Here is a 55,520-nt window from a genome sequence, read left to right on the forward strand (position 1 = left end):
TTGGCGAATTGGCTTATTGGCTAATTAGCACGCCCGCGGCCTTGGCTTTTTACGTTGTAATCAAGGCGGTCATCCCGATTGCAGCGAAGCGGAAAGAGGGATCCCGTAAGCCATATTCGAATTCAGGGAAAAACCCTTCATCAATTTATCTTTCATCAGTTCATCCATTCATCCTTCATCACTTCATCCATTCACCCCCCTACACCACCTATGAACTATGAGCTACGAGCTATGAACAAAATAAAACCACCCAAATAAGATTCCGACCATACAGGCATTTATGCGCTTCTTTATCCTTAGTGTTGGTCTATATTTGCGGCCAAACAATACAATTACCATTTCATGAAAAGAATATTAGTTGTTCTACTAGCAACACTATTTATCGCTCCGGCTGTTAAGGCCGATGAAGGTATGTGGTTACCGCTACTTATTAAGCGACTTAACTATGCCGATATGAAAGCCAAAGGGCTTCAATTAACTGCAGAAGAAATTTACTCAGTTAACAATTCAAGTTTAAAAGATGCCATTGTTATGCTTTCTGGCGGTTCATGTACTGCCGAGGCTATCTCTCCAAATGGTTTATTACTTACAAACCACCACTGTGCATACGGTGCGGTTCAGGCACAATCATCTACCGAAAATAATTACCTAGAGGAAGGATTTTGGGCCAAGTCTTACGACGAAGAGCTTCCAAATGCTGGTATGACTGCATCTTTCCTTGTTCGTATGGAAGATGTTACCAACCAAATTTTAAGTGAACTTACCGATGATATGACCGAAGCTGAACGCGATGCTAAAATTGCTGAGGTATCTAAAGGAATTCAAGAAAAAGCAATTGAAGGTACAGTATACGATGCTAGAGTGAAATCTTTTTTCAACGGAAATGAATTTTACCTTTTCGTTTATACCACATACCGCGACGTACGCTTAGCAGGTATTCCACCAGAAGCAATAGGAAAATTTGGTGGTGATACTGACAACTGGATGTGGCCTCGTCACACGGGTGACTTTGCTCTTCTTCGTGTGTATGGAGATGCAGAAGGAAACCCATCTGATTTCAGTAAAGAGAACCAGCCTATCCAACCAAAGCACTTCCTACCTATTTCTATTAAAGGTGTTAAAGAAGGTGACTATGCGATGGTAATGGGTTACCCGGGTTCTACCGACAGATACCTTTCATCTTATGGAGTACAAATGGAGCTGGACTACAGACAGCCAACCATTGTAGAAATTAGAGATACCAAGCTTAACACCATGAAAAAATTCATGGATCAAGATAAAGCGGTTAGAATTCAGTACGCTTCGAAGTATGCTTCAATTTCTAACTATTGGAAATATTTTATCGGACAACAAAAGCAGTTGAAACAAAATAATGTTTACGACAAAAAGGTTGCACTTGAGAATGAATTTAAGGCTTGGTTGGATAAGAATCCTGAGAAAAATGCTAAGTATGGTGAGGCACTTAAGTTAATGGAAGAGGGAATTAACGAACTTTCTAAGACTGCCATTGCAGGAACCTACCTTATTGAAGCTGGAATTACTGGGGCAAACCCAATTCTTTTTGCTTTCCGTGCACAACGTATGTTGGAGCCAGTTATTAACGATGCATCTATGATGGAGTCGGTTAAACCAAAACTTGAGCAACTTGCAGAAGGTAATTTCAAAGATTTCCACGGTCCACTTGAAAAAGAGTTATACAGGCAAATGCTTGAAATGTACATCGCTAATGTTCCTGCAGACCAACTTCCTGACTACATCAAAGAAGTTGTAGTTGGAAAATACAAAGGAGATGTAGACAAGTACATAAGCAAAACATGGGATAAATCTATTTACACCAGTAAAGCTCGATTTGAAGCCTTCTTAAAATCTCCAAGTCAAAAGGTACTTGACGCAGATGAAATCGGAAAAGCTTCTTCAAACTTCCTTAGCCTTTATTTCGCTAGCAACGAAATGAATAAGGAAGCTAATGCAAAGCTGGATAAAGGAAACCGTCTTTTTGTAGCTGGATTAAGAGAAATGAATCCAAACAAAAAATACTACCCAGATGCTAACTCAACCATGCGTTTAACTTATGGAACGGTTGGTTCTTACGAGCCTGCTGATGGAGTTAAATACAACTATTACACTACTCTAGAAGGGGTAATGCAGAAAGAAGATGCTACCAATCCAGAATTTATTGTACCAGCAAAGCTTTCTTCGCTATACGGGAAAAAAGATTTTGGAAGATATGCTAACGAAAAAGGAGAGCTTGTGACTTGTTTCATCACCAACAACGATATTACAGGTGGAAACTCAGGATCTCCAGTAATTAACGCCAACGGAGAGCTTATTGGTTGTGCATTCGATGGCAACTGGGAAGCAATGTCTGGAGACATTTCTTTTGAAACAGAAATTCAGAGAACCATTTGTGTGGATGCCAGATATATCCTTTTCGTAATCGATAAGATGGCTGGAGCTCAAAACATTATCAATGAATTAAATATTGTTGAAAGACCAGCCAAAACTGCGATTCCTCAACCTATGGAGGAAGTAGAAATGGGAATGGCTGAATAAAATTTCCTCAATCCATTTTTTAAACCCCGTGCTACTGTAGTACGGGGTTTTTTATTTCCTTAGTTATTATTGGGTAGCTAATTTTCTCCCCAAAATAGAAATTGAGAAAATTAACACCCACTACACTCCTACCAATTCTTTCTTATTGAGACTCCCTTTTCATTTCAACCATTCTTGTAGTGTATATTTAGCCTTCAATTTGAGGAAATGGCTAGTAGAAAAAACATCTGGAAAGCGCTTAAAGACGCCATTAAAGGCAGTGAAGTAGACTATACAAAAATCGACTTAAAAAAAGCCATTTTTCTTCTTGCTGTGCCCATGATACTCGAGTTGGTAATGGAGTCCACATTTGCCGTGGTGGACATATATTTTGTGGGAAAGCTTGGGGCTGAGGCAGTGGCAACCGTTGGCTTAACCGAGACCTATCTTTTCCTACTCTACTCCGTTGCAATGGGTTTATCAATGGGAGTTACTGCTATAATTGCCAGAAGAGTTGGCGAGAAGAGGCAAAGCGAAGCAGGTATAGCTGCCAACCAGGCCATAATTATAGGTCTTCTATGCTCAATTCCTTTCGCCATTGCTGGATTATTTTTCTCCAAAGAGTTACTAGCACTTATGGGGGCTAGCCAATGGACGCTAAATCAAGGCTATACCTATGCCCAGTGGATGCTTGGTGGAAACGTGGTAATTATGTTGCTATTCGTTATAAATGCCATTTTTCGTGGAGCTGGTGATGCAGCAATCGCCATGCGTGTGTTATGGCTATCAAACGGATTAAACATTATCCTCGATCCTGTTCTCATTTTTGGTTTGGGTCCCATTCCGGCCTTTGGAATTGAGGGAGCAGCCATAGCGACTAATTTAGGAAGAGGAATAGGGGTACTTTTCCAATTGTACGTTCTATTCAAAGGAAGCAAACATCTTAAGCCGCGTTTAGACCAGTTAAAATGGAAGAGCTCCGTTGCCCTAAACATCTTAAAAACTTCAATTGGCGGAATAGGGCAAATGATAATATCTATGACATCGTGGATATTCTTGATGCGAATACTGGCAGATGTTGGAGAAGCTGCCGTTGCGGGAGCTACCATTTCCATCCGACTTATGATGTTTACACTTATGCCTGCCTGGGGATTATCTAACGCAGCAGCAACTTTGGTGGGGCAAAATCTTGGGGCAAAACAACCCGATAGAGCAGAAACTACCGTTTGGAAAATAGGCTATTACAATATGGGATTTCTCATTTTGGTATCCATCGTATTCTACTTCTTCAGGGAAAATTTAATCGGAATATTCACCACGGATACGGAAGTTATTCGAATAGGATCTGAGTGGTTGAAAATTCTTTCCTACTCCTATTTTATTTATGGATGGTGGATGGTGGCGGTACAGGCATTCAATGGAGCCGGTGACACCAAGACGCCTACAAAAATTAACGTGGTTTTCTTCTGGCTAATACAAATACCACTGGCTTATTTATTGGCAATTTATTTCGATTGGAAATCGAGCGGTGTATTCTGGGCGGTATTTTTCTCCGAAGCGGGAGTTGGTCTGTTTACCTTATGGCTTTTTAGCAAAGGAAAATGGAAAAGTACAAGCGTATAGCACAGGGAAGGGGTGGTAAACTATAATCTTAATTAAATGCCTTTCAACTTCCCGCAATAACACTTCCAAAAATCCCTACCGCCAATTCTAGCCATAGCAATATAAATGTAAAAAGAACTAGGGCAATAATTATAAGTCGTTTACCCTTGTTTGTTATCCCATTGCGAATAATTGCAAGTGACATACCTAAGCCCGAAACTAAAATTCCTGCCACTAAGAAATCCATCCCCGACCAATTTACCTGATCCGAAATTCCCATTGCAATGAATGGAATTACCAAAATAAAAAGGGTAAATCCTGCTACGGTAAGAAGTTGTTTTAACGTAATCTGAATCATCATTTTAGGCTTTATCCAATAAAACGAAAGAATCCGCCAAATGGTACAAACCAAGAATTAATTGCTTCGAATGGCGATTACGGGATCAAGCCTAGAAGCAAAGAACGCAGGTACAATACCAGACAACACTCCGATGGTGGCAGAAATTCCCACTCCAAGCAAAATATTCTTAAAACTTAATGCCAACTCAAAGTCAGTAAAGGTGCTAACGGTTACGGTCATTAAGAAAATCACAAACAAGCCTATTAATCCACCTACAACGGCTAGGAAAGCGGCCTCGAATAGAAATTGCAGCAGGATAAAATAATTCTTCGCGCCTAATGCTTTTTGAATACCTATTAGGTTTGTGCGCTCTTTTACCGACACAAACATAATGTTGGCTATGGAAAATCCACCTACAATAATAGACAGGAACCCAATTAAGAAACCTGCCATATTTACTACCCCAAAGAATTCATCGAGTTGATTATTAATCAAGGAGGATTCATTTAATGCAAAATCGCTTTCCTCTTTGGGTTTTATTCTCCGGATAGCACGCATGGTGCCTTCCAACTCATCTTTTAATTGGTCGTTAGAAATTCCAGCAGCCGCTTTAACCATAATGGCCGCATCAACATTTCTAACATTGGTTAAGGATTTTGCAAAGTTTACGGGTACAACAACGGTCTCGTCTGCAGAGTTTCCAAAAATGCCATCTCCCTCTTTCTCCAGTACACCTATTATGGTAACTCTTAAGCCGGCTATTTTAATTTCCTTTAGCAGGGCTAATTCTGAATCCCCAAAAAAGTTCTCGGCAATTCCGTATCCTACTATTGCCAACGGGCTTCCCCCTCTAATTTCTTTATCGGTAAAGTATCTTCCAGAGCTAATACTCAAATTTTTAACCTTGTCGTAGCCAGTGGAAACCGCATTAACACTAACCCCTTGTAGGGTAGCCTTTCCGTACTCTACCTTTCTTCTAAATTCACCAGTGTATGCTATTCCGAGTACAGGAAGATCGTAAGCTTCGAGTAATCTAACCTCCGAAGGAAGCGGTTGAGGGCGCTTAAAAAACTTCCACCACTCATAGTTAGGCCCTCCACCCCAAGGCCATTTTTGGATAAAAATTACATCATCACCCAATGTTGCAACTCCATCTCTAATTCCTTTTTCCAGAGAATCTACTAGGGTTAAAACACTTATAATGGCAAAAATACCAATGGTTATCCCCAATAGCGACAACAGAGAACGCAACTTATTTAACACCAATCCCTGATATGCAAATACCCAACTTTCCTTGAGAAGCTTCAGTAAAATCATGCCCAAATATCCATTAAAAGCATCAAAAATCGCTACCGATTATCACAACTATTTTCCTCCCAGGAAAAAATGCAGCAAAATCTTTGCTATCGAACGCAAAACGGGGCCTTACAAATTGGTAATTAAGGAACTAAAGCAGTAATATTGCACTATTTTTCAGAGATTCATGTCAAAAGTAAAGCCAGTTAGATCCGCACTCATTTCTGTTTTTAACAAAGAAGGATTAGAACCCATCTTAGATGAGTTAAGAGCTCATGATGTTGCGATATACTCTACCGGAGGAACTCAAAAATTTATTGAAGATTACGGTTGTGAGGTAATTCCTGTGGAAGCTTTAACCGCGTATCCATCTATTTTAGGGGGGAGAGTAAAAACTTTACATCCAAAAATATTCGGTGGGATATTAGGTAGACGTGAAAACGATAGTGATATCCAGGAGATGCAGGAATACCAAATTCCTGAAATTGATTTGGTAATTGTAGATCTATATCCATTCGAAGATACCGTTGCTCAAGGGTTGAGTCATCAGGAAATCATTGAAAAAATTGACATCGGTGGAATTTCTCTTATTCGCGGTGCAGCAAAGAACTTTAACGATGTAGCCATTGTTGCTTCGAAACAGCAATACGGCGATCTTCTTGATAGTTTGAAAGCCCATCAAGGGGGTACAACCGAGGAAGTAAGAAGAAATCTAGCCACTTCGGCATTTAATGTTTCTTCGCACTACGATACTGCAATATTCAACTGGTTCAACCAAGGAAATAACGGATCGAGTTTAAAGCTTAGCGAAACCTATTCTACCCCACTTCGCTATGGAGAAAACCCACACCAAGCAGCAGCTTATTACGGGAATTTAGATGCTTGTTTCGAGCAATTAAATGGTAAAGAACTTTCTTACAATAACTTATTAGATCTAGATGCTGCCCTTGCACTTGTTGAGGATTTTGGCACCGAAAAACCAGTTTTTGCGGTGATAAAACACAACAATGCCTGTGGTTTTGCACAAAGAAACAGCGTATTAGAGGCATGGAAAGATGCCCTTGCAGGTGATCCAGTTTCTGCTTTTGGTGGAATTTTAGCCTGTAATCAAAAAATTGATAAAGCCACCGCCGAGGAGGTAAACAAACTATTCTTCGAGATTTTGGTAGCACCTGATTTTGATGCAGACGCATTAGAAATTCTCGCTGCAAAGAAAAATCGCAGGATTTTAAAACTTAAGGACTTTACTAGAAACCCTAAACACGTAAGAACTGTGTTAAATGGGTACTTAGTTCAGGATATCGACAACATTGCAGACCGCAAAGAGTCGTTTGAATTAAAAACTAAAAAAGCTGCAACCGAACAAGAGTTGTTGGATATGGAGTTTGCAAACAAACTTGTAAAACACACCAAGTCTAACGCAATTGTATTAGTTAAAAACGGGCAGCTTTTGGCTAGCGGAACCGGCCAAACAAGTCGTGTAGATGCGCTACAACAAGCTATACACAAGGCTGGAACGTTTAATTTTTCATTAGAAGGTGCTGTTATGGCATCCGATGCCTTCTTCCCTTTCCCCGACTGTGTTGAAATTGCTCACAAAGCAGGAATAACAGCGGTTATACAACCGGGAGGAAGTATTAAAGACGAACTTTCTATTAAATTTTGTGACGATAACGGTATGGCTATGGTCTTTACTGGTAACCGTCACTTTAAACATTGATATCACCATTAAGCAATGGGTTGGAAAAACTTATTTACGCAGGAAATTGCCATTGACCTTGGTACCGCGAACACATTAATTATTTACAACGACAAAGTTGTTGTAGACGAACCATCAATTGTTGCTCAAGACCGTGCAACGTCTAAGGTGATTGCCATTGGAAGGCAAGCACAAAAGATGCATGGTAAAACGCACGAAAACATTAAAACCATCCGCCCACTTAAAGACGGTGTAATTGCAGATTTTTATGCTGCAGAGCACATGATTCGTGGATTCATTAAAATGATCTATTCGGGAAGCAGAGTTTTTACTCCAGCCCTAAGAATGGTGATTTGTATTCCATCTGGAATTACTGAGGTGGAAAAAAGAGCGGTAAAGGATTCTGCAGAGCACGCCGGTGCTAAGGAAGTGTACTTGATTCACGAGCCTATGGCAGCAGCAATAGGTATTGGAATTGATGTGGAAGAACCTATGGGTAACATGATTATCGATATAGGTGGAGGTACATCAGAAATTGCTGTAATTGCGCTGGGTGGTATCGTTTGTGATAAATCTATCCGTGTTGCTGGAGATGAATTTACCAACGACATTGAAGAATATATGCGTCGCCAACACAACATCTTAATTGGTGAGCGTACTGCGGAGAAAATTAAAATTGAAGTAGGTGCTGCGCTAGACCAACTAGACAATCCACCAGAAGACTACGCGGTTAGAGGTAGAGACCTTATGACTGGGGTTCCCAAAGAAATAATGGTAACCTACTCCGAAATTGCACACGCACTAGATAAGAGTATTGCAAAAATTGAGGAGGCTATTCTTACCGCATTAGAAATGACTCCACCTGAACTTTCAGCTGATATCTACAAAACGGGTATCTATTTAGCAGGAGGTGGTTCCATGCTAAGAGGATTAGACAAAAGAATTTCTCAAAAGACTAAATTACCAGTTCACATTGCCGACGACCCTCTTAGAGCCGTTGCACGTGGTACAGGTATAGCCCTTAAAAATATCGATAAGTTCAAGTTCTTAATTAGAGACTAGCAACTTAGGAAGAAAATATGCGTAACGTTTTTGCATTCTTCTACAGAATTAGAGCAGAACTACTTCTTGTGGTGCTGCTCTTTTTTTGTTTGGGAGGGTTATACCGTTCAGGATCCATGCAACAAGCTGTATTTGCAAAAAATACAGCTGAGGTTTCAGGCTATTTCTACGGTCTTAAAAACAACGTAAGTGGATATTTTAATCTGAGAGAGCAAAACCGAAAATTGAACGAGCAAATAGAGCGATTAAAAAATCAATCTAAGGATGCTTTCGAGGTAATTCCCTCTGAACAATTTGAACAAAACGATACACTTTACAGACAAATCTATATTTACCAAGACGCAGAGGTAATTAATAGCACAGTATCGAAACCCAGAAACAATCTAACTATAAACCGAGGTCGTTTACACGGGGTAACTGTAGGCCAGGGTGTAATCGCTTCTGAGGGGTTGGTAGGGGTAATAACCAAGGTCTCGGATAACTATGCAATAGCCATGCCTATTATCAATAATAGGTTTACAGCAAGTGTTGAAATTAAAAATCAAAACTTCTTTGGACTGCTTAGATGGAATGGAAATGACATTCGCCACGCCAATCTATATGATATGGCAGATTATGCCGATGTTACCGAAGGTGATACGGTTGTTACTCGTGGGGCGTCTGCAATTTTCCCAAGGGGCATTATGGTTGGAACCATTGAGGAAATAAATAGGAAACCCGAACTAGGCAAATTAGATATTACTGTTAATCTTTCCGTTGATTTTGCTAAACTCAGAAATGTGATTTTAGTAAAACATGTGTATAAAGAAGAATTAGAAAACTTAGAAGATTAAACCTTGGGAAAACTAGCTAAAATACTACTCAGAACCCTTTTAATTGTTCTTATCCAAGTATGGATTTTAGACCAAGTAAATATTATGGGTACTTGGGTTGTGCTTTTTATTTACCCACTGGCCATTATAAAGCTTCCTGTTAAAATCCCAACTATTCCATCCATGCTAATTGGTTTGGCCATTGGATTATTGGTGGATGTATTTACTGGCACCTATGGATTAAACGCATCATGCGGGTTAATCCTCGGTTATTTAAAACCGAAAATAATCGCTCTTATTAGTGGTAGAGAAGAATTAGAGGAGATTCAGGAACCTGGATTGTTTAGACCAGGATTACAATGGTTTCTTACCCTAACCTTATTCATTCTGCTGGCCCACTCACTTTGGTATTTTAATCTTTCGCAATTCCAATTGAGCAGCTTTTTTAAAATACAGGGAAGAGCCCTTCTGAGTACGTTATTTAGTTTTTTACTGATAATTTTGGCCGAAGTCCTATTCGCTAACCAAAAAAGAAAATAATTCCATGTCCAATTATTCCAGAAGACCGGTACTGCTGGTACTCTTTGTGTTAATTGGATTTATTTTTCTAGTTCGTTTATTTTTCCTCCAAGTAGTTGACAATTCCTGGAAAGCCCAGGCGGCGAGCATGTCGGAGAGAAGAATCATCCAGTATCCTGCCCGGGGTATTGTCTTCGACCGAAATGGCGAAGAATTAGTCACAAACATCCCCGTTTACGACTTAATGGTACTTCCAAGGGATCTGGAACCTATGGATACTGCCCTTTTTTGCGATTTGGTGGGTGTGAGTAAAGAAGATTTTATCAAGCGCATCAAAGCTGCCAAGGCTTATTCATACCGTAAAGCATCAATCTTCGAGAAACAAATACCGGCCGGGGATTACGGGAAAATAGCCGAGCAACTCTATCAATTTCCTGGGTTTTATGGTCAAAGTAGAACCTTAAGAACCTATCCACAAAGAACTGCGGCTCACGTACTAGGTTACATTGGCGAAGTTTCTGGTCCACAGATAGAACGAAATCCTTATTACAAAAAGGGCGATTACGTTGGCTACAATGGAATAGAGAAATACTACGAAGAGGTTTTACGTGGAGAAAGGGGAGTAAACTACGTTGTTGTAGATGTTCACAACAATACCCAAGGATCGTACAAAGATGGATTGTATGACACCTTACCCCGAGCTGGAGAAAACATTTATTTAAGCCTAGACGCCGAATTACAGCAATACACAGAAAAATTGCTTCAGGGTAAAAGAGGAGCGGTTGTTGCCATCGAACCCTCAACGGGCGAAATCTTAGCACTAGCCAATAACCCAAAATACGACCCCAACCTGTTAATAGGACGCGTAAGAAGTAAAAACTACAACAAACTACTCCGCGATACCCTTAAACCTCTTTTTAACCGTGCTTTAATGTCGAGGTATCCTCCTGGGTCTACTTTCAAATTGATCAATGGGCTTATTGGTCTACAAGAGGGGGTAATCGATCCCAATACCTCTTTTAGATGTCGGGGTGGTTATTTTTATCCGGGCGGCAAAGTAGGTTGCCACGACCACAGCAGTCCAGTGCGTCTTAATTATTCAATCACCACCAGCTGTAACGCCTATTACTGCAATGTTTTTAAGAATTTAATGGACAATGGTGGTGACACCGAAGCGAATTATAAAAAATGGAGAACCTATCTAAGTGATTTTGGATTAGGTAAATCTCTGGGAATAGATCTTCCATCTGAAAACAGCGGTTTTATACCCGAAACAACGTACTACGATAAATTCTACGGACGCAATAGATGGAAAGGTCTTACCATCATATCGCTAGCTATAGGACAAGGGGAAATTGGAATTTCTCCAGTGCAAATGGCGAATATGTGTGCAACCATTGCCAATAGAGGGTACTATATAACCCCACATTTCATTAAAAAATTCGAGAATAATCCAGATTCACTACCAGAAATATATACCCAGAAAAATAAAATAGACATAGATTCTACGTACTGGGAATTGGTGGTAGACGGAATGGAAAACGTGGTCTTAAATGGTACCGGACGAAGAGCACATTTCTCCGATAGCATTTCGGTATGTGGAAAAACAGGAACTGCACAAAACCCACACGGGAAAGATCACTCAATTTTTATTGCATTCGCCCCAAAAGGCAATCCTAAAATTGCGGTGGCGGTTTACGTAGAAAATGTTGGATTTGGAAGTACCTGGGCTGCCCCTATTGCCAGTTTAACTATTGAGAAATATCTAACCCGAAAAATTACCAGGAAGACTTTAGAAGACCGAATGTTTAATGCCGATTTACTTTGATAGATAACCGTAGAAATAAAATTTGGAGCAACATAGATTGGCTATTGGTGGCCATAGTAGTTTTATTGGCGCTTTTCGGTTGGATTAATATTTATGCGGCCAATTTTAATGAGTCCTATCCCAATATTTTTTCTCTTAATCAGGAATATGGAAAACAAGGGATGTGGATGGTTATTGCGGTTGTGGCGGGCTTTATAATTTTACTTACCGATGGTTTCCTTTTCCTCAGGATTGCCCCTGTTATCTACATCATATTTACTTTACTACTGGTACTTGTACTCTTGGTCGGAAAAGAGGTAAATGGAGCAAAATCTTGGTTCGGTATCGGCTCTTTTGGTATACAACCTGCTGAATTCGCCAAGCTCGCAACTTGTTTATTTATCGCCAATATTTTAAGAGATACGAGTAAAAATATTTCTGCCTCTCTTTACTTTAAAATTGCCCTGTGCATTGGTTTTCCAGCTCTTTTAATTCTTCTTCAGCCCGATACGGGAACAGCAATTGTTTTCTCTGCTTTTTTTCTGGTGTTGTACAGAGAAGAGTTAGTAGGAAACATAATTTTTTCGGCTATTCTGGCCCTTTTTATAGCGGTTTTAGTGCTTATCATGCAAAACAACAGCTATGCCCTTCCCTTTTCAGACATTGTTGTAAATGGGAAATATTATTTCATGGGGATACTCTTTTCACTTGGAACAATTTCCTTTCTCATTGCTAAGCGATTTGTTTTAAAGAGAAGTAGAAAGAAGTTTATGTGGATTATAGCGGCATTAACCGTAGCATCCATGCTTTTTAGTGGGGCGGTGGATTTTGTATTTAACAAAGGATTAAGCCCTCATCAAAAGAAGAGAGTCGAGATTTTACTGGGATTAGACGACGATCCCCAAGGTGCGGGATACAACGTAAGGCAAAGTAAAATCGCTATAGGCTCCGGTGGATTTGCGGGGAAAGGATTTTTACAAGGGTCTTTAACTCGATTTAAATTCGTTCCCATGCAGAGTACAGACTTTATTTTCTGTACCGTTGGAGAAGAGTGGGGATTCTTAGGAACCGCCTTTGTAATAATCTTATACATAGCATTATTAATTAGGCTTACGGCCATAGCCGAGCGGCAGCGAAGTAGCTTCTCTAGGATATTCACGTATAGTGTCGCTTGTATTCTATTCCTACACTTTACCATAAACATTGGTATGGCTATTGGACTGGCTCCGGTAATTGGAATTCCCCTTCCATTTTTTAGCTACGGAGGTAGCTCCCTGCTATCCTTTTTTGTTATGATAGCCATAGTGCTTAGACTAGACTCCCAGCGATTGGATATTTTAAGATAAGTATCGGATAATCAGGGGAATTAACAGAATTTCTTCCGAAATAATCGTTAAGCCCAATAAGAGTCCCTACCTTTGCATGGAATTTAGAAAAAAGTAACATGAGTAAAGTAAAAGCGAATGACACTATTAAGGTGCATTACACTGGTAAATTAAACGACGGACAAGTATTTGATAGCTCATTGCAGCGCGATCCGTTAGAAGTTACTTTAGGACAAGGCGCTTTAATCCCAGGATTCGAAAAGGGATTGATTGATATGGAAGTAAACGAGAGTAAAACCATTACCATTCCTAAAGAAGAAGCTTACGGAGAGGTAAGAGAAGAATTGTTTCAAAAGGTACCTAAATCTAACCTTCCACAAGATATGCAACCAGAGGTTGGTATGGGATTAGTTGCTACTACTCAAGATGGTGGTGAGCAACAACTTCGCATTGCTGAGGTATTAGATAACGATATCGTAGTGGATGCAAATCACCCACTTGCTGGACAAGATTTAACCTTCGAACTTAAGCTTGTAGAGATCAAGTAATATCTATTTAGCTACTATGGAAAGCCATCAATCTTAAGGTTGATGGCTTTTTTTTTGTCAATATTTCAAGCAACACTTGTCAATATTTTTATCCCCATTTTTAAAATTGACTATGTTCCCCCTATTATGCCACTAACTCCCCTACTAAATAGGTTAATATGGCTTCCTAGATGCTTTTTAGGAGCTTGGCAAGACAGTACCGGAAGGCAATTGCACTTGTGGAGAAATAAGGGCAATAAACTGCTTGTAAGCATACACGGAGCCGATAAGCAGCCTTTTACTTTGTCTGACCTAGACGAAAATACTTGGCCCTCCATAGACCTTGAAGGCACACTTAAATACAATAAAAGCAACGATACTTCCTACATTTCTATAGAAGCGGGACAATCTGGCCTGGGACCAACATATGAACTGTATTTATGTCTATGGAATAAAAGAGGACTAACCCCTTATTCGTGGTTAAATAAAAAGGGGATTCCCATAATAAAACCCAATATTGGATTAGGCCTTTACGACGATTGGGAAGATCATCTTGGAGTACCGTGGGCCTGGCCTCTCGAAGATTTTCACAAAAAAATACCCCGACCAAAATAGCCGGGGTATTTACAAGCTGTGAGTTATTTATTAATTAATTCGAGCTCTAATTTAATAGAAGTATTTGTAACGCTCATCCTTAATGTCTGCTTTATCTACTAAAGCTTGGTATGCGCTATTTTGAGTTCGTTGAACTAATTTTCTTCTTTCAGAGATAATATTAGATGCATAGCTAGTGGTTTCGGCTGGCTCAGTTACAGATGTAACCTTAACAACATAAACTCCAAGTTCTCCTTTTAAAGGTACAGAAACACTTCCCTCAGGTAGGGTAGCTATTTGTCCAACAACTTTTGGCTCTCTTCCAGCTCCAGCAATTGTTACCGAGCTAAAAGTAGAGGTTGCTTGTTTTACAGTTGATTCAACAGCAGTTGCAATTTCCTGTAAGTCTGAACCTTTCATTTCAGCCATTAGCTTTTCTGCCTTTTTCTCTCTTAACAACTCGCGTTGCATTTGAGCACGAACTTTCTCTAAAGACGGCTCTCCTTCTTCAGAAATATCGGTTAGAATGGCTACTACAAACTGGTTGTCTAATTCAAGTGGCTCAGACACCTGACCTAATTCAGCACCAATCATCCATCTAGCTACCTTTTGAGCGTTAGCACCTAAACCTGGAAGGAAAGTAGATCCAGGGGCTACGTCATTTGCTTCTCGTACTTGGTATCCCTTCTCTTCTGCTGCAGCATAAAATGCTTCCTCGTTATCGTTGCTGATACTAAATTCAGAGGCAGTGTTGTAAACCTCTTCAATTGTTTCGGTAGATGCCTGAATAGCACGGCTGATAGTAGCTAATTGTACTTGCTCTACTTCTCTTCTATCCAATACCTCGATAACGTGTACACCAAACTGAGATGTAGCTTTGGTTAATTCACCCTTTTTAGCGTCGAATGCAGCTTTTTCGAATGGAGCAACCATTTGACCTTTGCCAAACCAATCAAGATTTCCACCATTAGCAGCTGACCCTCGGTCTTCAGAAATTTGAGCAGCTAATGCTTCGAAATTCTTGTTCTTCTTAATTACACGAATTAAAGAATCTGCTTTAGCCTCGATATCCTCTATGGTTTCCGTTCCAGTAGGCTTAAGTAAAATGTGTCTTGCGTTTACTTCAGGAACTTTACCATTAACTACAACCTTAGAAATTTTCATCGCTCCGGCTTGCTCGTATGGCCCCACAACCGAACCAACAGAAGCATTAAGAATTAATGAATCGGTAGTTGCATCAGTACTTCCTTCAGTATAAACAAGTGGACGGTAAAATTGAACATCACCGTTTAACATTACAAAATCAGTATCGTTATCGGTTTGAGCGAACTCATTCTTAAGATCTACTAACTCGCGACGAATAGCATCTCTATCTTCTTGAGTAGCCGTTTTTTGGAAAACGATAAAATCAATAGATCTACTTTCAGCTTGCTTAAATCTAGCCTCAGATTTGTGCTCGTTGTAGTAATCTTCTAATTCGTCTTCAGTAAAGGATATCAATGAATCGCTAACCGCATTGTAATTTTTCATCACATAATCGAAAGCAAATTGCTTGTTAAGTGCTACGTAATTGTGCTTTCCTTGCACTTGGTTTACGTAAATTCCTTTTTCGATTAGGTTGAAATACTTTTGATTTAATCGAGTTTCAATCACATTTTCCTTTTGCAGCTTCCAATACATAGGATATTGCTCCTGGATAACCGCAAAGAATTGTCTTACGTTATTGGGTTCAAATTGCCCAGTTTCTGGATTTTGGAATTGCTGATTGGTACGAATAAATTCTAGGATGTTAGAACCAAATCTAACATCATCGTACTCTTCTCTAGGAACACTTAGTCCAAGTGCTTCGATTTCTTTTGAGATGGTATTCTCGCGAATGAATTGATTCCAAACTTGTTCACGCAGTTGTTGTTTGGTGTTCTCATTTACAGTAGCTCCAACACTTTTTTGAGCTTCTGCAATCTCCTCCACGCGATATTCAAATTCGCGGGTATCAATTTCATTTCCGTCGATTTCTCCAACTATTATTTCTTGGCGGCCTCCACCCCCACTAAAGAAGTCTCCTAAAATAAAGGCGGCCATTGCCCCTCCGATTACTATAAGTAGTAATCCCGATCTTTTTCTGATTTTTCCGATTGTAGCCATCCAGTGTGATCTTCAATTAAAATTTAAGCTGCGAAAATAGTGTTGATAGGTGATTTATGAAAGTCAAATATCCTGTTTTACTATCACCCTTAGCAATTCTATTTTGGTTTGCGATGCAGACTCCACTGTTAGCAGGTAATTCGGAATCTGAATGCGCACTCCTTTTTTTGGAATTTCTCCCAATTGAAATAAAACCAAGCCAGCAAGTGTGTCATATTCTTCACTTTCTGGAAGATTTAAACGAAACTTTTCGTTGATTTCATCGATTTCCAATCTCCCAGAGAACAAATATTCGTCGTTTGAAATTTTTATTTCCGTGAGTTCATCGGCATCGTGTTCATCTTCAATTTCGCCAACAATTTCTTCAATAACATCCTCTATGGTAAGCATACCAGAGGTTCCACCAAATTCATCTACCACCACCGCAATACCTATTTTGGTGTCGATAAACTGTTTAAGCGCTTCTTGTATGTTTTTACTTTCTGGAATAATAAATACCTGGCGAAGGATATTTTTTATCGATTCGGGTTTAGCGAATAAATCGAAACTGTGCACATAACCAATAACGTTATCTGTATTATCTCGATACACCAGCACCTTACTTAATTTGGTTTCAATAAACTTTTTACGCAGGTTTTCGAGACTTTCTTCAATATCTATTGCCACAATTTCATTTCTAGGAATCATACAATCCCTAGCTTTAATCTTCGAAAAGTCTAACGCGTTTTGAAAAATCTGGATTTCATGACCCACATCTTCCGTATTACTACTTCCCGTTAAAACCTCTTTCACGTAGTGATCTAAATCTACTTTTCCAAAGTTGGGAGTAGATTGGTTGTCGCTAATAGAAAACCCGAGTACCCTTTTCAATACAAATTCACTAATCCCCACAGTTATAATCATTGGGATCCACAAAAGGAAAAACACAATTACTAGGGGAAAGGCAAAAATGCTTAACGCATTGTTTGGCTGCACGGAAAACAAAACTTTAGGTAGAAACTCTGCGGTAACCAAAATTATCAATGTAGAAATCAGGGTTTCGCAAATAAGCGCTTGATAAGAGCCCTCGCCGAACCCAAACCAATGGGTTAAAAAAGGCGTTAGCACCGCCCCCATTTGTATACCAAATATTACCAGGGCAATGTTGTTTCCCACCAGCATTGCTCCTATGAACTGCGATGGGCGTTTAAATAAAAATCCTAGAATTTTTCCTTGAAAAGTACCCTGCTTATTATCCAACTCTATCTTGAGGCGGTTGGCCGATACAAAAGCAATCTCCGACCCTGAGAAAAAGGCCGAAGCTAATATGGTAGCTAGAATAATTAATATACTGACCAGCGGGTCGTCTGTATCCATTCAGGGAATCTTAGTGCTGTAAAATTACAATTTAGATTTAGAAATTTCGCTTTCGATAATTTCTTCGCATCCAAAATAAAAAACCCGTGAAAACCGAGAAAATCAGCATAATCCAATCCAGTCTATCCAACTTTAACCATTGGTAAAAGAAATTGGCCAGTGTAAGTATGGATAACGCCATCATAAAGCGCTCCATAATAAGGTGGTAATGTTTTGCTTTCATACTATTCTTCTACGGCTATATTTCCCGTAATTTCCATGATTTCGTACTCCTCGAAATTTTGTTTGGCACGCAATCCATTTCCATAAATCACCCCCGTAGGCTGGGTTATTTTCACAAATTCTCGTGTAACAAATATCCCCGAATCCTGATACCAGGTTAATTTTTCAGTATTTAGCTGTTCCCCCTTAACGTTGGTGATAATAACATCTTTTTCGGCATAAACCGTACCCCTCTCTTCCAACCACAACCCGTAATCTGCCTTCATGGTAGATTCTAACCTACCAATAGAATCGTAGAAATAGGCCTGCAGCCCTTTGGGCATTTCCGTCCAAACTGTATCGCCAGCGTTAAATCTTTGTATGTGCTCCGACAACAATCGAGAATTCTTCTTTCCCTTTTCGGAATAAATGATTTCGGTATCAAAAGATTCAGCGTAAGGTTGCAGTTCATTCCCCGAAACCTTGTTAACCTCCTCATAAGAATTTTGACAAGAAAAAAGCATGACCATGCCGAGGCTGATCATGCTTAATTTATGTTTAAACTCGAAGTTCATTTACAAACGTGGCGTAACACTTTGGTTAATCCAGCATCCAATCTGTACTGGATCTTTCTTAACGTTACCAGCGTTATCAATTTGTCCATATTGGAACATCATAGTCTTATCTGGGAAACGACCTGAATACGCACTGATTTTAGAGTTTGCTACTCCCGAAATTGAGCTATCCACAGATTTTGCTTTGCTGTAATAATCGACCGCTAACCAATACACTGCAGCCTTTTCGAATTCGTTAGACCCACAACTTGGTGCACTTGCAGCAATCGCATCTCCAATAATAATGTATGCTTTTCCATTGTTGCCGTTAATTCCTAGTGCTTTTCTAGCTAGGTTGTTTGCAGTTGAATATGCACCTGTTCCTATCGCTGCACTAGCAGCTGCTACGTAGTAGTTCTCTAAATCTGCCAATCCAGCAGGAGCTAACTCTATCGCCTTGTTTAGAGAAGACAATGCTTCGCTGTACTTCGACTTCTTTAGTAAAGCAACTCCAAGTGCGTATGAAGATTCGTGCGAAGGCTCCAATTCGTTTAGCTTTTTGGCCACCTTTACAAAGGTTTCGCTTTCAGTACACTCTCTCTTAGTCATAATCTTAGCCAACTTCTTAACGTTGTCTAGATCGTTAGGCGCTTCCTGGAATTTTTTCGCAGCAAGTGCATTGATGTCATCACACTGAGCAACTAGGATAAAGTACTCATTGATGTTATCCTTAGCCTTATCGTAGTATGTGTGATACTTTTCTTTAGCACCCGCTTTACCTTTATCCAGGTACTCAGTAATAGACAAGTACTCGGTAAGCAAATCTTCTCTTGCTACTTCTTCCTTTTTAAAGGCCTCGAACATAGAACGATAGTATAAATCTAACACCCCTGGTTGAGACTTAGCCTCTTGAAGTTCTACTGATTTTTTGAATACTTTATATGCTTTTAAAGGCTCATCGCTTCTGTATTTATACATATCGATACCCTTTAAACCAAGCACATAACCCTCTTGTCCAAAGTGCTTAATTCTAGCGTCATATACCGCCAACATAGAGTCGATTAAGGCCTCCTTTTCAGTAGCATCCTTAGCATTTTTAATTTTATACTCATAAAAATTAACGCCATCTATGTAAAGGGTTTTAGCCGCTTTTGGACAAAGCTTACACGCCTTTTTCCATGGTTCAAATGCGTCCGCAACATTTTTCTGATCACGAAACTCGCGATACAGTGAAATATTCTGCTTACACTTTTCTTGGATTTCTGGAGTAGCACCATACTTGTTTGCATCTTGCGCATCAACACTAAACGCTCCTACTACCAATACACTCAATAATGCAATTGACTTTTTCATAACCGATTTTAATCGTATTTCCTTTTATAAAACCACCTGTCGATAAAGTTGGGACTTAAACTAAGTCCGAAAATGATCCGGTTGGATTTTTCTTGTATTAAATTGTCTGCAACACTTCCTCTTACCACATATTGGTATCCAATCTGCAAAGCAGAGGTAGATCTGCTTCTTCTAAACGGTAACCTAAGACCAAAACTCGTGCCAAACTCGTTAATGGCAGCCCCGTTATAGTCTACATAACCCGTTGCCGACCATAAACCAGCGCTATAGCTAATGTAATTCCAGATTGGCTCATTAAATAAAATATTACGGCTGGGGGTATATTGAATTCCAAAAGATACTTTGGAGTAATCTCTAAAAGTTCCGTCCAATGCATCTACCTCAAAGTCCTGATTAAATGTAGACCAAGACTGCTTGGTATAGTCTACACCAAAGTATAGTTTGTCTTTAACCTCAAATCCAATTCCTAGTCCTAGCTTGGAAGGAATAGAAGCCGAATTATTATCCGCCCTTAGATATTGGATGGTATCCTTACCCAACTCATTTCCACCAAAGTTTCTTAGGAAGGTAAAAGCAAATACTTCCTGACGTCCTTTTACGGTGATTTCTGGTTGGTAAACCAAACCTAGATTAATCTTAAAATTCTTGTCTTTAATTGGGAAAAATCGGTATGACAACGCTGCCGAAAGTGCCGAACCCTGCATGTTTGCAATACGACGCTCTTTTATTCCATATCCATTATCCAATACATCTGTGTAAAGAGTACGCTCTTGTTGCAATGGACCAAAATAATGGTCGAACTGAAGTGCTACAGCAAAAATATTAGAGTCGGCTTTGTTGTACAAATTATAGGCAACAGCCAAATATGCGTCTTTTAATCCACCCGATCCGGCGTAGTTAGCATCGATGGTATTGGTATCCATCTGCACCTTGGTATCTAGGCTATAATTGATAGCGCTAAAGGGTCTTAACCCGAACTGAAAAAAGAAAGTTTTTTTAACTGGAAAAGCCATCGCCACCGAGTTAAGGTTTGAGTAGCTTTGCTTGTACTCAAAATTATCCCCACTGATGCTGGTAAAATTTCCAGCTCCATTTACATTAAAAATGGGAAAGTCTAAATCGGTTCCAAAGGCAGGGTTTAAAAGGTTTATTTGCTGATACCCGCTAATTCCATACCCAGTACCACCAAGAGCCCATTGAGCTGCAGCTCCACCATCTCTTAAATTTCCATAGCCCAACCTACTAAAAGGAGATTGGTTGCTATTCTGGGCCTGCACCGTTAAACAAATTAGACTTAAAATAAGGCCTGCAAGCCACCTTGTGTTAGGCATATTGATGTTTGAATATGTTGAAAATTCCTTTCAAAGTTAGATTTGGGTCGGCAAAGATGTCACTTTTTAAAGCTTTTTGCAATGCAATTGCGTCACCGCCAGTAATAACCACTTTCCCCGTAGGATATTGTGTTTTAAATATTTGTATATGTTCAGTAATCTCAGCACAAAGTCCGACAAAGGTTGACCCCTTTAAATTATCATAAGTACTGTTAAATGGAAATTGTGCCGCCACCTCCTCTCTATTAACCAGAGGTAACTTACCTGTGAATTCGTGCATGGCTTTCAGTCGCATGGACCATCCTGGAGTTATTCCACCTCCCACAAACACCCCCTTCTCTGTAACTACATCGTAGGTTATACAAGACCCAGCATCAATTGCCATGGCCGCCCCAGGATAATCGAAAATTAAACCACAGGCATTAGCTATGCGATCTACTCCAAGCCTTTCGGGGTTGTTGTAATTAATAAGCACAGGTAATTTGGCGGAGAAATCTATAGGGTGAAGCCTTTCGGAAAGCTTAAAATTAAAGTTGCCACTTACATCGGAAACAGCAATTGGATTGGAAAAATCTCGAATCCACGCTTCTCTATCATCAGTAGAATTGAAAGCTCCGTAATCCTCGAGCTTCCCACTTCTAAAAATGCCCCATTTAGTTCGGGTATTTCCAATATCTAAAATTCCAACTTCTCGCATGCGGAGGCTAATTTATGGGAAGCGAATAAATTTTTTTCAAATTATTTTGCGGTTTGTAATTTTTTTAGACATTTGCACTCCCGTTTTCGAGCGGGAATTGGAAGGGACGATAGCTCAGTCGGTAGAGCAAAGGACTGAAAATCCTTGTGTCGGCGGTTCGATTCCGCCTCGTCCCACCACTGAAACCCTGACCACTGTGTCAGGGTTTTTTGTTTTATGGAAAAACTTCGTTGGCATAAATCCTTTTACCTCTTTGGGCTGCTATTCATTTACGTTTTAGCCCAGTTCATTTGGTGGGCCACTTTGCTGTACCGCCAATCAGTAGAAATCGCACTCCTTAAAAATCCCAGCAATCTAGATAAAGCTATTTCAGACAGCCAATTTATGATCTTTGGGGAGGGAGCTGTCTTCCTTATTATTCTGTTGGTCATCATTATTTATGCCTTTAGAAGCCTTAATGCGGAACTAAACCTAGCCCTGCGCCAAAAGAATTTTTTACTCAGCATTTCTCACGAGTTAAAAACCCCAATTGCTTCGATAAAATCCATAGTACAAACCTTATTGAAGAGAGAATTGGATAAAGACCAACAGAAAAAACTTCTTTTAGGTCTGGAAAATGAAAACCAACGACTAGGTGGGCTCATAGAAAATGTTTTTGTGGCTCAGAAAATTACAAACGGAAAATTTTCTGTTCCCACGAAAGACCAGAATCTAGGAGAATTTATTTCTCAAAACTGGGGGCAATGGACCAAAGCGTTTAATCAAAAACCCGAATTAGATCTAGTGCCTAATTTAAAGGCCAAAGTAGATTTACACGCCTTTGAACTAGTAATGATAAACCTTGCTAACAACGCATTTAAATACGGGGGAAGCGATACCATTTTTAGATGTTCTACCCAAAACAACCCCAAATCCGTTGTTATTAAAGTATCCAACACCGGATCTGAAATTCCAGCAAAGGAATTGGATAAAATATTCGATTTGTTTTACCGTGTTGGAAATGAAGAAACACGAAAAACCAAAGGAACTGGGTTGGGACTCTATATTTGCCGAAGCATAATTAAGGAACACGGAGGAAATATTAAGGTCGAAAACAATCTAAATAGAGGTGTTACCTTTGAAATAACTTTACCAAGCGCATAATGAGCAATAAATGTCTACTTGTTATTTTGGATGGATGGGGAATAGGAAAGGGAGACCACACCGACGCCATTGCACATGCAAATACATCTTATTTCGACAGTTTAATCTCTAGTAAACCCCACGCAAGCCTGCTTACAGATGGAGAAAATGTTGGTTTACCCAACGGACAAATGGGGAATTCTGAGGTGGGACATTTAAATATTGGTGCCGGAAGAGTTGTTTATCAGGACTTAGTTAAGGTAAATAAGTCGATAAGTGAAGGCGACTTTTTTGAGAACCCCGTTTTATTAGAAGCTTTTAAAACCGTAAAAGAGCGTGGAAGTAAAATCCACTTTATGGGATTGGTTTCCGAAGGAGGGGTTCACTCCCACCAAAACCACTTAAAAGCGTTATGCCAGGCGGCAGCCGAACATGAAATTATACCCAACGTACACATTTTTAGTGATGGTAGAGATGCCGACCCTAAAAGTGGTAAGCGGTACTGGGAGAAGCTTTCTCTAGATTTAAGAGGAATTAAATTCAACGCCTGCTCTCTAATAGGGAGGTACTACTCTATGGATAGAGATAAGCGTTGGGAAAGAATTGCAAAAGCTTACAAGCTTTTAACCCAAGGCCAAGGAAAAGAATTCGAAAATGTCGGAGATGCATTTGATTTCCACTACCAAAAAAATGTAACCGACGAATTCATAGACGCCTGTAAATTCCCTGGATTCCAAGCAATAGAAGACAATGACGTGGTGATTTGTTTCAACTTTAGAACCGATCGCTGCAGGGAAATTACGATGGCTTTAACCCAGCAAGATTTTCCAGAATTTGATATGCGTAAGCTAAACTTGCACTACACAACTTTTACACGTTACGATGCCACGTTTAAAGAGGTAAATGTGATGTACGAAAAGGACAACCTTCGCAATACGCTTGGAGAGGTTGTTTCAAAAGCGGGTAAAACACAATTGCGCATAGCGGAAACTGAGAAATATCCTCACGTTACCTTTTTCTTTTCTGGCGGAAGGGAAGAACCATTTACTGGAGAGCATAGAATTATGGTGAACTCTCCAAAGGTTGCCACCTACGACCTCCAGCCCGAGATGAGCGCTTTCGAAGTAAGCGAAAAGGTTTGCAATGCAATGAAAGAGTTAGGTCCCGACTTTGTCTGTTTAAATTTCGCAAATCCAGATATGGTAGGCCATACAGGAGTTTATTCTGCAGTAGTAAAAGCAGTTGAAGCTACCGATAGATGTCTTGAAGAAGTTTGCCGCACTGCAAAAGACCTGAATTACAACATAGTTGTTATTGCAGATCATGGGAATGCCGATCAAGCACTAAACGACGATTCCAGTCCGAACACCGCACATTCGTTAAATCCTGTTCCATTTATAGTGGTTTCACCTAAAGTAGAAGAGCTGAAAAATGGAATATTGGCCGATGTGGCCCCAACCATTTTGGGACTTATGGAAATTGAGCAACCCGAGGACATGACGGGACACAGGTTATTTTAGGTTTCGAACCGTTGGGTTACCAGATTCGTCTTTTAGAATTAAATATGAATCTGATTTTCCGCCTTTAAATGATGCTGTTTTATCTTTAAATATCTGGTCGGAGTATATAATCTTTGAGATCTTTATCCCTTCCAAACAGGTATAATCCCGATATAACCGATCCTTAAAACTCATCCTAGAATACTTGGTTGAACCAGTCTTTGGTACCACAACTACCAGACTTTTAAGGTTTTTCTCTCCTTTATTTTCCTTCTTGTATAACCTACAAAAGTTATACAGAACTTTTGGAGTGCAGTTGATACAATCGCGAGTGTTCAGAAACAATTGGGCTTTAAAGTCTTCAATGTTGTTTTCTTCATTTGAACAAGAAAGTCCTAATAATTGAAAACTAATTAAAAGGAATGCTTTCCAGAAAAATACTCTCATCATTTTTATATAAAACAAGTGCTGTATCCTTAATCAATTTACAATGCATTGAGCTAATTCCATCGAATTTTCGTTTCAAATATTGATTTGTTAATTTCAAGGTACTGCCCTCATTTTTAGAATCAGTAATTGTCAGAACTTTTTCTTTTTTATTGATAAAGGCCAATACGGCACCTAGAGAAATATCCTCTAGATAAAAAGTCTCAAAGAAATTATCCTCTACCTCAGGTATTGAGATTACGTTTTTTTGAATTGGGGAATATATTATCTCCGAGGTGCTATAGAAAACTTCACCATCTTTATTTTGGTAGTAACTATACGGAGGGGAATAGGAATCTTTATAACGACCATTATCCTTTCCATTTAAAAAGAATTCAAACTTATTTAAACTGGTATCTAGTTTAAGGAAATAAAAATCTGAAATAAAATTTGGTAGCCCCACTATGTAATGCCCTTTATGCTTTATGAAGAGATCGAAAAAATCATAGGACATACCATTAGATAGCTGATTTCTAAAGGTTTTTGATTTTGACCATTTCGAATTTGCATTCAATTGAGTTTCTATTATTCTATAGGAATACAGGAGTTCAACGCCGGGGTATTCTGGATCTAAATTGGATATCCTTGGGGTTAAGATCTGTTGAGCAACTGATAGGTTTCCATCCTGGTTAACAAAGAAATTCTCGAACTTGTAGGGTGGGAGCTTGGTTCTTAATGAGTCTGGGTTAATCGCATTTTCATTAAAAAGAAATTTGGCTTCCAAGTAGGGGTCCACAGGAAGAATTTCTAATAATGATACTTCTTTAGTCTGAAGATTAGCTGAAATTACCTCAAAATCTGTCAGTATATAAGCTTTATTATAGTAGTACTCAATTCCAATAATATCTCCATTAATTGCCCTATTGTATTTGGAGTAAAATTGATTTTCCACATCAATTACAATGGGTTCTTTAGTTGTGGTTTTGCAGGAAATTGTAATTAGGGTGATAAGTAAAACAAACAGCATGGGGCTAACATGCTGTTTGCTAATTGATAAAGTAGCCATAGAGCTAATTTAAATCTTCGTTTAAAAAAATGTGGGTGGTTGTTGTACCATTTTCATCCTTTTTGGATTCAATTACCGGGGAAACCCCATGGTAATGACCGTTTGGACCAACTGAATTAAAGGTTACCTGTATGGCTTGATTTGTTTCATCAGGCTGATTTACGTGTGGATCTATAGCAGCTGTTGGATAAATTATCATTGTACAAACGCCAGATTGATTTCTACAAACCGTTTTCCAACCATTTTCGATTTCCTCAGTTGAAATCCAAATACCACGGATGTACTCGGCAGTTGGCCGCTTTTTGGTGGTATGTTCAACTCCCTGTTCTGCTAAATACTTTTCACACATCGCTAAAGCTTGCTGATTGGAAAAGTTGTTGGGAATTTGATTTTCTGGAGTTAGGTGCTTTACTTCTTTAGTACAGGAGGCTACCGAAAGCCCTAGTACTATGAATGAATTAAGAATTATAGATTTTTTCATGTTCGTCAATAATTGAGGGTTTTTAATGAAAATATTGTACGTACATGACCAAATATTCAAAAAAAAAAAATCTAAAAAGCAAATAAAATGAACTAAACTATTTAAATAAACTAAAATAAAGCTGTTTTTCGTATCGTTCGTTATTCCGTTGAATAATAACCCTAGCGACAAAATTACCAGATTGTACCTCGGCTCCGTTTGATGGCACACCGTTCCATCCTTCATGTGGATCTTCGGATGAAAAAACTTCATTACCCCAACGATCATAAACGGTAAGCTGGAAGTGATCCACGGGTGGTATTACAATTTTAAATAGGTCGTTAATACCGTCTCCATCAGGCGTAAAAGCATTGGGAATATATATGGGGATGGGTGGTCCGAAAATTTTTGTCAGGCTATCGCGACACCCAGCCACATCCTCGATCAAAAGCTTTAGGTAGTGGTCTTGATTATCGGTTAATAAAATGGAAGTGTTTTCTTCGCTTCTATAAAATACATCGTCGATAAACCAACTTGAGGTTAGCTCCCGACCGACAGACAAATTCTCTACCTCAACTCGGGTCCCTTTATTTTCAATTTCGAAATTGGCCGTAGGAGCATTTACTTGAACAAAATATTTGGTGGTTACCGAGTTCCCACAACCATCATAAATATCTGCCACATAAGATGTATCGACCAAAGGACTAACTAATCTGGAGTTCTGCACCATAGTTATCCCATCGCGCCATTCTGCCCTGTAATTTCCATCCCCACCATTCGCTATCCAAACCATTTCTACCTCTTCTCCCCTGCAAATAGAGGTATCCACCCAGTTTTGCATTAGCGATAAAGAGGCATTGGCATCGAGGCCTACCGATATTTGAACTTGATCGGTTGCACCACATTTATCGGTAACGGTAAGTTGAAGATTTGAATTGGTATTTACCACCCACACCAGGGTATCTCTGTCGCCAACTAATGAACCGTCTTCGTCTATCCATTGGTAGCTTAAAGGTTGTGCTCCGCCCCTTACACTATCTGGAAATAAACGAATTGTAGCTCCGGGACAGGCAGCAGAAGTGTCGGTTGGAATAAATATTTGTGGCGAACCCGATGGAACAAAATCAAATGTCCATTCCTTAGTTACCGTATAATTGGTACACTGGTCTCCAACAGTTATCCTAAGCACTGAACCCGGGTTGGGTTTTACATATATCGAATCTGTATTTTCATTTAAAACCACCCCATCCAATTCCCAGGTATAAGTGTAAAGTTCATACCCTTTTATTGGAAGCACACCTACTTTTATTGAATCGTTCTGGCAATTGTAAACCACGGTTTCGTCATTGGGATTACTGAGTTCATGCTCGAAATAATCATTTAACCGATAGGAACTGGTAAAGGGTTCGGCACATCCGTTAACCAAGTCCCCACGTAGAATAAGGGTTTCCACACCCTCGGTAAGCCCATCTTTAAGTACGTTAAACTGTACATTCACTACCTTATCGCCAGGCTCAAAAACCACAAACTGAGGCAGCAGAGAAATATCTGCTAATCCAGCCTCACTAGTCGCATCAATAGATAGCGATACAGAATCGGTAAAATTCAACCCTCCCAAACGCTGTATACTTAGCTGCACATTTCCACAGCCTTCTTCAAAAAGATCGGGTTCTTTTTGGAAACTGGCACTTTGATCTATTTTCCATTTCGCAGTACTAAACCCTTTTGCTTTTATCAGAACACCGCTATCGAAATTATTTTGGAAACCATCTGCAATGGCAAATCTGAAATAATGCCGCTGACAAGGAACTAAAGGAAGACTTACTTCTATAGTAGTGGTAAATCCATTGTAATGGGTTGCCCTTCCACCATTTTGATTATCTATGTAATAAGCACTATTTACCTGATCATTAACCGTACTTACTGTAATCGCTAGATTTTCATTGGGGATTTCGGCAAAATTTTTCGAGCCATTAGGAAATGCCGCGGGGGCACTATATGCTCCAGAAATATTTGGTCCAGCAACAAAAAACCCGAAAACATCATTGTAAAATGAATTAATGTAATCTGGATATTCTTCGGAGCCAAACACGAAAGTTAGCGTAACCGAATCTGTGGTGGGAATAAATTCAAAGGAAATCCAAGCCGCATCGTCCATTTTGGGAGGCGCCTGAATGCCAATATCTTGAGCCGTTTTCTGAGCAAGCTTTAATAAATCAGCATCACCCCCACCCTGAGTAGGTGTTTCGGAAAAAGCGAAATCTGCGGTAGTTCCTCCTCCCAAATCGTAAGAAGAAGCAAAAGCCTCTGCAATACCAGAACTCATGATTATTCCGCTATCCAAACCTATGGTGCTAACCCCATTGGAGAAAAGTCCAAATTGCTGGTTACTACCGTAACTTTGAACATTGAAGATTTGAACGCCTCGACCCGTTAAAATTTCAGAAATGAGATAATTAGGATCGGAAAAATCCCCATCACTGCGAACTTGAATCTGGGCATCCAAGCGCAAGAACTGCCCGAGCAGCAATAAGAAAATGAAAATTCCGTATCTCATATACTTGGTGGCAAAGTTCGATGCTTGACCTATGCATTCAAAACCTTTTTACCCTTTTTAATATTAATACCTTTGCAGCCGATTAAACCAAAGTTGTATGTCTACATTAAACGAATATATCTCTAAAAATTTCGATCGATTCACCGACGAATTAATCGAACTTCTGAAAATTCCTTCTGTAAGTGCAGACCCTGCCTATAAAGACGACGTACATAATTGCGCAGCGTTTATTAAAGAGTCCTTAGAAAAAGCCGGTGTGGACAAAGCGGAAATCGTTCCAACCAAGGGTTATCCTGTAGTTTATGGAGAAAAAATTATCGACCCTAAACTTCCTACTGTATTGGTATATGGACATTATGATGTGCAACCAGCCGACCCAGTGGAGCTTTGGGACAGCCCTGCCTTTGAGCCAGTTATTAAAAAAACCGAGCTACACCCTGAAGGCGCCATTTTTGCCCGTGGAGCATGCGACGACAAAGGACAAATGTATATGCATGTTAAGGCTTTTGAGACCATGGTAAAAACCGACACTCTAGCCTGTAACGTGAAATTTATGATTGAAGGAGAGGAAGAGGTTGGAAGTGAAAACCTTGCCCACTTCCTAAAAGCGGAAAAAGAACGTTTAGCTGCAGATGTTATTCTGGTATCCGACACGGCCTTGGTATCTAAAGATGTACCATCAATTACAACAGGTCTAAGAGGATTATCATACGTAGAAGTTGAGGTTACTGGACCTAACAGAGACCTTCACTCTGGAGTATACGGTGGTGCAGTTGCTAATCCTATTAATGTGCTGTGTGATATGATCGCCTCACTCCAAGATGAAGATGGGCGCATTACTGTTGAGGGATTCTATGACAACGTTCAAATGGTAAGCCACGAGGAACGCAAAGCCATGTCGGAGATTCCTTTTTCTGAGGAAGACTACAAGAAGAAACTTGGAATAAAAGAGGTTAAGGGTGAAAAAGGCTACAGCACGATAGAGCGAGCTAGCATCCGCCCTACTCTAGATGTAAATGGAATTTGGGGAGGATATATTGGAGAAGGAGCTAAAACAGTTCTTCCATCCAAAGCTTACGCAAAAATTAGCATGCGCCTTGTTCCCAACCAAGGGCCCGATGAAATTACTGAGAAATTTAAGAAGCATTTCGAAAAAATTGCTCCAGATTATGTTTCGGTAAAGGTAACTCCACACCACGGAGGTGAGCCAGCTGTAATTCCGGTAGATTCGGATGAATACCGTGCAGCATCTAAAGCAATGGAAGCGGCCTTTGGCAAGGAACCTGTACCTGCTCGTGGAGGTGGATCTATTCCTATTGTTTCTTTATTCGAAAAGGTATTGGGCTTAAAAACTGTATTAATGGGCTTTGGTTTAGATACCGACGCCATTCACTCACCAAACGAGCACTACGGTTTGTTTAATTACCGCAAGGGAATAGAAACTATACCTCAATTCTTTGCAGAATATGCGAAGCTTAAAAATAACTAGCATTCTAATCTTATTGTCTTTGTTGAGTTCCTGTGCTTTTCAACCATTAAAGTTCAGGAACTTCAACATGGATAAGGTGGAAAACAACGGGGAAGTGCGAACCTTTACTGGGAAACTAGTTGTGGACAACCCCAACGGCTACCCCATTCAGGTAAAAAGAGGGAATTTTACTGTTAGCAACGACCCGTTAACCCTAGGCGATTGTAAAATCCTAGAGAAAAGAACTCTTCCAAGAAATGGAGCCGAAACCGTTGACTTTCAGTTAAACGTAAAAAATAAGGCCCTTTTACTAGGGGGATTACAACAGCTTGGCAGCCTTTTAACCGGTGGAGAAGCTAAGGTCACTATACAGGGGGAAATAAAGGCCTGCACCTATGGTATTTTCTGTAAAAAATATCGAGTTAACGAATCGTTGAAATTAAAACTCTAGAAGACCCTTGATACGCTTATTAATATGGTCTTTGATATGGATTTCTTCCACCTCCATAGAGCCAACGCACCCATTGGTTTTATTTCCCGACCATGTTGAGAAATACCCCCATTTTTCCAATGCTTATGCGCAGAAACATGGTATTAAATCCATTACCATTTTTACGAGTAAGAAATTTCCAGATCGACCCATTTACAAATTCGGTCAGTACGAAGTTTTAAAATTCAGCACCGACTATAAATTTATAGAGAGGCAAACCATTTTCGAGAGTTTATCAGACACCCTTGAGACGGTGATCTCATGGCAAGGTCGCGATTATCCCACACGTATTTTTGAAAATACTGGTGCCCAATGGGAATACGGAATTTGGCAATGGAAAGACGGTTTACCGCTGAGAGTGGATTACGATTTTTATGAGAATAGGGATGCGAGAGCATCGGAGGCCCTACTGTATGTTGGAAACAGAATTTTGGAAACCACCTATTGGCAACAAGATGTAAAGGGACAGGTGCTTACATTAGTTCAACACAATGGATTAGGCACCGAAAAGGGACGTATTGCTATTAACCCCTACCACAGGCCAAAACAATTTATCGCCACTTCTGTCAGCAACAGACGTACTTTTAATTACAATTATGAGCTCGCCGAAGACGGAAGGATAGAGCGAATTCAAAGTGGAGGACGTCTTTCGAAACAAGACTACCTCTTTAAATACAACGAAAACGGCAGTATAAAACAGGTTAAGGTCTATCGCTTTGATGAGTTATTTGAGCTAGTAGATTATTTCTACGGCAGCAACGGAACCCTGCGAAGTATTTTAATTACCAATCCACAAAGCAAGGAAATGACCATAAAGGAATTTAGGTATTCCTTCTATTAAACTTTGGTTTCGCTTTGATTGCAATGAAATCCTTGAGGTAAAACGGTTCGAAATAGGCCAAGTCGGCGAAATCTTGATTTTCGAATTTTCTAAACGCTATACCTCCCATATACCTGGCTGAGGGATAGATTCCTTTTATCAGGTTATCTGTGGGAATTTCACTTTCAAACTTGTCAGCTCCAGGTCCAAAAAAGAGTTGATGCTGCTGTTTAAAAATGGGCTCATTCTCATCCAGTACAATGGCGTCCACCGATGATATTTCCTCACCAAAACCATTATAAGAACTCGCAAAAACTTCCCTTCTTCTTGCGTCGAGGTAGGCGTGATACGTACAATCCGAATTTAATCCATTACGTTCCTGCTTTACCATTTCTAACATGGCCTGTAATGGGCAAACAGAGATTAGAGGAAGCCCTGTTGAATAACACAGTCCCTTAGCTGACGCTACACCAATTCTGAGACCGGTATAAGACCCCGGCCCTCTTGACACCGCTACCGCGGCAAGGTCGGGCACACGCAAACCTTGTTCTTCGAGTAACTCAACAATAAAGGGATTAAGCTTTTCGGCGTGATCGTATTCTTGATCATCGGACTCTTTATATGCGACAAGGTCGCCTTGATTCCACAAAGCGACCGAGCAAACTTTTGTACTAGTTTCTAAAGCGAGAATATGTGCCAATTTATTCTTCTTCTTTCTTAAACAATTCGTTTTTATTCACCTTGGTTACCGCTGTCTTATGACTTAATTCTCTGGAAACCGCTGCATAAGGTCCGGTAATAATCTCTTCTCCTAACTCTATCCCCTCTTTGATATAGATGAATTTACTATCCTGAATTCCAGTAGTAACCGGACGAATCATTGCTTTACCGTTTTCGAAAATGAATACACATTCAAATTCTTCCTTTTCAGAATCATCGGCCACCTTAGCATAAGAGAACTTCGAAGAGTCGGAACGAGTTGTAACAGCTTCTATTGGAACAGCTATAACGTTTCTTTCGGTTGCAGTAAGAATATCTACGTTTGCCGACATTCCTGGGCGGAATGGACTGAATGAAGCTGGTTTTCCTTCTAATAGATCTTTGTACGACTCTGGAAGCAGTGTAATCTTAACCGCAAAATTCGTAACCTGATCCGTTCCCATCCCACTACTTGTTGCTGCATTCGCAATTTCGGTTACTAGGCCTTTAAACTTCTTTCCTAAATAGGAATCAACTTCTACCTCGGCCGTGTCATTTAGGGAAACGCGAATAATATCATTTTCATTCACATCCACGTGCACTTCCATTTTCGACATATCTGAAATACGCATCATTTCGGTACCCGCCATTTGTGCGGTACCTACAACACGCTCACCTTCTTCTACTACTAGGGAAGAAATGGTTCCCGATTGTGGAGCGTAAATTTCAGTTCGGTTTAGATTGTCTCTAGCTTCCTTGCGGGTTGCTTCGGCAGATTTAACCGAGTACTGAGCCGCTTTTGCAGCTTGTTCCGAAGCCTCAACATCAGCCTTAGCCACTTCGTACTGCGATACAGCATTATCGTATTCCGATTGTGAAATTGCATTACTTTGAAATAGCTGACGATTTCTATTAAAGGTTTTCTCAGCGTTAATAAACTGAGCTCTAGATTGAGCAAGCCTTGCATTGGCAGTAGCCAAATTAGCGCGAGCAGAATTTAAAGAAGCCTCAGCTCTATTTGTTGCCGCGATATATATATCAGGATTAATTTTCACCAAAAGTTGCCCCTTGGTAACCTGGTCTCCCTCTTTAACCGCAAGCTCAATAATCTCTCCCGAAACGTCGGAACTTATCTTAACATCCTGAGCTGGTTGTATTTTTCCATTTGCAGTAACCTTTTCGGTAATAGTAACCTTCTCAGATTTTGCTACCGTTACTTTTTTCGAGGTGTCGCGCGATTTGTTCATCGCAACTGCGATAACTAAAAGTATTACTACTGCTCCACCAATAATCCACCAAAGCTTTTTGCCTTTCATAGCTTCTAATTAAAATGAGATTTGCTCTCCTTTATAAAATTCTAAAACCTTAACCTTGAAAATGAAGTCGAATTTCGACCTCGACAATTCTAACAATGCGTTTGATAATCTCACTTTAGCATTGCTAAACTCTACCTGATTAATCAAGTTTTGAGTGTATCTGATATCTGCGTATTTAAACGCTTCCTCAGCTGCATCTTTCGACTTTTTAGCCGCCTCGTAACTCTTTAAACTGGCTTTTGCATCTGCATAAGCACGCTCAATATCCTGTAACAGGGTGTTTTTGGTCTGCTGCAATTGGTAATTGCTAATCTGAGCATTTAAACGCTGTTGTTTAACGGCTGTTCTCGCACCGTATCCATTAAATAATGGGATAACTAGGGAAAAGCTAACACTGTAGTTAATGTTATCGTTTAGCTGGTCGCTAAAATTTTTGGTTCTAAAATCACTGTCCTGAAATTCAATCCTTGGAGCGACAACCTCTTCCATGCTATTCGCTACAATACCGATTGTATCTATAGCCAAAGTTGGATCTGCATCACTTCTCAATACACGATTATTTCCAGAGTATCCCGAACCATAAGAAGTTCTTGCGGTAATACTTGGAAGTGCAGCACCCTGAGCTATATCCAAACTTTTTTCAGCACTCTTAACTTGGAATTCACTGGCTTTAATTTGAGGTAAATTCTCAACAGCTGTTTTGTATATCTCCAGTGGATTCTGACTTAGGAATGAAGAAGAAACCTCCAATAACTCAGGTTCCTCCACCTCAATTTTCATGTCAGGTTGAAGTTGTAACACTTGATACAGACTCAAATAAGCCAGTGCAAGATCGTTCTCGCGCTGAACCATTGTCGCTTCATCCAAAGCTAATTGAGATTCTGCATCTAAAAGGTTGGATTTAGGCAACTGGCCTACCTCAACCAATTTTTTGATTCTATCTTTCTGCAATTGTGAAATCTCCAACTGGTTTTCCGCTATCTCAAGTAGATCTTGAGCAAACAATACGTTTACATAAAAATTAGCTATGCTCAATGCAACATCATTCTTTTGTTGGTCGGCCGATGCTTTTGCTGCTTTGTAGTCGTACTCAGACTTCTTTATTTGGTTCAATTTCTGAAACCCACCAAATAGGGTAACCTGGCTGGATATTCCTACACTATTGGTTCTAACTCTTCGCGTGGCGAATTGGTTGGTAAAGGGGTCAATGGTTTGTCCCCAGTTATAACCGTGCGTACCCGAGGCATTTAAACTAGGCAGTAGATCCAATTTCGCCTGAGTCTTGCTGTACTCACTAATTTGAGTTTGCAGCTCACTGGTTTTAATGGCAATATTATTTTTCATAGCGTAGTCTATACATTCTTGTAGACTCCACTTATTGTCTTGGCCAAATACGCTTGCAGCTAGCGCTATAAAAACCAAACTATATATGTATCGCATAGTTTCCTTGCAAATGTTCGGTTGCGAATATACCAAATCACATTCTTGAATTTTTACCGATGGTCATCTCATTTCACTGTTTATAAAAAGTTTCGCAGAATTTTTACTGATTATTTCTCTTGGATTTAAAAAACAAAAAAGGCGAGACCGCCGCCTCGCCTTTTCATTTTAAGCTATCTTTTTCCTATTTCACGATAACTTTTTGAGCAAATCCGGATTGATTAACCAAAAAGTAAGCTCCCGAATTCAGATCGGATACCCCTACCCTTTTAGCACCAGAAATTTGCTTTACTAGTTTTCCTTCGGCGTTAAACATTTTATAATCTCCACTTTTTGACAAGGACATCACTGGTTCTGAAACACTCGTGAAAATCGAAAAAGGTTGCGGTATTACACCAGAACCTACGGCTTCATCGATGCTATCTATACCCGGATGTCCATTAGATTCATTGTGAAGCGCCAGCATATATTTAAGAGAACCCCCTTCTTGCACCTGGAGTTGGGAGAATGAGTTTTTACAGAGTAAAAAGAAAGTAAAAAGTAGTAGGTTTTTCATTTCGGTTTGTTTTGGTGCAAATGAAATGAGAGTGTATTGCTATGGAGTTAAACCCCTAAGAACGAATTGTTAAGCCAAGTAAAGTTTTGGTTAAGCGGGTAATTCACGTTTTTGAAACCACTTTTTCCAAGTGAGGATATAAATTTTGTCAATTCACCTTAAATAAACGTTAATAAAACTTGATTTAACGGTGAAATGTCTTATTGTTTTGCAAACCACAAAACGACAAGAATATACTTATGATGAAACGAATACCTTTTTTATTCGCTTTAATTTTTTGTTTTACCCAAAGCTTCGCCCAAGATCTTAGCGGAAGACTTTTATTTAGCGCAAGATTAAGCGGTCAGAATAACACACAAGTTACCGACGCTGACGCTATTGGTTTGGGAACATTTTTATTGAATGAGACCAGAGACAGCCTTTACGTGAGCATCGCAGTTTCAAATTTTGACACCCCCCTAGAATTAGCGCTAATCCAAATTGGAGGACCAGGAGAAAATGGATTTCCAGTTGTTGCGTTCGACTCATCGGTAGTACGCAATAAAATAAACACGGTAATTACCGATAGCACGCTGGACATTCTCATTCCCGCAATGATGGCAGGAGAATTTTATTTAAACACCTACGATGAAAACTTCCCTCCAACTGGTACAGCCCGAGGGCAGATAAAATTGGAGCGCGATTTTGGATTTTTTGCCAATCTAGATACCGCTCAAACAAGACCCGGTTCTGATGGATCACAAGCTTTTGGATCTGCGAACTTTAAATTAGATCAAAACGGAGACAGCCTAGAAGTTAAACTTGTAACAGTCGGACTAGGTGAGGACATTACCGGAGTGCATCTGCATGAAGGAAGAAAGGGACTAACTGGACCGGTTATTTTTGATTTAACCAGTTTAGTGAAAGACGGAACAAGAATTGATTCCATTATTACTGTTCCGAGTACAATAAAGGCTACCCTTAAAACTTTAATTGAAAATAACCAGGTATACATTAACGTCCACACTGCAAGTAATCCACAAGGAGAAATAAGAGGGCAGGTACAAGCTAGCACCGACTTATATTTTGATGTTTTTGCTTCTAGCGAAAATGTTACGCAAAACCCATTATTTGCATCTAACGTTGCACTAGCTGGTCATGGATATCTAAACAGCAGCCTAGATACTTTTAGATATTTCATGGCTTATGAACTAGATAGTTTAAGCTCTGATCCAGTATTAGCTTCCTTCACATTAAATGGAGTACCCGTGCACAACATCACTCTAGATTCTGGTATGGTATCTGGAATTTGGACGAGTTCAGATCCTCAAGCTTTGAATCCAGCCGCGGTTAATGGGTTTTTAACGAACCAAATTGGCATTCAAGTTAACACGAGCCTACAGCCATCTGGCGAATTAGCAGGAACCTTTGGAAGAGCCCTTAGAGATGCTTATGTATTTGATTTGGATACTAATCAGGTAACCACCTTTGTAGATGTTGATGAATTGCCACTTGGACTTGGTATGATTTCCGTTAATACTAGAGGTACACAAGCACATTACATGATGGCTTGGGATAATCTAAGTGGAAACGTAATGCAAGGATCAATTAACAGCGGAGCTGCAGGTGAGACCGGACCTATTATGTTTGCATTAAACAGAGAAGAGGGTGGTGCATTTGGATATTTAACTGCTAACCAAAGCTTCACAACCGAAACTACTGCGTTGTTTAAAAAAGACTCAGCATATGTTCGCATTAGCACCATGAGAAACCCTAATGCGGAATTAAGAGGAAACATTAACCGCAGCTACAACACCACTAATCCACCGGTAGTAACTAATATCGTTAATGAAGCTGGAAATTTTGGAGGAGACATTGTTGCTTATCCTGTACCAGCTACTTCGGAGCTAAATATTAAACTGAATGTTAAAGTTAACGAGCAGGTTAATTTAGAGGTGTACAATAGCCTAGGAAGTCTTATGCTTAAAAAAGAGCAGGTGCTTAAATCCGGAACCAACGTAATTAGCGTAAGTACGAGTACCCTAGAGACTGGAATCTATGTTGCCAGAATTATAGGTGACAACGGGTCTGTAAGAATAAACTTCACTGTGAAGTAAGTCCCCTTTTCTTTACCTGAAGGAAACGGAGCCTCCACTTTTAGTGGAGGCTTTTTTTTGCCCTTTTCTTCGCTAAAATCGTCTCAATACATCCCAACATTCCACTAGCATTACCGATTCTTCTTTAACAATCGAAGCTCGGTTCTCGAGTGATCACGCTGCGGCGGGATTGTATCGAGAGAACGTGAGCAATCCACAGTATTCTAACTTTATTTTACGCGTTTCTCGATAGAAAAACCGCTGTTTTTACCGTCGGGGCTATCAATTACAAGATAATAGGTATACCCGGCCTTAACCTGTACCGGACTACTATAGGCATTCGATTTATCCTCGGTAACAAATTCCTCCTGGCCCAAGCTTGATATCCCTGTAGTTCCAGGGTTCGTGGATAAATTAGAACGAATGGGACTGTCTACGTACTCATGAAAATCATTACAGAACCACCTTCCATCTGTAACGTACAAGATAAAATCAAAATTCTCGGATGGTTCTATAGGTGAAATTAAAAGCTCCAACTCACCATCCTTTTCAGGTGTAAATCGGAACCATACCACATTGTGCTCCCAAGCAAAAATGTATGGATTACGGTGCTCCTGCTTTTTAATCTCGTATTTAAACCCAATTTTGTTGTTCCCCACAACCGGCCCTAGTTTATCTCCCAATTTTATAGCCCCCAAACAATCTGCTGTTCGAGCCTCCAATTCGTATATATCATCCAAGGGATTATCGCTTTGAGCAAAGCCATTAAAGCCCAACAATAAGGTGAAAAGAAGAATAGCGTATTTCATTTTCGAGAATTAAGTTTGCTTAGCATAACGCAAATTCCATTCCAATGGTAATCAACCTGGAGGAAGGAAAATCTCAAAAATTCACAAAAGTCTATTTCTTAATAAGCTTTACAATACCGCTTCCCGTTTCGGTGATCAGATGACCAAAATAGATACCAGGCTTTGCGCTGCGCATACTAAAAGCAATGGTGCCTTTAGAACGTTTTAAGTTGGCGATCTCAATTTTCTTTCCAGCTCCATCTAAAACCACAAATTGAGCTGCCTCTGTTCCAGCATAGCTAATTTGAAATTCACCGTCAGATGGGTTTGGTATCACCTTCAGATCGGAAAATTCCCTTTGATTTTCGAATAAATCTGTATAAACAAAGCGGTAACACCCCAAAGTATCGGCACATGAATTTTTGACAATCCGGACGGCATAATCCCCCGATTTAGTGGGATAAAAGAATTCACTGTTTTCACCGGGAATTTCTGAATAATTATCGTTGCAATCTAGCCATTGGAAAGCCGCATTTTGCGGAGAAATTTCAAATCCTTTTTCAACGATTTCCACGTCAAACTCGGGAAACCTCACCTCTAGGTTTAACACATGAATTGAATCACAACCCCAACGGTTAGTATACTCCAAAGTGTAAATTCCAGTAGAATCATAGGTTTCTCCGTTAACTGGCCATACATAACTAAAACATGAAACAATAGAATCGACTTGAACCGGAATTACATCCTTTTTCAAAATGATTTTATCACTAAATACTTTAACGCAAGTCTCGCTTTTTGCGGATACATAAAGTATCCTCCCCTCATCCTCTAAACCAAATAAATTAAAGTCAATTGGAGAACCAGTCCCTTTAATTGGACCAGAAAGGATTTCACCAGTAGCACCACGTAAAAAGTAGTTTACCCCTAATTCACTGCCTTCCATTTTAACTTGTGCTGAATCTGTTGTCTGGCACGAAATAAATAATGTATCAGTAAGTTCCTGCTCGGAAATTGAACAGGGAATAAAATTGTAATTCGCTATAAAATCAGCATATGAGTGCGTATTTAAAACAAATGGGGTCGTCAATTTTTCTGGATCTGGATTTATGAAATCATAAAAGTCACCGGCTATCCAAAAGCCCCCAGATGTATTTACCTCGATTAATCCTTCATTGGTACTTGTAGTAGTCTGATAACCCCATCCACCTATGGACTTTGCCCCTAAAAACAAGCCTAAGGTATCGTAAGATGCTAAAAAAAGACTTGGTGATTCACCTTCAGCCTTCAACTCAAATCCATCGCCTTCCTTGTCTAGGTATAGGCTTTTATAAAATTCACCTAAAACAACAATGTTGCCATTTGCATCCTGGCAAACTCCGGTTGCTTTGTGATCAGCATAAAAATCATAGTCTTCAAATTCCCTTGCCCAAGCGTAAGATCCATCCGAATTATATCGGATAAGAACATTGTTTTCCACCTCGGTTAAAGGTGTTGCCTTGCCAGTTGGATCGGGATTCAAAGACCCTTCCCCATATCTCACATCCAATAAAACATACAACTCATTGTTCGAGCCGACAGTAATATCGTATAGCTGTTCATCAGATCCTCCACCATATGCAAAACCCCACTGTATATCGAGTTGTGGACTAAACTTGGCAAAGTAAAATTGATTGGGGTTTACAGTTACTGTATTTGCCGATGGATCAAGGTCAAAATTTTTAATTAACTGTTTCGCCGCTAGCAACAAATTCCCTTCCCTATCAAAAGCGAAATTTTCGGGCCAGACAGGCCCCTCATGAAAATGTGAGTTTATAAAATTACCGTCCGCATCAATGTACATGGTGAAAATACCTTCACCCCTATCGGGTACATATTTAGCTCCCTCGGTAGGGTCGATATCGATTGGAGATCCATAGGTAGCATAATATCCAGCAATTTGATGGATACCATCTTCATTTTGGTCCAATAACTGAAACCTGATAGTACCACTTCCCGGAATTTTCTCCTTTACGACCCATTTAATCTTTCCGTCTAAGGATAGGTTAGCCACAAACCAGCTTTGGTGAATGTGAACGGTATCGGATCCAGCTCCCAGGATTAAGGGTGTATCATATCCACCAAAACCATATAGAAAAATTCCATTCTCATTTACCAAGCCCATCCTTATATTCCAGAAGGTATTAGCCACCCCGAAAGCCTTATCAAAGGATCCATCGGCATTATAAACCGCAATGTTTAAAGGAATGCTATCTATTAAAACCGTATCGCTAGAAGGATCCAGGTCAACCTCTCCTCCCTCCCAGTCCATCAATACATAAGCCTTCTGGTTATGCACCTTTAAGCCTAAAACTTCAGAATTGATACTATGCCAACCGTATCCCCCAAAGACCTTTGCATAATTAAATGTGTCAAATCCATTAAACCTAGCAAGTAAAACTTCGCTGCTTAATCCTAAGGAATCTGGATCAACCTCAACCAGAACAGTTTCTTGCTTATCCACTAATACATCATTAGAGATATTAGCCGTAAGGGCTAAATTCCCCTTTCCATCTATATGCACAAGTGGATCAAAACTCCATGAATAAGCACTTATAAAGTGCCCATTACTGGTGTATTGCGCAATAAAAGCATCCCATCTTTCAGCGGGACCTTCGATTAAGGATATATTGGGAGAGGGATCCAAATCGGTATCCTCCTCTGCAAGTTCCCCTCTAAGGATGGGGCGGTTTCTTTCCCTGTCTATATGCAGGGATACTTCGGAAACATCCTTAAAACTACTAGCCCATGCAAACCCCTTATCCGGCCCATATTTGGCCAAAAACAATCGCCCACTGGTAGGGGCTGTTAATGTTGAATCTCCAACTCCAGGGTCGAAATCCGTTGCTCCTCTGTATATGCCCTTTACATATATGCTATCCTTACTGTCTATGACCAATTCTTGATCAATTTCAGGATATGCACTACCCAAACCAAAGGACCAAATGTGATTTAAGTTCTTATCGTACTTCCCAACAAAAACATCGTTGGAACCCTTTGATTGGACGCCATAAAACTCACTGGTTATATCTGGCCTACAGGTCCCTTGAAATGACCCCAAGACATATAAGTTTCCCTGGCTGTCACTTTCTACATTTAGAACATTTAATGTATTACTTGAAATGTTTTCAGAGACAATCTGCTTAGTGAGAATTGAATCGCCATTTTGGTCGTACAAAGCTAAAAACACAGAATGTTTTCTGGTTTTATAAGCCATAACAAATGTGCTATCCTCGTATAATCCATATACAGGATAGTATTCTTTTGAAGGATAATCTGGTTTGAAAGGCAAATCCCATAGGTACTTTCCTGTTGAATCTATCTTTACAAGATGGAAATCCTCGGTTAACAAAATAGTATCCGAACCAATTTGGGAGAAACCATCTTTTATTTTGTTAAGACGCTTAAGAACAAAGTACAATGCCCCCAATGAATCTGTAAATGCTGCAGTTGGCGGACCAACCCCCGACTCACTATTAACAACAATTGCCCAGTCTAAATCTCCATTTTCATGAAACTTTGATATAAACATGGATTCCCCACTGGAACTAATCGTGGGACTATAAAGCTCGTAGGCACTTGAATCTGGATCCGCATCGAAGAACCCATCAAATTCCCCTAGGATAAATGTATTTCCGTAGTTATCAGAGGTAAGAATAGAAGAGGAATGATATCCTGATTTCTTTATCCCATCAAATGGGACAAACGACTTTAAATCAATGGTCTGAGCTCGAGTAACAACAGCAAAAAAAACAAATATTGCAGGAAGTAAAGCTCTGCTAATTGCAGAAAAGTTGAAGGTCATCGGTTGGTGTAAAAGTTTCAAAATTAGGGAATTCCTTCAACCGTATTACGCAAGGCTTGGGTGAAGCTAAAAGTCAATTTTTAAATTACAACACCGGCTGCAACCAACGTTCCAAAGTTGCTACATCCATTCCCTTTCTTTCTGCAAGGTTCTCAAGCTGGTCTTTTTCTATTTTTCTAATTCCAAAGTATCGGCTTTCAGGATGCGCAAAATACCACCCCGAAACCGATGCAGCAGGAGTCATGGCTAGGCTTTCTGTTAAGTCGACACCAATATTCTCCTTAGCCTTTAGCAGTTTAAACAGCTTGGGTTTTTCGGTGTGATCTGGACAGGCAGGATAGCCTGGGGCAGGTCTTATACCACGGTACTTTTCTTTTATCAAGGCCTCATTGTCTAAAGCCTCATTTGGAGCGTAACCCCAATATTCGCGTCTTACTTTTTGATGAAGCAACTCTGCAAAGGCCTCAGCCAAACGATCGGCAAGGGCTTTGATCATAATGGAACTGTAATCATCGTGATCCTTTTTAAAAGCCTCTGCTTTTTCATCACAACCAAATCCAGTAGTTACTACAAAGGCCCCACAATAATCCTTTTTACCACTTTCTTTTGGAGCAACAAAATCGGCCAAACTGTAATTAGGCTGCCCTGCAACCTTCTTTATCTGTTGACGCATTTGATTAAATGTGCAGGCAACCCCTCCATCTTCATCATAAATTTCAACATCATCTTTATTGCTATTAGCTGGGAAAATTCCAAAAACTGCTTTGGCTTCCAACCACTTTTCCTCTACAATCTGCTTCAACATTTGTTGTGCATCTGCGTAGAGTTTTTTGGCCTCAACCCCTACAACTTCATCCTCCAAAATATTGGGGAATCTACCGGCCAACTCCCATGTTTGGAAAAATGGAGTCCAGTCTATAAAGGGCAGTAATTCATTTAAATCTTGCTGCTGGATCACCTGTATTCCATTTACCGATGGAGTTTCAGCTTTAAAATTGGTCCAATCAATATCCACTTTATTAGCTTGAGCTTCTTCAAGTGAAATAAGCTTTTCCTTTTTCTTCTTTGCATGATGATAAGCTCTCAACTTCTCGTATTCCTCGGCGATATCATCTTTAAATTTCTTAGCGTCTGAGCCCAACAATTTTGAAGCTGTGGTTACTGCTCTCGAGGCATCTAAAACATGAACTACCCGATTAATGGAATATTCTGGAGCCACTTTTACAGCCGTATGAACCCTTGAGGTTGTTGCACCTCCAATAAGCAAGGGAATATTTAGGCCCCTACGTTCCATTTCTTTGGCAACGAAAACCATTTCATCTAAGGAAGGAGTAATTAATCCAGATAAACCGATGGCGTCCACTTGTTGCTTTTCGGCTTCGTCGAGGATTTTTTCTGCCGGCACCATTACCCCTAAATCCACTACATCGAAATTATTGCATGCTAGCACTACACTAACAATGTTTTTTCCAATATCGTGGACATCCCCTTTTACGGTGGCCATCAGAATTTTTCCTTTGGCTTTTTTACTATCTGGGTTGGGATTGTTCTTCTTTTCTTCCTCTAAATACGGCAGTAAGTAGGCCACGGCCTTCTTCATTACGCGCGCAGATTTCACAACCTGAGGGAGAAACATTTTTCCAGATCCAAACAAATCTCCTACCACATTCATTCCGTCCATTAAAGGACCTTCAATTACCTGAAGCGAGGTCGGGAATTGCTGTCTTGCTGTTTCGGTATCTTCCTCAATAAATTCTAGAATCCCCTTTACCAGGGCATGCTCCAAACGCTTTTCTACGGGCGCCTCTCTCCAAGACAAATCCACCTTACGTTCCTTCTGAGGACCATCCTTTAATTCTTCCGCCATTTCAAGCAGGCGTTCTTCGGCCTTGGGATCTCGGTTTAAAAGCACATCCTCCACACAGTTCAGCAGATCCTTAGGAATATCCTCGTACACTTCAAGCATAGAAGGGTTTACAATCCCCATGGTCATACCCGCCTTTATTCCATGGTATAAAAATGCGGAGTGTATCGCTTCTCTAACCGTATTGTTTCCTCTAAATGAAAACGATACGTTACTTACCCCACCGCTAACATGTGCATGAGGAAGGTTATTTCTGATCCACTTGGTAGCCCTAAAAAAATCTAGTGCGTTATTCCTATGCTCCTCCATCCCAGTTGCTACTGGGAAAATGTTAGGGTCGAAAATAATCTCTTGAGGAGGGAATTTAACTACCTGGGTTAATATGTCGTAGGAGCGTTTACAGATTTCTATTCGTCGCTCGTAGCTATCTGCCTGACCCTCTTCGTCGAAAGCCATTACCACTACCGCAGCGCCAAAACGCTTTATATATTTTGCTTGTTCTATAAAGGTCTTTTCACCTTCTTTGAGTGAAATGGAGTTCACAACGGCCTTACCCTGAACACATTTTAATCCTGCTCTGATGATTTCCCATCGAGAGGAATCTATCATAATAGGAATTCGGGCGATATCTGGTTCAGCAGCGATAAGGTTTAGGAACTTTACCATTGCTTCTACCCCATCAATCATACCCTCATCCATATTCACATCGAGGATTTGGGCTCCGCCTTCAACTTGATCCCGAGCGATTTCTAAGGCCTCATCAAATTTTTCTTCTTTAATAAGGCGTAAAAATTTACGTGAACCAGTTACGTTGGTGCGCTCACCAACATTTACAAAATTGCTTTCTGAGGTTACATATAGGGGTTCTAATCCCGCTAATTGTAGGTAGGTAGTCATTATAATACAGTACTTAAAGCTGGGGAAGCCATTTTTCTGGGTTCGTATTTTGCCGCCAATTCCGCGATGGCCTGAATATGGTCTGGCGTGGTTCCGCAACAACCGCCAATAATATTGATAAGACCTAGGTCTAAAAACTCTTTGATTTGTTTAGCCATAAACTCTGGAGTTTCATCGTAAGCCCCAAATTCATTTGGCAACCCTGCATTGGGGTGAGCGGATATATAAAAGGGTGCATTTTTAGCCAATACCTGGATATACTGTCTTAATTGGCTAGCCCCTAAAGCACAATTTAAGCCCACTGAAAAAAGTGGGAAATGGGATATAGAGATTAAAAAAGCTTCTGCCGTTTGGCCAGATAAAGTTCGCCCACTAGCATCGGTTATCGTTCCTGAAACCATAACGGGAATTTCGCTTCCCATCTCTGTAAAAGCCTCTTCAATTCCGAATAGAGCAGCCTTTGCATTCAACGTATCAAAAACAGTTTCCACCAAAAGCAGGTCAACTCCCCCCTTCATAAGTCCAACCGCCTGTTGACGGTAAGCTTCGGCTAGGGTATCAAAATCTATTGCACGGTATCCAGGGTCGTTCACATTCGGAGAAATAGATGCCGTTTTGTTGGTCGGGCCCATTGATCCAGCAACATACCTAGGCTTGTCTGGTGTTAAGGCAGTGTATTTATCTGCCGCCGCTTTTGCAATTTGGGCACTTTTAATATTGATTTCATCAACCAAATGCTCACAAGAGTAATCCTCCTGAGCTATGGTAGTACCACTAAAAGTGTTGGTTTCTAATATATCGGCACCAGCCGCAAGGTATTCTTCGTGAATTGCTGCGAGGATTTCAGGTCGAGACAACCCAATTAAATCATTATTACCCTTTAATGATTTTTCATGATGCTTTAACTCGGGAGTTCTAAAATCCTCTTCCTCTAATTTATAGCGCTGAATCATGGTACCCATCGCACCGTCTAGCACTAAAATTCGCTGTTTTATAGCCTCTGTAACTTTCATTCTACTTTAAAATTTGGGCATAAAAAAACCCTGTTAACATAAGTCAACAGGGTTTGAATATTTTAGGAGGTTAAAATCAAAACTGTCAACTTATCTGTTTTCCGGTATTTCCGGAAACTGGAATTGGCACCTTCGGGTACGCAGCTGCGTACTTCGGGTTGCCAAGGCTTCATAGGGCCAGTCCCTCTGCCTTTCTTGATAAGTACTAATTAAAGAACTGGGACAAAGATGGGTAAAAAATCAATGCAATTGAGATAGCGCATCTTCGACTTCCATTTTCAGGGATTTTCTTTCTAATATGCTTGGAGGAGCTAACCGATCTTCACAATCCATAGCACAGTTTTCGCAAAGCACATTCACTTGCTTTTTAGCCAATTTAGGGTCGGATAACCAACGCACTTTACGCTTTAGTTTGGCATTAAGATAAATACCCAAACAAGTACTGGTAGCTAATCCTGTGGCCTCGCTAATTTTTCGCCCCATGGATATTACCAAGTAGCAATCGCCATTTTCCACGAATTCAGAAATTTGGCCGTGTGCACTAAATTGTTCTCCCCCCTCATTACCAACAACTTCTTTTAAAGTTTTTAATGCCGACCAGCGCGCACAATAATGTGCTCCCAATTTGGTGGCATGAGGTAAATGCTTTCTATTTAGATGGAGTTCGCGTTCTAAATGCGGAAGTTCCTCTTCTGGTTTTTGATTAAACTTTAAGAAGAAAAGTACATCCAAACCAAATGACTGCGGCAAAATATTGGTCAGCCGGTGAAACAAGGTTTCAGGAGTACACTTCCATTTATCACTAAGCTTCTTTAAATGGCTGGCGTCAAATGTTTCTTGGTCAAACCATAGCCCCAAATCTTTTTCTACCTCCTTTTTCGGCAGCAACAAAGCACCGGCAAAGTATGAAGCCTGTAGGTTTATTAAAATTTGCTGAAAGCTCTTAATTCTTGGCTTCCCGAGTATGGTGTTAACGCGGATGGTCTTTTCTAAATCAAGAACATTAAACCCAAGTTCTTTTGCCAATAAAAATATTTGCTGGGAGGCAGATAATTCTGGTTCTATAAAAAGCTTAGGACCCGATTCCTGTGTGTAATAAGATTTTACCCCTTTCAACAAATCATTACTGCCAAGGGTAGACTTGTCGATTTGGTATGAAAATAAATTGGCTAACAGACGCTCCAATTGCTTATCCGCATCTTTTACAAAGGGATTGAAGTTATGCTGAGCCGCAAATTTCTGGGCTTTTTGTTCTATATCGGGGAAGTAGTTATTGGCAATTTCCTGATAACTGCGCAAGGCTGCTGTATACACCTCACTTTCAGAAATGTTATAATGCCTGGCAATTTCCATAAAAGCACCCAAAAAAGAGGAAGCCTGTGCCGGACTTTTCGACAAGAGCTCCACTATTTGAGTGGTATCTATACCAAACAGACTAAAGGGAATTTGATCGAAAATTTTGGAAGACATCAAGTCACCGAGTGGCGCAAGGTCTTGTTTTAGTTTGGTGGATACCAATTCATCGTATTCCACCTCCAGGGCTTGGGCAAGAGTTATAATCTTCTCGGCCTTCGGATATTTTTTACCCTTCTCAATTTCATTCAAGTAGGAAGCCGACAAACCTGCTTTTTTAGATAAAGCACTTAAGCTAAGCCCTAAACGAGCACGTTCCTGGGCCACTTTTAGCCCAAAAATCAATCTGATTTTATCCTCCGAAGTCGTTCCCATTGCGTCGAAATGCAAACATAGGCAATGCATCTTAGATTTTCAGCTAATTATTATCATTCAGCGAATTGATTTTATTTAGCGAATATTCGCTTGCAAAGATGATTCGCTTTCTGCATATTTGTGTAAATCATTCTAACTATGGATACTACAACCCTAGCCATTAAAGTAAAAGAGACCGTAAATGCACGGCAAGAAGAAATTTTATCTCCCTCTGCTTTAGAGTTTTTAAATGCCCTTCAACAGAAATTCAACCAAAGAAGAATCGATCTTCTAGACTTGCGAAAAGTTCGCAATTTGGAATTCAATAAAGGGTTAACCCCAACCTTTTTACCCGAAACCAAGGGCATTAGAGCAAGCGATTGGAAAGTAGCACCGCTGCCCCAAGACCTTCTCGATCGCAGAGTAGAAATCACGGGACCTGTAGATAGAAAGATGATTATAAACGCCCTCAATTCGGGAGCCAAATGTTTCATGGCCGACTTTGAGGACAGCACCTCACCTACTTGGAAAAACATTGTTGAAGGCCAAATAAATCTGTATGATGCCATCAGACGTCAGATAGACTTTACCGCTTCAAACGGAAAAGAATACAAGCTTTCTGAAAAACCAGCCACCCTTTTGGTGCGCCCAAGAGGATGGCACTTAGAAGAAAAAAACCTGTTAGACGAACAGGGAAATCGTTTTTCTGCTTCGCTAGTTGATTTCGGTTTGTACTTTTTCCACAACGCTAAACAGCTGATTGAAAACGGAAGCGGACCATATTTCTATTTACCCAAATTAGAAAGCCACAAAGAGGCCGCGCTTTGGAATTCGGTTTTTGTATTCGCACAAGATTATTTGGGTATACCTCAGGGTACAATTAAAGCTACGGTGCTTATCGAAACGCTTCCAGCCGCATTTGAAATGGACGAAATTCTATATGAACTGCGCGAACATTCAGCCGGTTTAAATTGCGGAAGATGGGACTACATTTTCTCCTTTATTAAGTGCTTTAGATCGCTACCAGAAATGGTGCTTCCAAATCGTGACCTAGTGGGAATGACTGCTCCCTTTATGGATGCATACAGCAAACTAGCAGTTAAAACCTGTCACAAAAGAGGGGTACATGCCATGGGCGGCATGTCGGCTTTTATTCCAGTAAAGAACGATGAAGCTGCCAATACCAATGCCCTTGAAAAAGTTAGAAACGATAAAACCAGAGAAGTATTAAATGGCCACGATGGTTCCTGGGTTGCTCACCCTGCTTTGGTTGTGCCAGTATTAGAAATTTTCGATCAATTCATGCCCGCCCCAAACCAAATTGGGAAGCAAATTGACCAAGAAATAAGCGCCGAAGATTTATTACGCCTTCCCGAAGGTGAAATTACCGAAGAAGGGGTAAGAAAGAATTTAAACGTAGGCCTATTATATGTTGAATCCTGGCTAAGAGGAAGAGGTGCAGCAGCACTATACAACCTAATGGAAGATGCCGCAACCGCAGAGATTTCCAGAGCCCAGCTTTGGCAGTGGCGCAAACACCAGGTAAAACTTGCCGATGGAAGAAAATTAACCAAAGAACTTATGGATAAACTCTTTTACGAAGAGCAAATCCATACGAGAAACCAGCTAAACACCATCCTACCCCACCGTTTAGAGAATGCTGCCCTCCTTTTTAGAGACCTCATTTTCAAAGAACAGTTTCAAGATTTCCTAACCCTAGATGCATACGAACTTATTTAATAACCTAAAATCTCCCAGCTATGTCAGCAGTAAGTAAAAAAGTGGCCCTAGCCGCACAATTAAGAAACCAATGGATGCAATTAGACCGTTGGAAAGGAATTAGAAGACCTTATCAAGCCGAAGAAGTTATAGATCTACAGGGATCTATAGTTCCTGAATGTACCCTAGCCAAAAATGGAGCCCAAAAGTTTTGGCAAATGTTAAACAACGGTGAAACCGTAAACGGATTGGGCGCTTTAAGCGGCAACCAAGCCGTGCAAGAAGTTCAAGCTGGATTAAATGCAATTTACTGTTCCGGTTGGCAGGTAGCTGGAGATGGCAATACAAGTGGAAATATGTATCCAGACCAGAGTTTATACCCGGTAGACTCTGTGCCTAAAATGGTAAAAAGAATTAACGCCGCCTTACAACGTACCGACCAAATTCATTGGATGGAAGGCAATACAGATATCGATTGGATGGTTCCAGTAATTGCCGATGCCGAAGCTGGATTTGGAGGAAACCTAAACGCATTTGAACTTACCAAAGCTCTTATTGAAGCAGGTGCAGCTGGTATTCACTTCGAAGACCAACTTTCTTCTGCTAAAAAATGCGGCCACCTTGGAGGGAAAGTATTAGTATCCACTAGAGAAGCTGTTAACAAATTAGTTTCAGCTCGATTAGCAGCTGATGTGTTAGGGGTGCCTACCCTAATTATCGCCAGAACCGATGCAAATGCCGCAGGACTGTTAACCTCGGATATCGACGACAACGACAAAGAATTTATTATACCCGGAGAAAGAACCGTTGAAGGTTTCTTCAAAGTAAGAGCCGGTTTAGACCAGGCAATTAGTAGAGGTTTAGCATACGCCCCATACGCCGATTTAATTTGGTGTGAAACATCGAAACCAGATCTAGAGGAAGCAAGAAGGTTTGCTGAAGCAATACACGCTAAGTACCCTGGTAAATTACTTGCATACAACTGCTCACCTTCATTCAACTGGAAACAAAATCTGGATGATAAAACCATGAAGGTATTCCGCGAAGAACTTGCAGCAATGGGTTACAAATTCCAATTCATTACCCTAGCAGGATGGCATGTGCTTAACCACAGCATGTTTAACCTAGCAAAAGCATACAAACAAGACGGAATGTACGCTTATAGTCAACTTCAGCAAGCAGAATTTGCTAATGAGGAGGCTGGATACCGCGCTACTAAACATCAAGCTTTCGTTGGAACTGGTTATTTCGACCGTGTACAAAACACGATTACCAAAGGCAAAAGCTCTACTACCGCCCTAAAGGGATCGACCGAAGCAGAACAATTTTAAAATAAAGACATAAGTTCAGCCGAAGCCAGCAGCGCACTGTTTAACATGCATTGCTGGCTTTTTTATTTTGTAATATCTCCTCTAGCCTTATTTTTAAAGACCGAGGAACATTTTAGGCAACTAAAAACTTTCAGTGTGATAAAATATGCATTCTCCAGTACCCTTTGGAAAAGTTCTGAAGCAGGAGCTTGGTATTTTGTAAGTCTGCCCGATGAGCTCTCCAAGGAAATCAGGACGCACTCCCAATGGATGGAAGAAGGTTGGGGCCGTCTAAAAGCAGAAGCTAGCATAAAAGATGTAAAATGGAGTACAGCCATTTGGTTCGATTCTAAAAAGAACACTTATTTACTACCTATTAAAGCTGAGATCCGAAAAAAACTAAACCTTACGGATGGTGTACATCTGGATATAGAACTTAACCTATAAAAGCTATGACTAGCACCCTATTTTCTACTGAACGATGTATTGTTAAGCCGTTACAGAAAGAGGATTTCCCTGAGATTCTTGAAATGTATCAAGAGCTTGATTCCAACAAATATGTTCCACCGCTTAAGGACAAAACACCCGAGGAACACTTGGCTTTCCTTGAACTAAAAATAGGAAACAACGAAAAGGAATTGGGCTTTTGGACTGCAAGAAAAAAGAGAAAGGCCGTTTGGTAGGCACAGTCAACTTAAATTTTTTCGAGCCCTTAAATGTTTACCATGTGGGTTGCCATTTAAGTAGAGGTATTTGGAATAAGGGCTTTGCAACCGAACTTTTAAATGGAGTAATTCTTTGGGGGGGCAATGTAAAGGGCTGCAGGAAATACACGCTCTTGTGGTAGATGGAAATAATGCTTCGCGAAAGCTAATGACCAAATTACATTTCGATTTTATCCGAACGGATACGGTGCAAAAACGAAAATTACACGTGTACAAAAAAGATATTTAAAACTGCCCTGTTGTGAAACAAAAAAGCCAGAACAACACGTGTCCTGGCTTTTTTAAATGCTTTTGTTACTCCAAGAAATATTGAAATAACTAGGTAAAAATTGACTTAGTCAATTAGTTTCACATTGATTGCGTTTAACCCTTTTCTACCTTCTTGAGTTTCAAAAGAAACACGGTCATCCTCACGAATTTCATCAATAAGACCATTTGCATGTACAAAAATATCCTTACCTGAATTGTTTGGTGTGATAAATCCGTACCCTTTTTCCTCGTTAAAGAATTTTACTACTCCTTCGTTCATACTACTTGTTTATTTATTAGTTGAAAAATTTACACTACTTAATTTATAAAGGTATAAGCCATACCTGTTTTACCAGCCCTTCCGGTTCTACCTATACGGTGGATATAACTATCCATGGTAAGAGGTAATTGGTAATTAATTACGTGGGTTACCCCATCAACATCTATCCCTCTAGCCGCAACATCTGTAGCTACTAAAACACGCGTTTTACCACTTTTAAATTTGCGGATCGCATTACTACGATAATTCTGCGATTTGTTTCCGTGGATAACATCCGACATTACTCCAACCTTTTGAAGTTTCACCTGAATTTTATCGACGCTTCGTTTGGTTTCAGCAAACAGAATCACCTTTTCGAAAGAGGGTTGTAAAAGCAAATTCTTCAGTAGATCGAACTTATTTTCATCCGGTTTCACCTTAATGATATTTTGCTCTACATTATCGCTACTCTCGGTTCCAGAACTTACTTTAATTCGAATAGGATCACTAAGCAATTGTTGGATATGCTTTTCCTGATCGCTCTTCAAGGTTGCCGAAAAAAGCATGGTTTGCATCCTCGATTTCATGCAGCTCACAATTGACTTCACATCTGGTAAAAACCCCATGTCTAACATGCGATCGAACTCATCTAAAACCAAAATTTCCGTTCCTTTTAATCGAAGCGCGCCTTGATTTACAAGGTCTAACAACCTTCCAGGGGTTCCTACAATTAAATCTTGTTTCCTGCGGGCGATACCTAAATCTTTACCCACATTGGTTCCACCAATAAAACAAGCCGAGGAAAGCCCCATTCCACGGCTTAGTGCTTTAAACTCAATTAATACCTGCTCGGCTAATTCTCTTGTTGGAACTACAACCAACGCAGTTTTCCCTTTGTTGCAAAGCATTTGTTCCACAATGGGTATCAAAAAGGCACCGGTTTTTCCGGTTCCCGTAGCTGCAATCCCCACCATATTTCTACCAGAAATAAGGCTTGCAATAGCTTTATCTTGTATTTCGGTTGGATGGGTATATCCCTTGGCACTTAAGTTTTTCAGAATTTCTGGTCTTAATGCCATGTCGGCATAACATTGACTCGGCGTATATGGCTTAACGGTACTTTTTACGGCCGACTTTACCAGCATTTTTGGATTAATGCTAGATACCATTCGCTTTTTAGATCGCCTGCGATCTATATTTTTTTTAACTGGTCTTTTCATGTTTTTTTGAGTTGCTTGTCGCAACGGAAGCTTGCCTTTGTCTGTAAACCGGACAGTAATACTGCTAGCTTTGATGAATTTCGAGGAAAAAGAATGTCGTTAACAAACAACGCTTTCACCTGAAATCACAAAAGATTTCTACTTGAGACTTAAAAGAAAAGGAAGATTAATACGACAATAATTAGTTAAACAAAACACGTCTAAGTGATTCTTAGACTTTTTAAAAGCATGTTTTGTTACAGGAGAGGCAAAAGTTTAAAGCTTGCTAGGGCTTACTTGAGTATTCCAATTTGCAAAAGAAACGCACTTTTCTAGAAACACATCTTATGCATTTCTGGGACAAAGGTACTGCAAAATATATTCACAATTACAAAACCTTTAAAATAAAATCACGCTGACTGTCTAAAAAAGATCAAAAATAGGCACAGAATTTGACGATAAATTAGACCTTATTTGGAAAATGAAAAGCAAAAAGTAAAACCTAAAACCCCCTGTTGTAAAGTAAATCCCAACAGCCCCATAAAACGCAAAAAACCTTATAAATCCCGACCTTTGCGCAACTCTTTCGGAACCTTGCAGCCCTCGTCTTTTCTGGTATCACTTAATTGGAAAACCTTCCAGCTACCATCCACCTGATGCATTACAAAAACATCCATTCCACAATGGTGAAATTTCCTTCCTAAATAAAATGCATAATCGCAGCTCATCACTGCTAATTTATCGTCAATACGAATATCAACGTTCCAAATTACCTCGTCCCAAACTTGAGATTTCTCCTTACCAACCGAGCCAATAAATTCCTTGAAATTATTCTTTTGAAACCTATCTTTTCCTGTGGCATCCTTATATACAACTGCCAAATCGGGGTTGGCGACAAAAGCACTCTTAAAAAGAACGGTATCGGAATTTCGAATTCCCTCTAACAAATTCAGTGCGGTTTGCATTACAGCTTCCTGACTGGAATTAAGCTTGGAATCAACAATGTAATTGGACTGTGCGTGGGATTGATTATTCCACATTAACATGCTGATCCCTACTATGAAAATTCGTTTTGGCAAATTCATGCAATTGGTAATTTTAGTACTAATAAAACTAACTTGATAAGTTTTCTTTAATAATAGGTATTATTACAATCCAGTTTAAACACCCCAAGCTATCAAACCAATTTTAAAAATATTCCTGAATGAAAGGTTGGTTTTAACCATAATAATTAGCAATATTCTGGTGTTATTTACACAAGGCTACTACCACCCAGGAGAGAAATCATACCATATACTCAGTGCGTTAGATTTTTATATCACACTATTCTTTCTTGTAGAATTGATTGCTAAGGTCAATTTATTGGGCATCAGAAAGTACCTTCAATCAGGATGGAACAAATTAGATTTTCTATTGATAGTTCTAGCTATTCCATCCGGCATAAAATATCTTGGGAATTTAGAAGGACTAGATCTAAGTTTTCTATTGGCATTGCGAGTACTTAGAGTATTTAAGACCCTTCGTTTATTCAAGTTCATCCCTAATATTGCCCACCTTATTACAGGGTTTAAAAGAGCCATTAAAGCTTCATTTTTAGTTGCGGTAGCAATGTTTTTGATAATTATCTTAATAGGTATACTATCGTTCTATATGTTCAAATCCTGGGACCACGAAGCTTTTAAAAACCCCTTAATTTCTATTTACTCAATTTTTAAGGTATTTACTGTTGAAGGATGGTATGAACTACCTGATTCCATGGCTTCCGGAAAATCTAGAATCACTGAAATCCTAATCCATATTTACTTTTCTGCTATTGTTCTTGGAGGGGGCATCATTGGATTATCAATCGTTAACTCAATTTTTGTTGACACCATGGTAAGCGATAACAACGATGACCTTTCAGAAAAAATAAACAATATAGAGACCAAGCTTGATCAACTAATTAAAAACCAATTATCCGATGAAACTAGAGAGAATTCTTGACAACTTAAATTCACTGGAAAAAAACTCATTCCTTAAAATCATCGATAATATTCGATCTGCTACTCCTAAAAACCACAAGCAAATAGAGGCTATTGAAGTACTCCCCGTTTGATGGACCAGTAGTTGCTCAAATATAGTTGATTTAAGCAGCCATATATAAATCAACTGGTTTTCTTCTGTTAATACCTTGATGTTTTCGTTTGTTGTATTTGAGAATAAA

Annotated in this window: 48 protein-coding genes, 1 tRNA gene and 1 riboswitch; of the genes, 25 read left to right on the top strand and 24 right to left on the bottom strand. The window is 39.9% G+C overall.

Annotated features, from left to right (window positions below; genetic code table 11):
- The 3 genes from FRX97_RS12385 to FRX97_RS11545 all read left to right on the top strand — a co-directional run.
- Positions 1-221 (top strand): hypothetical protein (locus FRX97_RS12385; protein ID WP_223266621.1); only part of this gene is annotated, 221 nt, incomplete at its 5' end.
- Positions 222-342: 121 nt separating this feature from the next.
- Positions 343-2,553, top strand: coding sequence for a S46 family peptidase (locus FRX97_RS11540; RefSeq protein ID WP_147015377.1), 2,211 nt, complete (start codon positions 343-345; stop codon positions 2,551-2,553).
- Between the two features lie 207 nt (positions 2,554-2,760).
- Positions 2,761-4,155, top strand: a complete 1,395-nt coding sequence (locus FRX97_RS11545) for an MATE family efflux transporter (protein WP_147015378.1) — start codon at positions 2,761-2,763, stop codon at positions 4,153-4,155.
- Between the two features lie 43 nt (positions 4,156-4,198).
- On the opposite strand, the gene FRX97_RS11550 is transcribed toward FRX97_RS11545, so the two are convergent.
- Together FRX97_RS11550 and FRX97_RS11555 are read right to left on the bottom strand one after the other, a co-directional pair.
- Positions 4,199-4,492 (bottom strand): hypothetical protein, encoded by a 294-nt coding sequence (locus tag FRX97_RS11550; protein ID WP_147015419.1) that lies wholly within the window; start codon positions 4,490-4,492, stop codon positions 4,199-4,201.
- A 57-nt stretch (positions 4,493-4,549) separates the two neighbouring features.
- Complete coding sequence (locus FRX97_RS11555) at positions 4,550-5,791, bottom strand: ABC transporter permease (RefSeq protein WP_147015379.1); 1,242 nt, start codon at positions 5,789-5,791, stop codon at positions 4,550-4,552.
- 166 nt (positions 5,792-5,957) lie between these two features.
- Between FRX97_RS11555 and purH the strand changes: the two genes are divergently transcribed.
- The 8 genes from purH (at position 5,958) to FRX97_RS11595 (ending at position 14,136) form a co-directional block, all read left to right on the top strand.
- On the top strand, positions 5,958-7,490 hold the full coding sequence (purH, locus tag FRX97_RS11560; protein ID WP_147015380.1) for a bifunctional phosphoribosylaminoimidazolecarboxamide formyltransferase/IMP cyclohydrolase: 1,533 nt from the start codon (positions 5,958-5,960) through the stop codon (positions 7,488-7,490).
- A 15-nt stretch (positions 7,491-7,505) separates the two neighbouring features.
- Positions 7,506-8,531 (top strand): rod shape-determining protein, encoded by a 1,026-nt coding sequence (locus FRX97_RS11565; protein ID WP_147015381.1) that lies wholly within the window; start codon positions 7,506-7,508, stop codon positions 8,529-8,531.
- Positions 8,532-8,548: 17 nt separating this feature from the next.
- Complete coding sequence (mreC, locus tag FRX97_RS11570; RefSeq protein WP_147015382.1) at positions 8,549-9,364, top strand: rod shape-determining protein MreC; 816 nt, start codon at positions 8,549-8,551, stop codon at positions 9,362-9,364.
- Between the two features lie 3 nt (positions 9,365-9,367).
- The gene (locus tag FRX97_RS11575; protein WP_147015383.1) at positions 9,368-9,883 is read left to right on the top strand and encodes a hypothetical protein; all 516 of its coding nucleotides are present in this window, start codon (positions 9,368-9,370) and stop codon (positions 9,881-9,883) included.
- Between the two features lie 4 nt (positions 9,884-9,887).
- Complete coding sequence (gene mrdA / locus FRX97_RS11580; RefSeq protein WP_147015384.1) at positions 9,888-11,690, top strand: penicillin-binding protein 2; 1,803 nt, start codon at positions 9,888-9,890, stop codon at positions 11,688-11,690.
- Complete coding sequence (rodA, locus tag FRX97_RS11585; RefSeq protein ID WP_223266622.1) at positions 11,687-13,015, top strand: rod shape-determining protein RodA; 1,329 nt, start codon at positions 11,687-11,689, stop codon at positions 13,013-13,015. The genes mrdA and rodA overlap by 4 nt, the downstream gene beginning before the upstream one ends.
- Before the next feature lie 98 nt (positions 13,016-13,113).
- A complete protein-coding gene (locus tag FRX97_RS11590) occupies positions 13,114-13,542 on the top strand; it encodes an FKBP-type peptidyl-prolyl cis-trans isomerase (RefSeq protein WP_147015385.1) in 429 nt (142 codons plus the stop codon).
- 126 nt (positions 13,543-13,668) lie between these two features.
- The gene (locus tag FRX97_RS11595) at positions 13,669-14,136 is read left to right on the top strand and encodes a hypothetical protein (RefSeq protein WP_170227127.1); all 468 of its coding nucleotides are present in this window, start codon (positions 13,669-13,671) and stop codon (positions 14,134-14,136) included.
- 51 nt (positions 14,137-14,187) lie between these two features.
- Here FRX97_RS11595 and FRX97_RS11600 read toward each other — a convergent pair whose 3' ends face one another.
- The 6 genes from FRX97_RS11600 to FRX97_RS11625 form a co-directional block, all read right to left on the bottom strand.
- On the bottom strand, positions 14,188-16,260 hold the full coding sequence (locus FRX97_RS11600; protein WP_147015387.1) for a peptidylprolyl isomerase: 2,073 nt from the start codon (positions 16,258-16,260) through the stop codon (positions 14,188-14,190).
- A 63-nt stretch (positions 16,261-16,323) separates the two neighbouring features.
- Positions 16,324-17,616 carry a hemolysin family protein gene (locus FRX97_RS11605; protein ID WP_147015388.1) on the bottom strand — a complete coding sequence of 431 codons (1,293 nt, stop codon included), beginning with the start codon at positions 17,614-17,616 and terminating at the stop codon, positions 16,324-16,326.
- Positions 17,617-17,840: 224 nt separating this feature from the next.
- Complete coding sequence (gene lptC / locus FRX97_RS11610) at positions 17,841-18,362, bottom strand: LPS export ABC transporter periplasmic protein LptC (protein WP_170227128.1); 522 nt, start codon at positions 18,360-18,362, stop codon at positions 17,841-17,843.
- Positions 18,363-18,392: 30 nt separating this feature from the next.
- A complete protein-coding gene (locus tag FRX97_RS11615) occupies positions 18,393-19,724 on the bottom strand; it encodes a tetratricopeptide repeat protein (RefSeq protein ID WP_147015390.1) in 1,332 nt (443 codons plus the stop codon).
- An 8-nt stretch (positions 19,725-19,732) separates the two neighbouring features.
- Positions 19,733-21,055 (bottom strand): hypothetical protein, encoded by a 1,323-nt coding sequence (locus FRX97_RS11620; protein WP_147015391.1) that lies wholly within the window; start codon positions 21,053-21,055, stop codon positions 19,733-19,735.
- On the bottom strand, positions 21,048-21,752 hold the full coding sequence (locus FRX97_RS11625) for a type III pantothenate kinase (protein ID WP_147015392.1): 705 nt from the start codon (positions 21,750-21,752) through the stop codon (positions 21,048-21,050). Before FRX97_RS11625 ends, FRX97_RS11620 begins: the two co-directional genes overlap by 8 nt.
- 103 nt (positions 21,753-21,855) lie before the next feature.
- On the opposite strand from FRX97_RS11625, the gene FRX97_RS11630 reads away from it, so the two are divergent.
- The 3 genes from FRX97_RS11630 (at position 21,856) to gpmI (ending at position 24,394) form a co-directional block, all read left to right on the top strand.
- Positions 21,856-21,931 (top strand) — tRNA-Phe (locus FRX97_RS11630).
- A gap of 37 nt (positions 21,932-21,968) precedes the next feature.
- The gene (locus FRX97_RS11635) at positions 21,969-22,895 is read left to right on the top strand and encodes a sensor histidine kinase (protein WP_147015393.1); all 927 of its coding nucleotides are present in this window, start codon (positions 21,969-21,971) and stop codon (positions 22,893-22,895) included.
- Entirely contained in the window at positions 22,895-24,394 is a 1,500-nt protein-coding gene (gene gpmI / locus FRX97_RS11640; protein WP_147015394.1) for a 2,3-bisphosphoglycerate-independent phosphoglycerate mutase, read from the top strand. The genes FRX97_RS11635 and gpmI overlap by 1 nt, the downstream gene beginning before the upstream one ends.
- On the opposite strand, the gene FRX97_RS11645 is transcribed toward gpmI, so the two are convergent.
- The 4 genes from FRX97_RS11645 to FRX97_RS11660 form a co-directional block, all read right to left on the bottom strand.
- A complete protein-coding gene (locus FRX97_RS11645) occupies positions 24,386-24,823 on the bottom strand; it encodes a hypothetical protein (RefSeq protein ID WP_147015395.1) in 438 nt (145 codons plus the stop codon). The two genes, gpmI and FRX97_RS11645, sit on opposite strands and share 9 nt — an antisense overlap.
- The gene (locus FRX97_RS11650) at positions 24,783-25,865 is read right to left on the bottom strand and encodes a hypothetical protein (protein ID WP_147015396.1); all 1,083 of its coding nucleotides are present in this window, start codon (positions 25,863-25,865) and stop codon (positions 24,783-24,785) included. The genes FRX97_RS11645 and FRX97_RS11650 overlap by 41 nt, the downstream gene beginning before the upstream one ends.
- A gap of 4 nt (positions 25,866-25,869) precedes the next feature.
- Positions 25,870-26,346, bottom strand: a complete 477-nt coding sequence (locus tag FRX97_RS11655) for a hypothetical protein (protein ID WP_147015397.1) — start codon at positions 26,344-26,346, stop codon at positions 25,870-25,872.
- Positions 26,347-26,443: 97 nt separating this feature from the next.
- Complete coding sequence (locus FRX97_RS11660) at positions 26,444-28,882, bottom strand: choice-of-anchor L domain-containing protein (RefSeq protein ID WP_147015398.1); 2,439 nt, start codon at positions 28,880-28,882, stop codon at positions 26,444-26,446.
- Between the two features lie 97 nt (positions 28,883-28,979).
- On the opposite strand from FRX97_RS11660, the gene FRX97_RS11665 reads away from it, so the two are divergent.
- The 3 genes from FRX97_RS11665 to FRX97_RS11675 all read left to right on the top strand — a co-directional run bounded on the left by FRX97_RS11665 (position 28,980) and on the right by FRX97_RS11675 (position 31,681).
- Positions 28,980-30,371, top strand: coding sequence for a dipeptidase (locus FRX97_RS11665; RefSeq protein ID WP_147015399.1), 1,392 nt, complete (start codon positions 28,980-28,982; stop codon positions 30,369-30,371).
- Positions 30,372-30,438: 67 nt separating this feature from the next.
- Complete coding sequence (locus FRX97_RS11670) at positions 30,439-30,801, top strand: LEA type 2 family protein (RefSeq protein WP_170227129.1); 363 nt, start codon at positions 30,439-30,441, stop codon at positions 30,799-30,801.
- 7 nt (positions 30,802-30,808) lie between these two features.
- Positions 30,809-31,681: a hypothetical protein gene (locus tag FRX97_RS11675; protein ID WP_147015401.1), complete on the top strand. Its 873-nt coding sequence runs from the start codon at positions 30,809-30,811 to the stop codon at positions 31,679-31,681.
- Here FRX97_RS11675 and tsaB read toward each other — a convergent pair.
- The 4 genes from tsaB to FRX97_RS11695 all read right to left on the bottom strand — a co-directional run bounded on the left by tsaB (position 31,662) and on the right by FRX97_RS11695 (position 35,671).
- Entirely contained in the window at positions 31,662-32,360 is a 699-nt protein-coding gene (tsaB, locus tag FRX97_RS11680) for a tRNA (adenosine(37)-N6)-threonylcarbamoyltransferase complex dimerization subunit type 1 TsaB (RefSeq protein WP_223266623.1), read from the bottom strand. The genes FRX97_RS11675 and tsaB overlap by 20 nt on opposite strands.
- 1 nt (position 32,361) lies before the next feature.
- Positions 32,362-33,675, bottom strand: coding sequence for an efflux RND transporter periplasmic adaptor subunit (locus FRX97_RS11685; RefSeq protein ID WP_147015402.1), 1,314 nt, complete (start codon positions 33,673-33,675; stop codon positions 32,362-32,364).
- A gap of 9 nt (positions 33,676-33,684) precedes the next feature.
- Entirely contained in the window at positions 33,685-35,115 is a 1,431-nt protein-coding gene (locus tag FRX97_RS11690; RefSeq protein WP_147015403.1) for a TolC family protein, read from the bottom strand.
- Positions 35,116-35,299: 184 nt separating this feature from the next.
- Positions 35,300-35,671 carry a T9SS type A sorting domain-containing protein gene (locus tag FRX97_RS11695; protein ID WP_147015404.1) on the bottom strand — a complete coding sequence of 124 codons (372 nt, stop codon included), beginning with the start codon at positions 35,669-35,671 and terminating at the stop codon, positions 35,300-35,302.
- Positions 35,672-35,910: 239 nt separating this feature from the next.
- Between FRX97_RS11695 and FRX97_RS11700 the strand changes: the two genes are divergently transcribed.
- Complete coding sequence (locus tag FRX97_RS11700; protein ID WP_147015405.1) at positions 35,911-37,767, top strand: CHRD domain-containing protein; 1,857 nt, start codon at positions 35,911-35,913, stop codon at positions 37,765-37,767.
- Positions 37,768-37,976: 209 nt separating this feature from the next.
- On the opposite strand, the gene FRX97_RS11705 is transcribed toward FRX97_RS11700, so the two are convergent.
- The 5 genes from FRX97_RS11705 to FRX97_RS11725 all read right to left on the bottom strand — a co-directional run bounded on the left by FRX97_RS11705 (position 37,977) and on the right by FRX97_RS11725 (position 47,877).
- Positions 37,977-38,555, bottom strand: coding sequence for a hypothetical protein (locus FRX97_RS11705; protein ID WP_147015406.1), 579 nt, complete (start codon positions 38,553-38,555; stop codon positions 37,977-37,979).
- A 91-nt stretch (positions 38,556-38,646) separates the two neighbouring features.
- On the bottom strand, positions 38,647-42,375 hold the full coding sequence (locus FRX97_RS11710; protein WP_147015407.1) for a T9SS type A sorting domain-containing protein: 3,729 nt from the start codon (positions 42,373-42,375) through the stop codon (positions 38,647-38,649).
- 85 nt (positions 42,376-42,460) lie between these two features.
- On the bottom strand, positions 42,461-45,136 hold the full coding sequence (gene metH / locus FRX97_RS11715; RefSeq protein WP_147015408.1) for a methionine synthase: 2,676 nt from the start codon (positions 45,134-45,136) through the stop codon (positions 42,461-42,463).
- Positions 45,136-46,149, bottom strand: coding sequence for a homocysteine S-methyltransferase family protein (locus tag FRX97_RS11720; RefSeq protein WP_147015409.1), 1,014 nt, complete (start codon positions 46,147-46,149; stop codon positions 45,136-45,138). Before FRX97_RS11720 ends, metH begins: the two co-directional genes overlap by 1 nt.
- A gap of 87 nt (positions 46,150-46,236) precedes the next feature.
- Positions 46,237-46,354: riboswitch (SAM riboswitch) on the bottom strand.
- 35 nt (positions 46,355-46,389) lie between these two features.
- Positions 46,390-47,877 (bottom strand): helix-turn-helix transcriptional regulator, encoded by a 1,488-nt coding sequence (locus FRX97_RS11725; RefSeq protein ID WP_170227130.1) that lies wholly within the window; start codon positions 47,875-47,877, stop codon positions 46,390-46,392.
- Positions 47,878-48,015: 138 nt separating this feature from the next.
- Between FRX97_RS11725 and aceB the strand changes: the two genes are divergently transcribed.
- From aceB to FRX97_RS12505, 5 genes are all read left to right on the top strand, one after another.
- Positions 48,016-49,596: a malate synthase A gene (gene aceB / locus FRX97_RS11730; protein ID WP_147015411.1), complete on the top strand. Its 1,581-nt coding sequence runs from the start codon at positions 48,016-48,018 to the stop codon at positions 49,594-49,596.
- Positions 49,597-49,616: 20 nt separating this feature from the next.
- Complete coding sequence (gene aceA, locus FRX97_RS11735) at positions 49,617-50,906, top strand: isocitrate lyase (RefSeq protein ID WP_147015412.1); 1,290 nt, start codon at positions 49,617-49,619, stop codon at positions 50,904-50,906.
- Between the two features lie 135 nt (positions 50,907-51,041).
- Positions 51,042-51,332, top strand: coding sequence for a DUF1905 domain-containing protein (locus tag FRX97_RS11740; protein WP_223266624.1), 291 nt, complete (start codon positions 51,042-51,044; stop codon positions 51,330-51,332).
- Between the two features lie 5 nt (positions 51,333-51,337).
- Positions 51,338-51,568, top strand: coding sequence for a GNAT family N-acetyltransferase (locus FRX97_RS11745; RefSeq protein ID WP_147015414.1), 231 nt, complete (start codon positions 51,338-51,340; stop codon positions 51,566-51,568).
- Positions 51,562-51,732, top strand: a complete 171-nt coding sequence (locus FRX97_RS12505) for a GNAT family N-acetyltransferase (protein WP_170227131.1) — start codon at positions 51,562-51,564, stop codon at positions 51,730-51,732. The genes FRX97_RS11745 and FRX97_RS12505 overlap by 7 nt, the downstream gene beginning before the upstream one ends.
- A 212-nt stretch (positions 51,733-51,944) precedes the next feature.
- On the opposite strand, the gene FRX97_RS11755 is transcribed toward FRX97_RS12505, so the two are convergent.
- The 3 genes from FRX97_RS11755 to FRX97_RS11765 form a co-directional block, all read right to left on the bottom strand.
- Positions 51,945-52,139, bottom strand: a complete 195-nt coding sequence (locus FRX97_RS11755) for a cold-shock protein (protein ID WP_147015415.1) — start codon at positions 52,137-52,139, stop codon at positions 51,945-51,947.
- Between the two features lie 38 nt (positions 52,140-52,177).
- Positions 52,178-53,338, bottom strand: a complete 1,161-nt coding sequence (locus tag FRX97_RS11760; RefSeq protein WP_147015416.1) for a DEAD/DEAH box helicase — start codon at positions 53,336-53,338, stop codon at positions 52,178-52,180.
- Positions 53,339-53,874: 536 nt separating this feature from the next.
- Complete coding sequence (locus FRX97_RS11765) at positions 53,875-54,402, bottom strand: nuclear transport factor 2 family protein (RefSeq protein WP_147015417.1); 528 nt, start codon at positions 54,400-54,402, stop codon at positions 53,875-53,877.
- A gap of 127 nt (positions 54,403-54,529) precedes the next feature.
- Here FRX97_RS11765 and FRX97_RS11770 point away from each other — a divergent pair, with 127 nt between their 5' ends.
- Together FRX97_RS11770 and FRX97_RS12435 are read left to right on the top strand one after the other, a co-directional pair.
- Entirely contained in the window at positions 54,530-55,300 is a 771-nt protein-coding gene (locus FRX97_RS11770; protein ID WP_223266625.1) for an ion transporter, read from the top strand.
- Entirely contained in the window at positions 55,278-55,412 is a 135-nt protein-coding gene (locus FRX97_RS12435; protein WP_262711319.1) for a hypothetical protein, read from the top strand. The genes FRX97_RS11770 and FRX97_RS12435 overlap by 23 nt, the downstream gene beginning before the upstream one ends.
- Positions 55,413-55,520: the final 108 nt, after the last annotated feature.

The sequence above is a fragment of the Luteibaculum oceani genome (assembly GCF_007995015.1).
In the GTDB taxonomy this organism is placed as follows: Bacteria; Bacteroidota; Bacteroidia; order Flavobacteriales_D; family Luteibaculaceae; genus Luteibaculum; species Luteibaculum oceani.

Bases quoted from the DNA above. Each gene is read 5' to 3' on its own strand.
- FRX97_RS11725 (WP_170227130.1), bottom strand. From the start codon at position 47,877: ATGGGAACGACTTCGGAGGATAAAATCAGATTGATTTTTGGGCTAAAA.
- purH (WP_147015380.1), top strand. From the start codon at position 5,958: ATGTCAAAAGTAAAGCCAGTTAGATCCGCACTCATTTCTGTTTTTAAC.
- FRX97_RS11760 (WP_147015416.1), bottom strand. From the start codon at position 53,338: ATGAAAAGACCAGTTAAAAAAAATATAGATCGCAGGCGATCTAAAAAG.
- FRX97_RS11595 (WP_170227127.1), top strand. From the start codon at position 13,669: ATGCCACTAACTCCCCTACTAAATAGGTTAATATGGCTTCCTAGATGC.
- FRX97_RS11695 (WP_147015404.1), bottom strand. From the start codon at position 35,671: ATGAAAAACCTACTACTTTTTACTTTCTTTTTACTCTGTAAAAACTCA.
- FRX97_RS11670 (WP_170227129.1), top strand. From the start codon at position 30,439: ATGGATAAGGTGGAAAACAACGGGGAAGTGCGAACCTTTACTGGGAAA.
- FRX97_RS11620 (WP_147015391.1), bottom strand. From the start codon at position 21,055: ATGCCTAACACAAGGTGGCTTGCAGGCCTTATTTTAAGTCTAATTTGT.
- FRX97_RS11590 (WP_147015385.1), top strand. From the start codon at position 13,114: ATGAGTAAAGTAAAAGCGAATGACACTATTAAGGTGCATTACACTGGT.
- aceA (WP_147015412.1), top strand. From the start codon at position 49,617: ATGTCAGCAGTAAGTAAAAAAGTGGCCCTAGCCGCACAATTAAGAAAC.
- FRX97_RS11755 (WP_147015415.1), bottom strand. From the start codon at position 52,139: ATGAACGAAGGAGTAGTAAAATTCTTTAACGAGGAAAAAGGGTACGGA.
- FRX97_RS11545 (WP_147015378.1), top strand. From the start codon at position 2,761: ATGGCTAGTAGAAAAAACATCTGGAAAGCGCTTAAAGACGCCATTAAA.
- FRX97_RS12435 (WP_262711319.1), top strand. From the start codon at position 55,278: ATGAAACTAGAGAGAATTCTTGACAACTTAAATTCACTGGAAAAAAAC.
- FRX97_RS11655 (WP_147015397.1), bottom strand. From the start codon at position 26,346: ATGAAAAAATCTATAATTCTTAATTCATTCATAGTACTAGGGCTTTCG.
- FRX97_RS11660 (WP_147015398.1), bottom strand. From the start codon at position 28,882: ATGAGATACGGAATTTTCATTTTCTTATTGCTGCTCGGGCAGTTCTTG.
- mrdA (WP_147015384.1), top strand. From the start codon at position 9,888: ATGTCCAATTATTCCAGAAGACCGGTACTGCTGGTACTCTTTGTGTTA.
- FRX97_RS11720 (WP_147015409.1), bottom strand. From the start codon at position 46,149: ATGAAAGTTACAGAGGCTATAAAACAGCGAATTTTAGTGCTAGACGGT.
- FRX97_RS11625 (WP_147015392.1), bottom strand. From the start codon at position 21,752: ATGCGAGAAGTTGGAATTTTAGATATTGGAAATACCCGAACTAAATGG.
- FRX97_RS11650 (WP_147015396.1), bottom strand. From the start codon at position 25,865: ATGGCTACTTTATCAATTAGCAAACAGCATGTTAGCCCCATGCTGTTT.
- FRX97_RS11765 (WP_147015417.1), bottom strand. From the start codon at position 54,402: ATGAATTTGCCAAAACGAATTTTCATAGTAGGGATCAGCATGTTAATG.
- FRX97_RS11550 (WP_147015419.1), bottom strand. From the start codon at position 4,492: ATGATTCAGATTACGTTAAAACAACTTCTTACCGTAGCAGGATTTACC.
- FRX97_RS11615 (WP_147015390.1), bottom strand. From the start codon at position 19,724: ATGAAAAAGTCAATTGCATTATTGAGTGTATTGGTAGTAGGAGCGTTT.
- FRX97_RS11540 (WP_147015377.1), top strand. From the start codon at position 343: ATGAAAAGAATATTAGTTGTTCTACTAGCAACACTATTTATCGCTCCG.
- gpmI (WP_147015394.1), top strand. From the start codon at position 22,895: ATGAGCAATAAATGTCTACTTGTTATTTTGGATGGATGGGGAATAGGA.
- FRX97_RS11565 (WP_147015381.1), top strand. From the start codon at position 7,506: ATGGGTTGGAAAAACTTATTTACGCAGGAAATTGCCATTGACCTTGGT.
- FRX97_RS11705 (WP_147015406.1), bottom strand. From the start codon at position 38,555: ATGAAATACGCTATTCTTCTTTTCACCTTATTGTTGGGCTTTAATGGC.
- FRX97_RS11690 (WP_147015403.1), bottom strand. From the start codon at position 35,115: ATGCGATACATATATAGTTTGGTTTTTATAGCGCTAGCTGCAAGCGTA.
- FRX97_RS11600 (WP_147015387.1), bottom strand. From the start codon at position 16,260: ATGGCTACAATCGGAAAAATCAGAAAAAGATCGGGATTACTACTTATA.
- FRX97_RS11685 (WP_147015402.1), bottom strand. From the start codon at position 33,675: ATGAAAGGCAAAAAGCTTTGGTGGATTATTGGTGGAGCAGTAGTAATA.
- FRX97_RS11745 (WP_147015414.1), top strand. From the start codon at position 51,338: ATGACTAGCACCCTATTTTCTACTGAACGATGTATTGTTAAGCCGTTA.
- FRX97_RS11635 (WP_147015393.1), top strand. From the start codon at position 21,969: ATGGAAAAACTTCGTTGGCATAAATCCTTTTACCTCTTTGGGCTGCTA.
- FRX97_RS11710 (WP_147015407.1), bottom strand. From the start codon at position 42,375: ATGACCTTCAACTTTTCTGCAATTAGCAGAGCTTTACTTCCTGCAATA.
- aceB (WP_147015411.1), top strand. From the start codon at position 48,016: ATGGATACTACAACCCTAGCCATTAAAGTAAAAGAGACCGTAAATGCA.
- FRX97_RS11645 (WP_147015395.1), bottom strand. From the start codon at position 24,823: ATGATGAGAGTATTTTTCTGGAAAGCATTCCTTTTAATTAGTTTTCAA.
- metH (WP_147015408.1), bottom strand. From the start codon at position 45,136: ATGACTACCTACCTACAATTAGCGGGATTAGAACCCCTATATGTAACC.
- FRX97_RS11605 (WP_147015388.1), bottom strand. From the start codon at position 17,616: ATGGATACAGACGACCCGCTGGTCAGTATATTAATTATTCTAGCTACC.
- FRX97_RS11665 (WP_147015399.1), top strand. From the start codon at position 28,980: ATGTCTACATTAAACGAATATATCTCTAAAAATTTCGATCGATTCACC.
- FRX97_RS11700 (WP_147015405.1), top strand. From the start codon at position 35,911: ATGATGAAACGAATACCTTTTTTATTCGCTTTAATTTTTTGTTTTACC.
- FRX97_RS11555 (WP_147015379.1), bottom strand. From the start codon at position 5,791: ATGATTTTACTGAAGCTTCTCAAGGAAAGTTGGGTATTTGCATATCAG.
- lptC (WP_170227128.1), bottom strand. From the start codon at position 18,362: ATGATCAGCCTCGGCATGGTCATGCTTTTTTCTTGTCAAAATTCTTAT.
- mreC (WP_147015382.1), top strand. From the start codon at position 8,549: ATGCGTAACGTTTTTGCATTCTTCTACAGAATTAGAGCAGAACTACTT.